General features: G+C 64.9%; 55 protein-coding genes and 1 other RNA gene (2 of these 56 running past the window's edge). 16 read left to right on the top strand and 40 right to left on the bottom strand.

The genetic code is table 11. The features are described 5' to 3' along the window. Positions 1 to 620, bottom strand: the 5' portion of a protein-coding gene (locus tag SO140_RS07365; RefSeq protein WP_449376909.1) for an RNA polymerase sigma factor. The gene continues 670 nt to the left of window position 1, outside the view; 620 of the gene's 1290 nt are visible here — the first part of the coding sequence; it begins with the start codon at positions 618 to 620; its stop codon lies off the left edge, out of view. Then, positions 617 to 985: a YciI family protein gene (locus tag SO140_RS07370; RefSeq protein ID WP_449376910.1), complete on the bottom strand. Its 369-nt coding sequence runs from the start codon at positions 983 to 985 to the stop codon at positions 617 to 619. Before SO140_RS07370 ends, SO140_RS07365 begins: the two co-directional genes overlap by 4 nt. A gap of 141 nt (positions 986 to 1126) precedes the next feature. Here SO140_RS07370 and SO140_RS07375 point away from each other — a divergent pair, with 141 nt between their 5' ends. Continuing rightward, the gene (locus SO140_RS07375) at positions 1127 to 2092 is read left to right on the top strand and encodes a 2-hydroxyacid dehydrogenase (RefSeq protein WP_449376911.1); all 966 of its coding nucleotides are present in this window, start codon (positions 1127 to 1129) and stop codon (positions 2090 to 2092) included. A gap of 26 nt (positions 2093 to 2118) precedes the next feature. Here the strand turns inward: SO140_RS07375 and SO140_RS07380 are convergent, their stop codons facing one another. The 5 genes from SO140_RS07380 to SO140_RS07400 all read right to left on the bottom strand — a co-directional run bounded on the left by SO140_RS07380 (position 2119) and on the right by SO140_RS07400 (position 6784). Then, on the bottom strand, positions 2119 to 2688 hold the full coding sequence (locus SO140_RS07380) for a hypothetical protein (RefSeq protein ID WP_449376912.1): 570 nt from the start codon (positions 2686 to 2688) through the stop codon (positions 2119 to 2121). A 71-nt stretch (positions 2689 to 2759) separates the two neighbouring features. Beyond that, a complete protein-coding gene (locus SO140_RS07385; RefSeq protein ID WP_449376913.1) occupies positions 2760 to 3173 on the bottom strand; it encodes a Rieske (2Fe-2S) protein in 414 nt (137 codons plus the stop codon). Then, a complete protein-coding gene (locus tag SO140_RS07390; protein WP_449376914.1) occupies positions 3170 to 4270 on the bottom strand; it encodes an amidohydrolase family protein in 1101 nt (366 codons plus the stop codon). The genes SO140_RS07385 and SO140_RS07390 overlap by 4 nt, the downstream gene beginning before the upstream one ends. Beyond that, positions 4267 to 5373, bottom strand: coding sequence for an amidohydrolase family protein (locus tag SO140_RS07395; RefSeq protein WP_449376915.1), 1107 nt, complete (start codon positions 5371 to 5373; stop codon positions 4267 to 4269). The genes SO140_RS07390 and SO140_RS07395 overlap by 4 nt, the downstream gene beginning before the upstream one ends. A gap of 31 nt (positions 5374 to 5404) precedes the next feature. Further along, positions 5405 to 6784, bottom strand: coding sequence for an MFS transporter (locus tag SO140_RS07400; protein WP_449376916.1), 1380 nt, complete (start codon positions 6782 to 6784; stop codon positions 5405 to 5407). 125 nt (positions 6785 to 6909) lie between these two features. On the opposite strand from SO140_RS07400, the gene SO140_RS07405 reads away from it, so the two are divergent. After that, the gene (locus tag SO140_RS07405; RefSeq protein ID WP_449376917.1) at positions 6910 to 7830 is read left to right on the top strand and encodes a LysR family transcriptional regulator; all 921 of its coding nucleotides are present in this window, start codon (positions 6910 to 6912) and stop codon (positions 7828 to 7830) included. A gap of 30 nt (positions 7831 to 7860) precedes the next feature. Here SO140_RS07405 and SO140_RS07410 read toward each other — a convergent pair whose 3' ends face one another. Continuing rightward, the gene (locus SO140_RS07410; RefSeq protein WP_449376918.1) at positions 7861 to 8511 is read right to left on the bottom strand and encodes a TetR/AcrR family transcriptional regulator; all 651 of its coding nucleotides are present in this window, start codon (positions 8509 to 8511) and stop codon (positions 7861 to 7863) included. A gap of 109 nt (positions 8512 to 8620) precedes the next feature. Here SO140_RS07410 and SO140_RS07415 point away from each other — a divergent pair, with 109 nt between their 5' ends. Beyond that, positions 8621 to 9265 (top strand): glutathione binding-like protein, encoded by a 645-nt coding sequence (locus tag SO140_RS07415; RefSeq protein ID WP_449376919.1) that lies wholly within the window; start codon positions 8621 to 8623, stop codon positions 9263 to 9265. A 42-nt stretch (positions 9266 to 9307) separates the two neighbouring features. Here the strand turns inward: SO140_RS07415 and SO140_RS07420 are convergent, their stop codons facing one another. The 5 genes from SO140_RS07420 to SO140_RS07440 all read right to left on the bottom strand — a co-directional run bounded on the left by SO140_RS07420 (position 9308) and on the right by SO140_RS07440 (position 14283). Further along, positions 9308 to 10168: a sugar phosphate isomerase/epimerase family protein gene (locus tag SO140_RS07420; RefSeq protein ID WP_449376920.1), complete on the bottom strand. Its 861-nt coding sequence runs from the start codon at positions 10166 to 10168 to the stop codon at positions 9308 to 9310. 2 nt (positions 10169 to 10170) lie between these two features. Then, positions 10171 to 10938 (bottom strand): substrate-binding periplasmic protein, encoded by a 768-nt coding sequence (locus SO140_RS07425; RefSeq protein WP_449376921.1) that lies wholly within the window; start codon positions 10936 to 10938, stop codon positions 10171 to 10173. 38 nt (positions 10939 to 10976) lie between these two features. Next, entirely contained in the window at positions 10977 to 11210 is a 234-nt protein-coding gene (locus tag SO140_RS07430; RefSeq protein ID WP_449376922.1) for a c-type cytochrome, read from the bottom strand. 200 nt (positions 11211 to 11410) lie between these two features. After that, positions 11411 to 13129 carry a pyrroloquinoline quinone-dependent dehydrogenase gene (locus SO140_RS07435; protein ID WP_449376923.1) on the bottom strand — a complete coding sequence of 573 codons (1719 nt, stop codon included), beginning with the start codon at positions 13127 to 13129 and terminating at the stop codon, positions 11411 to 11413. A gap of 296 nt (positions 13130 to 13425) precedes the next feature. Then, on the bottom strand, positions 13426 to 14283 hold the full coding sequence (locus tag SO140_RS07440; RefSeq protein ID WP_449376924.1) for an NAD-dependent protein deacetylase: 858 nt from the start codon (positions 14281 to 14283) through the stop codon (positions 13426 to 13428). 108 nt (positions 14284 to 14391) lie between these two features. Here SO140_RS07440 and SO140_RS07445 point away from each other — a divergent pair, with 108 nt between their 5' ends. After that, on the top strand, positions 14392 to 15720 hold the full coding sequence (locus SO140_RS07445) for a dicarboxylate/amino acid:cation symporter (RefSeq protein WP_449376925.1): 1329 nt from the start codon (positions 14392 to 14394) through the stop codon (positions 15718 to 15720). 8 nt (positions 15721 to 15728) lie between these two features. Here SO140_RS07445 and SO140_RS07450 read toward each other — a convergent pair whose 3' ends face one another. The 12 genes from SO140_RS07450 to SO140_RS07505 form a co-directional block, all read right to left on the bottom strand. Continuing rightward, positions 15729 to 17393 carry a hydantoinase B/oxoprolinase family protein gene (locus tag SO140_RS07450; RefSeq protein WP_449376926.1) on the bottom strand — a complete coding sequence of 555 codons (1665 nt, stop codon included), beginning with the start codon at positions 17391 to 17393 and terminating at the stop codon, positions 15729 to 15731. 2 nt (positions 17394 to 17395) lie between these two features. Then, positions 17396 to 19480, bottom strand: a complete 2085-nt coding sequence (locus SO140_RS07455) for a hydantoinase/oxoprolinase family protein (RefSeq protein ID WP_449376927.1) — start codon at positions 19478 to 19480, stop codon at positions 17396 to 17398. A 127-nt stretch (positions 19481 to 19607) separates the two neighbouring features. Next, positions 19608 to 20981, bottom strand: a complete 1374-nt coding sequence (locus SO140_RS07460; RefSeq protein ID WP_449376928.1) for an amidohydrolase family protein — start codon at positions 20979 to 20981, stop codon at positions 19608 to 19610. Next, a complete protein-coding gene (locus SO140_RS07465; protein WP_449376929.1) occupies positions 20978 to 22561 on the bottom strand; it encodes an ABC transporter substrate-binding protein in 1584 nt (527 codons plus the stop codon). Before SO140_RS07465 ends, SO140_RS07460 begins: the two co-directional genes overlap by 4 nt. A gap of 12 nt (positions 22562 to 22573) precedes the next feature. After that, the gene (locus tag SO140_RS07470; protein ID WP_498542397.1) at positions 22574 to 23893 is read right to left on the bottom strand and encodes a dihydroorotase; all 1320 of its coding nucleotides are present in this window, start codon (positions 23891 to 23893) and stop codon (positions 22574 to 22576) included. Between the two features lie 10 nt (positions 23894 to 23903). Continuing rightward, a complete protein-coding gene (locus SO140_RS07475; protein ID WP_449376931.1) occupies positions 23904 to 24560 on the bottom strand; it encodes an aspartate/glutamate racemase family protein in 657 nt (218 codons plus the stop codon). Between the two features lie 7 nt (positions 24561 to 24567). Beyond that, a complete protein-coding gene (locus SO140_RS07480) occupies positions 24568 to 25452 on the bottom strand; it encodes a polysaccharide deacetylase family protein (protein ID WP_449376932.1) in 885 nt (294 codons plus the stop codon). Then, a complete protein-coding gene (locus SO140_RS07485; RefSeq protein WP_449376933.1) occupies positions 25439 to 26254 on the bottom strand; it encodes an ABC transporter substrate-binding protein in 816 nt (271 codons plus the stop codon). The genes SO140_RS07480 and SO140_RS07485 overlap by 14 nt, the downstream gene beginning before the upstream one ends. Positions 26255 to 26268: 14 nt before the next feature. Continuing rightward, positions 26269 to 27033, bottom strand: a complete 765-nt coding sequence (locus tag SO140_RS07490) for an amino acid ABC transporter ATP-binding protein (protein WP_449376934.1) — start codon at positions 27031 to 27033, stop codon at positions 26269 to 26271. Beyond that, the gene (locus SO140_RS07495) at positions 27030 to 27887 is read right to left on the bottom strand and encodes an amino acid ABC transporter permease (protein WP_449376935.1); all 858 of its coding nucleotides are present in this window, start codon (positions 27885 to 27887) and stop codon (positions 27030 to 27032) included. The genes SO140_RS07490 and SO140_RS07495 overlap by 4 nt, the downstream gene beginning before the upstream one ends. Next, on the bottom strand, positions 27884 to 28711 hold the full coding sequence (locus SO140_RS07500) for an ABC transporter substrate-binding protein (RefSeq protein ID WP_449376936.1): 828 nt from the start codon (positions 28709 to 28711) through the stop codon (positions 27884 to 27886). Before SO140_RS07500 ends, SO140_RS07495 begins: the two co-directional genes overlap by 4 nt. 38 nt (positions 28712 to 28749) lie before the next feature. Further along, entirely contained in the window at positions 28750 to 29706 is a 957-nt protein-coding gene (locus SO140_RS07505; protein WP_449376937.1) for an N-carbamoyl-D-amino-acid hydrolase, read from the bottom strand. 151 nt (positions 29707 to 29857) lie between these two features. On the opposite strand from SO140_RS07505, the gene SO140_RS07510 reads away from it, so the two are divergent. Then, positions 29858 to 30775 (top strand): LysR family transcriptional regulator, encoded by a 918-nt coding sequence (locus SO140_RS07510; protein WP_474799063.1) that lies wholly within the window; start codon positions 29858 to 29860, stop codon positions 30773 to 30775. 39 nt (positions 30776 to 30814) lie between these two features. After that, complete coding sequence (locus SO140_RS07515) at positions 30815 to 31567, top strand: type 1 glutamine amidotransferase (protein WP_449376939.1); 753 nt, start codon at positions 30815 to 30817, stop codon at positions 31565 to 31567. Between the two features lie 87 nt (positions 31568 to 31654). On the opposite strand, the gene SO140_RS07520 is transcribed toward SO140_RS07515, so the two are convergent. The 9 genes from SO140_RS07520 to SO140_RS07560 form a co-directional block, all read right to left on the bottom strand. After that, positions 31655 to 32122: a nuclear transport factor 2 family protein gene (locus SO140_RS07520; protein WP_449376940.1), complete on the bottom strand. Its 468-nt coding sequence runs from the start codon at positions 32120 to 32122 to the stop codon at positions 31655 to 31657. Positions 32123 to 32197: 75 nt separating this feature from the next. Continuing rightward, positions 32198 to 32605 carry a tol-pal system-associated acyl-CoA thioesterase gene (ybgC, locus tag SO140_RS07525; RefSeq protein ID WP_449377020.1) on the bottom strand — a complete coding sequence of 136 codons (408 nt, stop codon included), beginning with the start codon at positions 32603 to 32605 and terminating at the stop codon, positions 32198 to 32200. Positions 32606 to 32718: 113 nt separating this feature from the next. Further along, positions 32719 to 33630, bottom strand: a complete 912-nt coding sequence (locus SO140_RS07530) for a metallophosphoesterase (protein WP_449376941.1) — start codon at positions 33628 to 33630, stop codon at positions 32719 to 32721. Between the two features lie 86 nt (positions 33631 to 33716). Then, positions 33717 to 34586, bottom strand: coding sequence for a DUF6869 domain-containing protein (locus SO140_RS07535; RefSeq protein ID WP_449376942.1), 870 nt, complete (start codon positions 34584 to 34586; stop codon positions 33717 to 33719). Positions 34587 to 34679: 93 nt separating this feature from the next. Continuing rightward, complete coding sequence (ruvB, locus tag SO140_RS07540; RefSeq protein WP_449376943.1) at positions 34680 to 35729, bottom strand: Holliday junction branch migration DNA helicase RuvB; 1050 nt, start codon at positions 35727 to 35729, stop codon at positions 34680 to 34682. After that, positions 35726 to 36145 carry a cytidine deaminase gene (locus SO140_RS07545; RefSeq protein WP_449376944.1) on the bottom strand — a complete coding sequence of 140 codons (420 nt, stop codon included), beginning with the start codon at positions 36143 to 36145 and terminating at the stop codon, positions 35726 to 35728. Before SO140_RS07545 ends, ruvB begins: the two co-directional genes overlap by 4 nt. 46 nt (positions 36146 to 36191) lie before the next feature. Beyond that, positions 36192 to 36809, bottom strand: coding sequence for a Holliday junction branch migration protein RuvA (gene ruvA, locus SO140_RS07550; protein ID WP_449376945.1), 618 nt, complete (start codon positions 36807 to 36809; stop codon positions 36192 to 36194). Next, on the bottom strand, positions 36806 to 37333 hold the full coding sequence (gene ruvC, locus SO140_RS07555) for a crossover junction endodeoxyribonuclease RuvC (protein WP_449376946.1): 528 nt from the start codon (positions 37331 to 37333) through the stop codon (positions 36806 to 36808). Before ruvC ends, ruvA begins: the two co-directional genes overlap by 4 nt. A 208-nt stretch (positions 37334 to 37541) precedes the next feature. Beyond that, entirely contained in the window at positions 37542 to 38288 is a 747-nt protein-coding gene (locus SO140_RS07560) for a YebC/PmpR family DNA-binding transcriptional regulator (protein WP_449376947.1), read from the bottom strand. A gap of 212 nt (positions 38289 to 38500) precedes the next feature. Here SO140_RS07560 and SO140_RS07565 point away from each other — a divergent pair, with 212 nt between their 5' ends. Together SO140_RS07565 and SO140_RS07570 are read left to right on the top strand one after the other, a co-directional pair. Next, complete coding sequence (locus tag SO140_RS07565) at positions 38501 to 40243, top strand: methyl-accepting chemotaxis protein (protein WP_449376948.1); 1743 nt, start codon at positions 38501 to 38503, stop codon at positions 40241 to 40243. 219 nt (positions 40244 to 40462) lie between these two features. Next, the gene (locus SO140_RS07570) at positions 40463 to 41887 is read left to right on the top strand and encodes a methyl-accepting chemotaxis protein (protein ID WP_449376949.1); all 1425 of its coding nucleotides are present in this window, start codon (positions 40463 to 40465) and stop codon (positions 41885 to 41887) included. A 199-nt stretch (positions 41888 to 42086) separates the two neighbouring features. On the opposite strand, the gene SO140_RS07575 is transcribed toward SO140_RS07570, so the two are convergent. From SO140_RS07575 to SO140_RS07595, 5 genes are all read right to left on the bottom strand, one after another. Next, complete coding sequence (locus SO140_RS07575; RefSeq protein ID WP_449376950.1) at positions 42087 to 42911, bottom strand: TIGR00282 family metallophosphoesterase; 825 nt, start codon at positions 42909 to 42911, stop codon at positions 42087 to 42089. Next, complete coding sequence (locus SO140_RS07580) at positions 42889 to 43485, bottom strand: 5-formyltetrahydrofolate cyclo-ligase (protein ID WP_449376951.1); 597 nt, start codon at positions 43483 to 43485, stop codon at positions 42889 to 42891. The genes SO140_RS07575 and SO140_RS07580 overlap by 23 nt, the downstream gene beginning before the upstream one ends. Positions 43486 to 43693: 208 nt before the next feature. Then, positions 43694 to 43854: non-coding RNA, 6S RNA (gene ssrS / locus SO140_RS07585), on the bottom strand. Positions 43855 to 43903: 49 nt separating this feature from the next. Next, a complete protein-coding gene (locus SO140_RS07590; protein WP_027521843.1) occupies positions 43904 to 44287 on the bottom strand; it encodes a cell division protein ZapA in 384 nt (127 codons plus the stop codon). Next, entirely contained in the window at positions 44284 to 44604 is a 321-nt protein-coding gene (locus tag SO140_RS07595) for a DUF4164 domain-containing protein (protein WP_449376952.1), read from the bottom strand. Before SO140_RS07595 ends, SO140_RS07590 begins: the two co-directional genes overlap by 4 nt. Positions 44605 to 44974: 370 nt before the next feature. Here SO140_RS07595 and tkt point away from each other — a divergent pair, with 370 nt between their 5' ends. From tkt to SO140_RS07635, 8 genes are all read left to right on the top strand, one after another. After that, a complete protein-coding gene (gene tkt / locus SO140_RS07600; RefSeq protein WP_474799069.1) occupies positions 44975 to 46957 on the top strand; it encodes a transketolase in 1983 nt (660 codons plus the stop codon). A gap of 147 nt (positions 46958 to 47104) precedes the next feature. Beyond that, positions 47105 to 48112, top strand: a complete 1008-nt coding sequence (gene gap, locus SO140_RS07605; RefSeq protein ID WP_449376954.1) for a type I glyceraldehyde-3-phosphate dehydrogenase — start codon at positions 47105 to 47107, stop codon at positions 48110 to 48112. Between the two features lie 138 nt (positions 48113 to 48250). Then, the gene (locus SO140_RS07610) at positions 48251 to 49447 is read left to right on the top strand and encodes a phosphoglycerate kinase (protein WP_449376955.1); all 1197 of its coding nucleotides are present in this window, start codon (positions 48251 to 48253) and stop codon (positions 49445 to 49447) included. 39 nt (positions 49448 to 49486) lie between these two features. Further along, entirely contained in the window at positions 49487 to 50554 is a 1068-nt protein-coding gene (fba, locus tag SO140_RS07615) for a class II fructose-bisphosphate aldolase (RefSeq protein ID WP_449376956.1), read from the top strand. Between the two features lie 244 nt (positions 50555 to 50798). Next, positions 50799 to 51824, top strand: coding sequence for a class I fructose-bisphosphate aldolase (locus SO140_RS07620; protein WP_449376957.1), 1026 nt, complete (start codon positions 50799 to 50801; stop codon positions 51822 to 51824). Positions 51825 to 51827: 3 nt separating this feature from the next. After that, positions 51828 to 52502: a thiamine phosphate synthase gene (locus tag SO140_RS07625; RefSeq protein WP_449376958.1), complete on the top strand. Its 675-nt coding sequence runs from the start codon at positions 51828 to 51830 to the stop codon at positions 52500 to 52502. Positions 52503 to 52511: 9 nt separating this feature from the next. Beyond that, a complete protein-coding gene (locus tag SO140_RS07630) occupies positions 52512 to 53627 on the top strand; it encodes a tetratricopeptide repeat protein (protein WP_449376959.1) in 1116 nt (371 codons plus the stop codon). Between the two features lie 199 nt (positions 53628 to 53826). After that, positions 53827 to 54621 carry an inositol monophosphatase family protein gene (locus SO140_RS07635; RefSeq protein ID WP_449376960.1) on the top strand — a complete coding sequence of 265 codons (795 nt, stop codon included), beginning with the start codon at positions 53827 to 53829 and terminating at the stop codon, positions 54619 to 54621. A gap of 123 nt (positions 54622 to 54744) precedes the next feature. Here SO140_RS07635 and SO140_RS07640 read toward each other — a convergent pair whose 3' ends face one another. Further along, positions 54745 to 56319: the final stretch of a multidrug efflux RND transporter permease subunit gene (locus tag SO140_RS07640; RefSeq protein WP_449376961.1), read on the bottom strand. The gene runs 1578 nt beyond the window's last position; the window shows 1575 of its 3153 coding nt (coding positions 1579-3153); its start codon lies beyond the right edge, outside the window — the gene reads right to left on this strand; the stop codon is at positions 54745 to 54747.

Raw genomic sequence — 56319 nt, forward strand, 5'->3', positions numbered from 1 at the left:
TCGCCGCTCGCCGAATAACCTTCGTTGAAGATCAGGTAGATCATCGCGGCGACGACCGCGAGCCGCTCGCCGCGCTCGGCGGCGCCGGGCGCCTCGAACGGCACGCCGGCATCGGCGATCTTCGCCTTGGCGCGGGTGATGCGCTGCTCCATCGCCGCTTCCGAGACCAGGAAGGCGCGCGCGATCTGCTTCACGGTCAGGCCGGAGACGATACGCAGCGCGAGTGCGATCTGCTGCGTCGCCGGCAGATCCGGATGGCAGCAGATGAACATCAGCCGCAGGATATCGTCGCGATAGTGCGAGCCGTCGAGCCGCTCGGCAAGCTTCCCTTCGGCATCGTCGAGATCTGAGATCGCCTGGTCGTCCTCCGGCAGCGGCTCCTGCTTGCGCGCGCGGCGCACCTCGTCGATCGCGACGTTGCGGCCGACCATGATCAGCCAGGCCGCTGGATCGCGCGGCGGCCCGTTCTGCGGCCAATTCTTCAGCGCGCGCAAGGACGCATTCTGGAACGCCTCCTCCGCGGTATCGAGATCGCGGAAATAGCGCAGCAGCGCGCCCACCGCCTGGGGCCGCGCCGAGGTCAGCGCGGTCTCGATCCAGGCGGCGTCGGTCTCGCTCACGTCAAACTCCCTCCCGGCCTGAACACGCCGACGGGACGCACCTCATAGGCACCGCCGGGATTGGCCGCGCCGAGATCGCGCGCGACGTCGAGCGCGTCGTCGAGGTTCTTGCAATCGACGATGTAGAAGCCGAGCAACTGCTCCTTGGTCTCGGCATAGGGACCGTCGAGCACCAGCGGCGGGTCTTCCTTCCGCAGCGTTGCGGCCGCCGTGGTGGGCAGGAGCCGCGCGACGGGACCGAGCCGGCCCTGCTTGGTGAGCTTGTCCTGCACCACGGCGAGCTTTTTCATCACGGCTTCGTCCTGCTCCTTGCTCCAGGAGCCGACAAAATCCTCATCGTGGTAGCAAAGGATGGCATAGAGCATGAGCAGGTCCTGTTTTCTCTCATTATGAAGACGACGCACTATGCCCCGCCCCGACACGACTTGCGGAAATTTTTTGCAAGAAATGTCCACGCGTTCGTGCCAAGGAGGGCCGTGAACCGGGAACTCGATGGGACATGACGAATGACTAAAGGCGCGCTGGCACTCCTGATCAACAGTCGCTCGCAGAACTGGCTGCCGGAGCGCTGGAAAGCGCGTTTTGAGGCGGTCTGCGGCGACCGGCGCGTGGTGCTGCTGCCTGATCCGGACCTCGACCTGGCCAAGGTGCACTATGCCGCGGTGTGGAAGCCGGTTCCCGGTGATCTCAAGGCTTTCCCGAATCTGCGCGCGATCTTCAATCTCGGCGCCGGCGTCGACGCGCTGATGGCGGACAACAGCCTGCCGGACGTGCCGTTGGTCCGCGTCGCCGTGCCCGATCTCACCGGACGTATGACCGAATATGTCGTGCTTCACGTGCTGATGCATCATCGGCAGGAGCTTTACCTGCGGCAGTCGCAGCGCGAGAAGGCCTGGGAGCCGAAATACCAATGGCCGGCGAGTGCAGTCACGGTCGGCATCATGGGGCTCGGCACGCTGGGCGCGGACGCCGCCGAGGTGCTGCGCCGGCTCGGCTTCCGCGTGGTGGGCTGGAGCCGCAGTCCGCGGAGCGTCGATGGCGTGGAGTCATTTCACGGCGCAGGCCAGATGGACGCGTTCCTGCGCGCGACCGACATTCTGGTCAGCCTGTTGCCACTGACGCCGCAGACGCACGGCATCCTCAACCGCGAGGTCTTCACGAAACTCAACCGCAGCAGCCCGCTCGGCGCGCCGGTCTTGATCAATGCCGGCCGCGGCGCCTTGCAGAACGAGGACGACATCCTCGTCTGCCTCGATGACGGCACGCTCGGTGCTGCCTCGCTCGACGTGTTCGTCGAGGAGCCGCTGCCGGCGGCAAGCCGCCTCTGGAGCCATCCGAAGGTGGTCGTGACGCCGCACAATGCGGCCGACACCGATGCGGATGCGATCTCGGCATATGTCGCGGAGCAGATCGCGCGTTTCGAGGCCGGCGCCGCACTGGAAAATGTGGTGGACCGGGCGCGCGGGTACTGAAGCGCCGGCTGACGAGCGTATTGGCCTTAGCGACGAGCGCCGAAAGCCAGCGGCGAGGCGCCGGGCGGCAGTGGCGAATTGATGTCGCTGTCGACGAGTCCGGACGACTGCTGGGTGAAGCTCGCGCCGAACGACAGGCTGAGATTCGACGTCGGACGGAATTCGATCCCGGCACTTGCGCGATAGCCGCCCGGCAGCGTCGGCGAGGTGGTGTCGAAGGGCGAGATCGGACCGCCGGTCCCGAGATTGTATTTCAATGTGTCGAAGCCAGTGTAAACCGTGACGGGTGCATTCGCGAAGTTATAGCCGAACTTCACGCCGTCGGACGAAAGCGAGCCGTAATTGCCGAACGCCCTCGCCTGATTGAAGCCATTCATGCTCCACGCCGTGCTGTCGCGTGAGCTGCTGAGAAACCAGCCGCGCGGGAGCTTGGACTGCGGATCGCCCGCATCGAAAGCCGGATTGTCGCCCCAGCCCATCGGCCAGCCCGAGTTCATGTAGGGCACAGGGGCAGCCTGGGCATGGGCCGTTCGCCCGCCCAGACAGAGCGCCACCAGGATCAATGCAAGGGCCGAACCGCGTGTGAAGATTAACATCCGTGGGACCTTCAGATATCCTGAAAGTATATGCGCCAGATGTCAGGAACGCCAGAACCGCCGCGGCGTGGTCAGAGATCGACGACGATATAGGTGTCTTCGACCGTCACGGGATATCGCTCGGCTACATAGGGGCCCATCACGAGATCGCCGCCCGCCTCGCGCATGACCTCGAAGCTTCGCAACTTGGTGCGGCGCGGATCGCACCAGGATTGGCCGGTCGCCATGTCGAACTCCCAGCCGTGCCAAGGGCAGCGCAGAAACTCGCCACGACGCTCAAGGCGGTAGTCGCCGGGGCCGGAAGACTGGCTGAGGCCGGTCACCGCGCCCGAGCAGATCGCAGCTCCACCGTGCGGACAGCGGTTGAGCAGTGCATACAGGCGCCCCTCGACATTGAACACGCCGATCTCGCGCCCGTCGACGACGACGACCTTGCGCGCGCCGGGCGGCAGCTCGGCTGCGGGGCAGACCACATGGCGGCTCATGCGAGGCGATACAATGCCATCGCATTGTCCCTGAAGATCTTGCGGCGCTGCTCTTCTGTCATCGGGAATTTGAACGCGAAGGACGGATTGTCATAGTCCCAGTGCGGATAGTCCGATGAATAGAGCAGCCGGTCCCAACCGATCCAGTCGATGATCTCGACGATGTGGCGCGACTGCGCCGGCTCCTCGATCGGCTGCGTCGTCCACCAGATGTGTTCGCGCAGATATTCCGAGGGACGCCGCTTGAGATGCGCGACCTCCTTGCGGAATTTCTCGAAGTGCTTGTCCATGCGCCAGGCCAGCGCCGGCGCCCAGCCGAAGCCGCCCTCGACCAGCACGACCTTCAGTTTCGGGAAACGCTCGAACACGCCCTCGATGATCAGGCTGCTGGCCAGCGCTTCCATGCAGGCCACGAAGACGTAGTGCTCCTGCAAATAGAACGTCGGCCAGCCGGAGCCAGTGGAAGGATGGCCGCCATTGTAGCCGACCGGATGCAGGCCGATCGGCAGGCCGGCACGCTCCGCCGCCTCATAGATCGGCCAATAGCGCCGATGGCCCAGCGGATCCGACGGCCGCGACGACAGCATGATCTGCACGTAGCGGCGATCGCCGGCGCAACGTTCGATCTCTGCGACCGCCGCCTCGGGAAACTCCTGCGGCACGACGATGCCGGCGCGAAGCCGCGGCTCCTCGCGCACCCAGCGATCGATCTGCCAGTCATTGGTGGCGCGCGACAGCGCCGCCGCAAGACCGGGATTGCGCTCCTCCATGCCGCCCTTGCTGAGCGCCATCAACAGGCCGAACTCGACATTGACGGGATCCAGATGCTGCTTGCGAAGGAGATCGAGATCGGATCCCGCAGGGCCACCGCCTTCAGGAAGCGAATCCGCGCGCATGCCGGCAGCCATCATGCGCGGATACATCAACCCGTTCGGCAGCGCCTGCCGCACATGCACGCCATGGGTCTGGTAGTGCTCGCGCCAGCGCGGCGCGAGATAGGGCAAGAGTTCGGTGGGCGTACGGTGCGCCGGATGGATATCGCAATCGACGATCGCGAGCGTCTGGCGAGACTTCTGTTCGATGAAAGGTGCATTCATCTGACGTTCTCCTTCGTCTGCTCGGCAGCGGGTGCAGTCGCGACCTGCGCCAGACGGGGATAGGTCTGAAGCGCATTCTCGACGAGGATTTTGATGAGCGAGTGCGCCGACAGCCCGTCCGGCAGCACGTCATCGCCGTCGAACTGCCAGTGCGGATAGTCGGTGGAGAACAGCAACACCTGATCGGTACCGATGCGGTCGATCGTTTGCGCAACCGCCGTCGCGTCGGGCGCATCGAACGGCTGGATGGTAAAGCGCAGATGCTCGCGGATGATGTCCGAGGGCCAGCGGTCGATCCAGGGGACTTCCGGTCGCGCGCCGCGCCAGGTCTTGTCGGTGCGCCACACCGTCATCGGCAGCCAGCTCACGCCGGACTCGAGCATCACCACCTTGAGCCGCGGAAAGCGGCGGAATACGCCCTCGGCGACGAGGCTGATGGTCTGGTTGGCGAAGGCCTGGGCCTGCGCCACGTAGTCCTCGAACTGGTAGGACGGCCAGCCCACGATCGTCGGCGCGTAGCGGTAGGTGCTGCCCGCATGCACGGCAATGACGAGCCCATGCCGCTCAGCCGCCTCGTAGAGCGGGAAGAACTCGCGGCGCCCGAGCAGCTTCTCGCCCATCACGGGCAACAGCACCTGCACGAAGCGCTGATCCGGCGCAACACGCTCGATCTCGGCGACGGCCTGTGCCGGATCCTGCGGAGCCACCAGGATCGAGCCACGCAGCCGCGGTTCGCGATCGAGCCATTCGGCGCGGAGCCAGTCGTTCACTGCGCGGCAGATTGCCGCCGCCAGATCATCATTGTAGAGCGCGATCGCACCGTGGATCACATTGGCGATCCCGAAGCCGAGATCGAAGGCGTCGAGAACTTGGGCGCGCAGCGTATCGAGATCGCTTCGCCCGGCCTGCGGCACGCGCCAGTCGGCCCGTGCGCTGATCGGGGCGTTCGGCGGATAGCTCATCATGGCGAACTGCATGCGGTCGATCGCGCGGTTGGTGATCTGATCGCGCCAGTAGTCGTCGAGATAAGGCAGCAACTGCGCCATGCTCGGCATCGGCGGATGCAGATCGCAATCGATCGCCCCTGCAAACGGTATTCTCATCTTCGGCCTCCGTTGCTGCGCGCGAATGCGGCTAGGCTGTTGCCGTCTGGTCAATCTTGCGCGCCGCTGCAGTGTGCTTGCGCTGCGATATTCCCAGCACCAGGACGCAAGCCGCCACCACCAGCGGCGGCAGCGCGGCGAGCAGGAACAGGCTCGAGAACGGCAGGTGCTGCGCGATCAGGATCCCGGCGACCAGCGGTCCGCTGATCGAGCCGATCTTGGCGACCGACAACGCCCAGCCGACGGCCGTCGTGCGGTTGGCGCTGGAATAGAACTGGCCGACCGAGCTGTTCAGGCCCTGGTGACCGCCAACCACGAAGAAGCCGACACACGCCATCGTCGCAAGGTAGGTGCTGTCGCCAAGACCGGCCCAGCCGAGCGAAGCGACCAAGGGTGAGGCAATCAGCGGCACGATCGCAATGGCGATGACGCCGAAACGATCGAGCACGCGGCCGATGGTGAGGCCGCCGACTGCGCCGCCCAGGCTGAACACAGTCAACCCCATGGCGGCTTGCGCGGGCGTATGCCCGGACGCCTCCGCCAGGATCGGCGTCCAGCTATTGAGGAAGAACATCGTGATCGAGCTTGCGATATAGGCCACCCACAGGAACGGCGTGATGACCGCAAGCCGCCCGTCGAACAGTGTCGCGAGTTTCGACAGGAGACCCGTGTCGGCCGTACCGGGCGTAGCTTCATCACGAAGTATGAAGCGCGTCGTTGCCTGCGCCTGGAGTGCGGGCTCGATCCGGTTCAGGATGCGGGCGATTTCTGCAGGCTCGCGATTGCGCACCACGAGGAACTTGATCGATTCCGGAAGCGCGAAATAGCACAGCGCTGCGCCGAGGAGAGGCAGCACGCCGCCGATCCAGAACACGATGGTCCAGCCGAACTGCGGCACGAGACCGGCGGCGATGAAGCCACCGATGCTGCTGCCCGCGACATAGCCGACCATGATGATCGCGACCGCCGTGCCGCGGTACCGGCTCGGCGCATATTCCAGGTTCAGCGCGTAGCACAGCGGCGACAATCCGCCGATGCCGATACCCGCGAGGAAGCGAAGCACGATGAGGCTGGTAATGTCGCTGGCCCACACCGTCGCGAGCGTGAAGCCGCCGAACACCAGCATCGATGCCACGATCGAGAGCCGCCGGCCGATGCGATCGCCGAGCGATCCGAACACGAGGCCGCCGACGAGGATGCCGAAAATGCCGGCGCTGAAGACGACGCCGAGCGCTGCCCGCTCGATGCCCCAGGAGCGGATAATTGACGGCGCGGCGAAGGCCATCGCCTGAAGATCGTAACCGTCCAGGAACATGATCGTCGTCGACAGGATCAGGACGGTGAGGACCAGGCCGTTGCGGCGCTGGCGCTCGATGACGTCGGTGACATCGATGACGTCGGGTGCGCTCATGCTCGTTCCTCCGCGTTGCCGTTCGCTTGTTTTGGTGACGGCTTATCGCGCCAAGGAGCCTATTTCCTTCGAGAACGAGGGAGAATAAGCTATTTCGCGCGATGATCTTTTCCGGATCGGATTAAATGGCGGATAGCCTTTTGAATATGAAGGCGTTTCTGGCGACCGCGCGGGCCGGCAGCTTCTCCGAGGCGGGCCGGCAGCTCGGGGTCGCGCCGTCCGTCATCACCAAGCGGGTCGGTCAACTGGAATGGTCGCTAAAGGCTACGCTGCTGCGACGGAGCACGCGGCGCCTGGCGCTCACCGAGGTCGGTGAACGCTACCTCGATGTCATCCGCCAGATCGTCCGCGAATACGACGAGATGGCCAAGGGGATCATGCGATCGCCGAACGAACTCGAGGGCCAGTTGCGGATAAAGGCGCCGGCATCACCGATGGTCATCGACCTCGCCCAACTGCTGTCGTCGTTTCAGATCAAGTATCCGCGCGTGACTCTCGACGCGGTGCTGGTGGACCGCACGGTCAATCCAGTCGAAGAGGGCTTTGACATCGTGCTCACCATGATGCCGTCGTCCTTCGACGGCGTGCTCGAGGAACCCCTGCACGTCTTCGAACGCGTGCTTTGTGCCGCGCCTTCCTATCTGGCGCGGCGCGGCCATCCCCGGCATGCCCGCGATCTCGTCAATCATGATTGCATCGTGTTTTCGCCGATCGGGCCGGGCTGGACCTTCGAAGGCCGCAACGGCGTGACGACGGTAGCGGTTCGGCCCCACCTCGTGACCAACAACGGCGCGCTCGTGATCGACAGCCTGTGCGCGGGCAGCGGAATTGCGATCGTCTCGCGCACCGCGGCGGCGGAGCGCCTCAAGTCCGGCGCGCTCGTCGAGCTGCTCCCGCAACTCCAGGTCCCTGATCTCTGGCTCAAGGCGCTGGTCCCGGCGACGCGCTCCAATCTTGCGCGTGTGCAGACCCTGCTCGGCTCCATTCGCGATGCCTTCCGGGAAGCCGCGACAGGGGCACCGGCACTCGCGCGGGACGCGGGGTAGCCGCGCTCTCGCCCTTATCAGGGCGAACGATTAGCCTTTCTCTCCCACCATCACATCGATCGCACCCTTCACGATCGCATCGAGCTCCTTGCGCGGGACGCGGGCGCGCGAACGGATGGCGACGGTGTGGATGGTGGCCGAGGCGAGCTGCGCCAGCACGACCGGATCGGCGCTGTCGGGCAGCTCGCCCTTCTCCTTGGCGCGGCGGAAGCAATTGGCAAAAGCCTTGTCGAGCTCGGCGAGGCCGTCCAGCACCATGGCGCGGATCTCGGGATCGCCGACAGCTTCGGATGCCGCGGTCACCACGGTGAAGCAACCGCGCGGACCGGTCTCGCCCGAGAGATAGATGGCGAGCGCGGAGGAGAAGATGCGCTCCAGCCGTTCGCGCAGCGGCAGATCCGCACGAAAGATCTCCACCATCACTGCGCGGGCCTGCTCGCGGTAGCGCTGATAGCTTTTGATGTAGAGCTCACGCTTGTCGCCGAAGGCGCCGTAGAGGCTCGGCCGATTCATGCCGGTAGCCTCGCTGAGATCGTCGAGCGAGGTCGCGGCAAAGCCCTGGGTGCGGAACAGGTCGAGCGCCTTGCCGAGCGCGACATCGGGCTCGTAGGCGCGCGGCCGGCCGCGGCGCTTCTGTGGCTCGGGGGGACCGACAGACGGACCTTTCGATTTTTGTACCATCTCGCAAATAATCCTTGACCGCCTTCATATTATGCGGAACAGTACAAAAATCAATCCGGCCGGGTTGCAAACGCAAGGTCAAACGATACCACGCCCAAGGAGGTACCCCATGGATCTCTATTTCTCGCCGCTCGCCTGCTCGATGGCGACCCGGGTCGCGCTGTATGAAGCCGGCGCCGAGGCGAATTATCTCGAAGTCGATTCACCGACCAAGACCGTGCTGAAGGACGGTTCCGACTTCCGCGCCGTGAATCCGATCGGCCTCGTGCCGACGCTACGCACCGACGAGGGCGTGGTGCTGACGGAGAACGCGGCGATCCTGCAATATGTCGCCGACCGCTTTCCGCAGTCTGGCCTCGGCACCGCGTCCGGCATCGATCGCACGCGGCTGCATCAATGGCTCTGCTTCATCGGCACCGAGTTGCACAAGGGACTGTTCATCCCCGTGCTCGACCGCAAAGCGCCGCAGGAAAGCAAGGCCTATGCGCTGGAGAAGAACCTGTCGCGGCTCGACTATCTCGACAATTACCTGAAGGGCCGCGACTACCTGCTCAATCACTTCACCGTCGCGGATGCCTATCTCGTGACGGTGATCAACTGGACGATGGCGACACCGCCGATCGACCTCGCCAAATGGCCGAACGTGAAGGCCTATTACGAGCGCCTCAAGCAACGCCCGTCGATCGCAAAGGCGATCGCGGAGGAGTTCGAGCTGTACAGGGCTGAGCAGGCGCGACGGAAGGCGGCGGCGTAAGGCGCGTCGATCGACATATCGTCCCGACCACGGCCGGGACGATCACGTGCCGCGGGAAAAATAGCGCCGGTTGCGAAGGAAAGCGATGCTGGTCTCGATGCTGCGCAGTGGATCGGCAGAGACGTCCTGCTCGACGAAGGCGTGCTGCACGCCGCTTGCGGGCATGGCCGCGAATATCCCCGCGAAGTCGATCGTGCCCTGACCAAGCTCGGTGGTCGATCCGTCCTTCGCCATGTCCTTGAGATGAACCAGGCGAAATCGCGATGGATAGGCGTTCAGCACGTCGGCGGCATTGCGACCTCCCCTGGTCGCCCAGTAGACGTCAAGCTCGAGCGTGACGACACGCTCGTCGGTACGGCTGAGCAGAACGTCGTAGGGCTGGATGCCTCCAGCGAGCTCTCGAAACTCGAAATCATGATTGTGATAGGCGAGCGTCAAGCCGGAACCCGCCGCAAGTTCGCCGATCCTGTTCAGATCGTCGCAGATCCGCTTCCAGTCGTCGATCGTCTGTCGCACCGGTGGGTCCAGCCACGGGCAGACGACGAAGCGGCTGTCGAGCGAATGGGCGGTCTCGAAGGATGACGCGGTCTTATCCCGCAGGCCGGCGTAGTCGAGATGCAGCGACGGTGCGGTGAGATCGAGGCTGCGCAAGAGTTCCCGGGTGCGACCCACGTCAGGGCCGAGAATGCCAGCGAACTCCACCTCGCGATAGCCAAGGCGAGCAACCTTGCGGAGGGTGCCCTCGAAATCGCTCTTCAGGAGGTCGCGGACTGTATAGAGCTGGAGACCAATCTTGCGCCCCTCGCCGCCGGATGCCGGGGCAGCTCCCAGCGCCGCCGCGGCAGCGAGGCCTCGAAGGACGTCGCGCCTGCTGACCGGCGGGTTGCCGAGGCGGCGACGCATGGCTATTTCGGCGCCTCGAGGACGATACCGTAACGACGATAGATCCGATCGATCGTGCCGTCGGCACGCAAGCGCTCGATCGCTCCATCGACCGCATCGCGCAACGCGTCGTCCGGGCGAACCATGCCGACGGCGACGTTCCAGTTCAAGTCGGTCACGCTTTCGTCGCGAGCGAGGATCCGAAGCGGCTTCTCCGGATGCGTCAAGTTGAAATAGCTCGCCGCCGTCGGCGTGACCGCCGCGGCGTCCAGTTCATTGTTCGACAGGGCGTCGAGGCTGTCACTCTCGAAGCCGAAAGTCGAAGTCGGCACGCGCCGCTGGCCGATGATCATGGCGGCGACGGAGCTGACCTGCACACCAACTTTGGTATGCTCGTTCAGGCTCTTGAACGAGCTCAGCGTGCTCGAAGATGGCACCGCCAGCGCAACGCCCGTGCGGTAGTACGGTTTCGAGATTCTCAAGCGGGTTTCGCCTTGCGCCTCACGGTCGGCGATGACGTCGAGAAGAACATCACAGGTGGCGCTGCGCATCTGATACTGCGTGATGATCCAGTCGAGCCTGAGCGAGACGCCGAGCTCTCGCGCCAGTGCCTGTCCCAGCTCGACCTGAAATCCCGGCGGATCGCCGGCCTTGCTCGCGAAGGGAAGCGAGTTGGGATGGGCGCACAGCCCGAGCGCGCCGGAGGAGCGGATGGCCTCCAGGGTTCGCGCCTGCGCCGCTGCCGAGAGCGCGACGGCAGCACCGATGATGAGCGAGAGGATCATCTTCATTCCGAAGGCCCCTGTGGATGGATCGGGCTCGTCACGGCTCAGCCCGCGCGCGGTTTAAGGCCGCGAATGTACGTGACGATCTGATCGATCTGCACGTCAGTCAGGGCGCCGTCGAAGGCCGGCATCGCACCTTGCTTGCCGTGCTTGATGCGGTTGCGAATGAAGTCGTCGTCGCGCTGCGTGTTCATGAGCTGCGGTCCCTTGCCGGCGGCCCGGCCGCCGTCGGAGTGACAAAAGCCGCAAGTGCCCGCGAACAACTGTTCGACGTCCAATGTCTCGCTGTCCGGTGCAGGTGTGGGAGATTGCGCCTGCACCGCGGCACACGACAATGAAGCGGCCAGTACTACGACGGGCAATGCGGCAATCCTGTTGGCACACGGCAAGGCGTCGCGCTCCAGTTCCTTACATCGGCACTTCGACAGGCCGGGGAGCAGGCTTGCGCCCGCTCCCCGGCAGTTCGTTTGCACTGAGCCTATTTCAGGCTGTAGACGATCAGCGCGCCGTCGTCGCGCGGCATGCTCTTGTAGACACCGCCGAAGTTCGGCGCATAGTCGTCCGACAACATGCCGCCAAAGCCAGCCGTCACTGCGATGTATTGCTTGCCGCCCGCGGTGTAGCTGATGATGCCGCCCTGGTGACCAGTGCCGTCGGAGTGGTTCCACAACTCGGCCCCGCTCTCGGCATCGTAGGCGTGAAGCATGCCGCGGGAGTCAGGCACGAAGACGAGATTCCCCGCAGTCGACAGCACGCTGCCGAGCGGAGGCTCGGGATAGCGGATTTCCCATTTCTTTGCTCCCGTGATGGGATCGCGCGCGTCGAGGTGTCCATAGATCTCGCCGCCCGGAGGAGGCGCCATCTTGAAATCGGCGCCGATGTTGAGCTGGGCCTGGGGCGTGGTGACCGGAGTCGTCTTCTGGACTTCCAGCGTCATGCACCATTCCTGGCCAAGCTTGTAGTAGAGGCCCGTCTTCGGGTTGTACGAGCCGGCGTTCCAGCTGACGCCGCCGCCGATGTATGGGCACAGCGGCGGTTCGGTGACTTTCCCGACGGCGAAGTCGCGACGGCCGATCAGCTCGCCCGTCTTCGGATCGATGCTCTTGACGAAATTGATGTTCTGGACGAGCGGCCAGACGTTCTTGAGGCCGAGATTGCGGTCGTAGACGAAGACGAAACCGCTCTTGTTCGGATGAACCACGTATTTCTGGCCATCACGCTCGAGCATCACGAACTCACCGACGGCACTGTCGAAGTCCCAGGCGTCGTGCGGCAGTTCCTGATGATAGAACTTCAGCTTGCCACTATCGAGATCGAGACCGATCACCGAGCTCGTATAGAGATTGTCGCCGGGCCGTGCGCCCTGCGTCTTGAAGTCGGCGCCCGACCAGTCATAGAGCGGCGCCGGATTGGCGGTGCCCCACAGGACGGTGTTGGTTTCGGAATCGTAGGTCCCCGGCATCCAGCCGCCACCGCCGCCGGTGCGCCAGGAATCATTGCCCCACGTCTTCATGGCATCGTCGGTGCCGGCGACCGTGAGGAACTCCCACTTCTTCTTGCCCGTCGTGGCGTCCACGGCGAAGATCGGGCCGCGGCCGGGCCACTCACCGCCCTGCGAGCCGATGATCACGGTGCCCTTGGCATAGAGCGGCGCACCGGTGAAGCCGACCGTCAGCTTCTGCGAGTCGATCAGCTTGGTTTCCCAGAGGACCTTGCCTGACTTCGCATCAAGCCCGAACAGGCGACCGTCCATCGTTCCGACGAAGACCTTGCCCTCGCCGAGCGCGACGCCGCGATTATAGGGAGAATGAGTCTGGCGCGCGATCAGCGCCTCGTCGAGCTCGGGGAAATAGGACCAGATCACCTCGCCGGTCGCGCCATTGAGCGCGAATACCCGACTGTAGGACCCCGTGTAGTAGAGCACGCCGTCGGCGGCGACCGGCATGGACTGCAGGCCACGCGTGGAGCGGCCGGGAATATGGATCCAGGCCACACCGAGATTGCCGACATTGCCCGCGTTGATCTGTGACAGCGGGCTGTAGTGATAGGATTTGTAGGACCCGTGATAGGTCAGCCAGTCGTTCTGGCCGGCAGCCTCGATGCGCGCAGTGTCCACGGTTTGAGCCAGGGCCGACGACACGGTGAGTGTCGCACCAACGACAAGAGGCAGACCAGAATAGCACCACCACGTCTTCATGTGCAGTTCCTCCCGCTTTTGTGCTTGTTGACCGCGTTATGCGAACGCCGCCGCGAGGGACATTTGCAGCCCAATATCTGTCGGTTCGTCTCCATCGCAGGATGAGCCGGCAACAGTGTTCCCGCTCGTTCGGCGCGTATCGCCAAATGAGGCGGGATCATTTGTATTGGGTACTGTCCCCTCTCGCTCGCAGAGATAGAGTACGCCGGATCGCGAGGAGTGCAACCAAGGAATGCGCGCGAACGATGAGATGGAATGTCAGTTGCGCTGACTATTTCAGCGATCCCACTCCGCGCTCACAACAGGAACTTGAGCGCTGCTTCACAGCGCTCTTCGACCTTTAGCGTGAGGAGTTCATCCGCGCGGGTGCGTCCGAGATTGACGGCGGCAATCGGAATGTTCCTGCGCGCCGCCATCTGCACGAAGCGAAAGCCGGAATAGACCATCAGCGATGAGCCCACGATCAGCATGGCGTCGGCCTGCTCCAGATGTTCTTGCGCTGTTGCCACGACCTCGCGCGGCACGCTCTCGCCGAAGAACACGACGTCGGGCTTGAGGATGCCGCCGCAGGATTGGCAAGCCGGCACGCTGAACGATGAGAAATCCTCGTGCTCGAGATCGGCATCGCCATCGGGCGCATCCGCGGCATCGAGCGAGAGCCATGCGGCATTCGCGCGGCCGAGGGAGCGCTGGAATGCGTTGCGCGGCGTCTTCTCGCCACAGCCCATGCACCGCACGAGATCGAGCCGGCCGTGCAAATCGATCACCTGGCGATGGCCCGCCGACTGATGCAGCCGGTCGACATTCTGGGTCAGCAGCATCTCGCACTGTCCGTTCGCCTCGAGGCGAGCCAGCGCATGATGCGCGTCGTTCGGCATGGCTTGGCCGAAGCGCCGCCAGCCGATCAGGCTGCGTGCCCAGTATCGCTGCCGCGTGCCCTCTTCGCCCATGAAGGCCTGGTAGTTGACCGGTTGGGTTCGCTTCCAGTTGCCCTGCTTGTCGCGATAATCGGGAATGCCGGAATTGGTGCTGCAGCCTGCCCCGGTCAGAACGAAAAGACGCTGGTGCCGGCCGACGAAATCTTCGAGCGGACGTTTTGCCATGCCTGAGGATGTAGTCCGCTTCGATCGCCTTTGCCAGATGGAGCTGCGCATGACGATGCTGCGCTGCGGCCCCCGCGCCGACGAAATTGTGATTGTCGGCCCTGCCCCGGACGGCCCATGATGAAAGGGCGCCGACCTGCAATGCAATCCGGGGTACCCATGACACCCGTTGCGATTCCGCCCGCCGCCCATCGTCGTCATCAACCCTGGTACAAGATCCTCTACGTCCAGGTGCTGATCGCGATCGCGCTGGGGATCCTGGTCGGCTATTTCAATCCCGACCTCGGCAAGGAGTTGAAGCCGCTGGGTGACGGCTTCATCGCGCTGATCAAGATGATGATCGCGCCGGTGATCTTCTGCACCGTGGTGCATGGCATCTCCTCGATGGGCGACCTCAAGCGGGTCGGCCGGGTCGGGCTGAAGGCGCTAGTCTATTTCGAGACCGTCTCCACCGTGGCGCTCGCGGTCGGCCTGCTCGTCGGCGAGGTGCTCCAGCCGGGGCACGGATTCAACATCGATCCCTCCACGATCGATCCGAAGTCGGTGGCGACCTACGTCACCAAGGCCAAGGAAGAGGGCATCGTCGCCCATCTGATGGCGATCATCCCGGACAGCTATGTCGGCGCGATCGCGCGCGGCGACATCCTCCAGGTGCTGCTGATCTCGATCCTGTCGGGGTTTTCCATCGCGTTCCTCGGCAAGGCCGGCGAGCCGATCGTCGACGCCATCGACAAGGCCGCAAAGATGTTCTTCGGCATCATCCGCATCGTCGTGCGCGTCGCCCCGATCGGCGCGTTCGGCGCGATGGCATTCACCGTGGGGGCCTATGGCCTCGGATCGCTGCTCAACCTCGTGGCGCTGATCGGTACGTTCTATCTCACCAGCATCCTGTTCGTGCTGATCGTGCTCGGCGCGATCGCGCGGGTCGCAGGCTTCTCGATCCTGCGTTTCATCGCCTACATCAAGGACGAGCTCTTGATCGTGCTCGGCACCTCGTCATCGGAAACGGTGCTGCCGCAGATGATCCAGAAGATGGAGCACCTCGGCGCTTCGCGCTCGGTGGTCGGCCTCGTCATTCCGACCGGTTACAGCTTCAACCTCGACGGCACCAACATCTACATGACGCTGGCGACGCTGTTCCTGGCCCAGGCGACCAACACCAACCTCACGATCTGGCAGGAGCTCGGCATTTTGGGCATCGCCATGATCACATCCAAGGGCGCCTCGGGCGTGACCGGCGCCGGCTTCATCACGCTGGCGGCGACGCTCTCCATCGTGCCCGATATCCCTGTGCAGTCGATCGCGATCCTGGTCGGCATCGACAAATTCATGAGCGAGTGCCGCGCGCTGACCAATCTGATCGGCAACGGTGTCGCCTGCGTCGTGATCAGCATGTCCGAGGGCGAACTCGATCGCACCGCGCTGCACGAGACCATGGCCCATCCGCTGGAGATGGGCGAAGCGCTGGAGCCTGGTGGCGGGTCCTGAGACCCAGATCACGATGTGATTTCGGCGAGCCCGTAGATCGCAGCCGCGTTCTCGGCAGACACAAGACCGCTTTCAACGTCGTCCTTGACGGCCGCGCGTTCGCGCTCCCGAGGATCGCCGATGCCGGCACCGCCCGGCGTCAGCACGACGAGGCGATCCTCCGGCGGCACCTGCTGAAAGCCCTTGCCGCGCATCCTCTTGCCGGACTTCAATCCGACATAGCCCGCCTCGCCGTCACGGCCGCCATCGCGGCCGCGCGGCGGATGATCAATGCGGTCGAATGCCGCCAGAATGTCGAACGGCGCGTCGACGCCGCTGCCGACCTCGATGATCTGGCCGAGACCGCCACGGGTGCGGCCCGCGCCGCCGGAATCCGGGCGCAGCTCCTTGCGCCAGAAGATCAGCGGCGTCTGCGTCTCTGCAATCTCGACCGGCGTGCCGCGCACGCCGCTGGGATAGGCGGTCGCCGACAGCCCGTCCTTGGCAAAACGCGCGCCAGTGCCGCCATTGCTGGTCACCGCCATCGAGAACCCGTAATTTCCGCCAGCGCCGGAACGCGTCTGTCCGCGCACGTTGAGATTCCACAGGCATGAGGTGCCTTCGGCCGGCACGCGCTCCGGGATGATCTGGCGCAGGCAACCGAACACGACGTCGGGCAGCATCTGGCCGATCACGTGGCGCGAAGCCACCGGCGCAGGTTTTGGCGCATTGAGGATCGCGCCTGATGGCGCCGACACAGTCAGCGGCGAGAGCGATCCGGCATTGTTGGGGATCTCCGAGGCAACGACGCAGCCAAGGCCGAACACAGTGTAGGCGGTGGTGTAGGAGAGCGGCACGTTGATGCCGAACTTCGAGGCCGGCGAAGTGCCGGTGAAATCGACGTGAATGCCGCTCTCCGAGATCGTCAGTATTGCCGATAGCGCCACCGGCGCATCATAGCCGTCGACGATCATGGTGTTGCGCCAGCTTCCCTTCGGCAGCTTTGCGATCTCGGCAAGCACGGCCTCGCGTGAGCGCTCGCAGATGTAGTCGCCAAGTTCATCGAGCGTGTCGATGCCGAACTCGGTCATCATCTCGACCAGGCGCTCGCAGCCGACATCGTTGCAGCCGGCGAGCGAATAGGTGTCGCCCTCAGTGTCGATCGGCAGCCGCGTGTTGGTGCGGATCATCGCCATCAGCGTCTCGTTGACGACGCCCTGGTCGATCAGCTTCAGCATGGGGATGTACAGCCCCTCCATGAAGACGTCGGTCGCGTCAGGCCCGAAGCCGATGCCTCCGATGTCCATCAGATGGCTGGTGCAGGAGAACAGCGCGACCAGCTTGCCGTTCTTGAAGCAGGGCGTGGTGACGACGAAGTCGTTGAGGTGGCCGGTGCCCATCCAGGGATCGTTGGTGATGTAGGCGTCGCCCTCCTTCATCGTCTCCAGCGGAAAATGCGCGATGAAGTGCTTGACCGATTCCGCCATCGAGTTGACGTGACCCGGCGTGCCCGTCACGGCCTGCGCCAGCATGCGGCCGCTAAGATCGAACACGCCGGCGGAGAGATCGCCGCATTCGCGCACGATCGGGCTGAAGGCGGTGCGCAGCAGCACCTGCGCCTGCTCCTCGACCACCGCGATCAATCGGTGCCACATGATCTGAAGATCAATCAGGCTTGTGCTTGCATTATCCATGATCACGCCGCCTTTCGTTCCATGACGATGCTGCCGACACCGTCGATGTGGGCGTCAAAGCTCGTCGAGACGAATGTCGAGGTCTCGTCTTCCGCGATCACGGCAGGGCCGGCGATGGTCGCCCCTAGCTCCATGTCCTCGCGGCGGTACAAGGGAATTTCGACCAGGCGCCCCGCCCTTCCGTCGTAGAATTTGCGGCTCCCGGATGCTTTGCCGGCCGGCTTGCGCGCGACGCCATCGACGACTGGTGGATTGCGCGGCTCGGTGGTCGCAAGCACCGACCAGCTCAGCACCTCGATCGCAGCGCCCGGGATCGGGCGCTCGAACATCGCGGCATAATCCGCCTCGAAGGTTTTTCGCAAGCCGGCGAGATCGGCCGCGGTCAACGGCCGGTTCGGCAGTTCGACCGTGATCTCGTGGCCCTGGCCGACATAGCGCATGAAGGCGGCGCGGCGCTCGCGCACCGGCGCGCCGGCAGCGCCGGGCTCGACCAGCGCCCGCGCCTCGGTCGCCATCTCCTGCAGGAGGCTCGAGACCGCCGCGGTATCGAAATCGTCGAGCCGGACATGTCGGCTGCGCACCAGCTCATAGGCAATGGGTGCGGCCAGAAATCCGACGGCCGAGCCGACGCCGGCGTTGGACGGCACGATCACCCGGGAGACACCGATCTTCTCGGCAACGCGCGCCGCATGCAGCGGCGCGGCGCCGCCGAAGGCGATCAGCGTATGCTGGCCGGCCACGGCGCCACGCTCGACCGCATGCACGCGCGCCGCGCTCGCCATGTTCTCGCAGACGACCTCGTGCACTGCGTAGGCGGCATTCTCCGCTGACAGGCCCAAGGCCTCGCCGACATCGTGCAGCAACGCCTGTTTCGATAGCTCGGGATCGAGCTTGATCGTGCCGCCGGCAAAGGCGTCGGGATCGATCATGCCGAGCGCGACGTCCGCATCGGTCACCGCGGGACGCGTGCCGCCGCGGCCATAGCAGGCCGGGCCCGGCTCAGATGATGCGCTCTCGGGACCGACGGTGACGCGCTTCATGGCATCGATCCGCGCGATCGAGCCGCCGCCGGCGCCAATCTCGACCATCTCGATCACGGGAATGCGCACTGGCAGGCCCGAACCTTTCAAAAAGCGCGCGGCGCGATCGACCTCGAACACCCGCGAGGTCTCCGGCTGATACTTCTCGATCAGGCAGATTTTTGCCGTGGTGCCACCCATGTCGAAGGAGAGCACCTTGCTCTCGCCAAGTCGTGCCGCGATCTGCGCTGCGAAGATCGCGCCGCCGGCAGGACCGGATTCGACGAGACGCACCGGAAAGCGCCGCGCCGTCTCGATCGAGGTGACGCCGCCGCCGGAGGTCACGAGATAGATCGCGCCGCGAAACTGCTCGACCGCCAGCGCCTCGGCCATGCGCGCGAGGTAGCCGTCGATCAAAGGCTGCACATAGGCATTGGCGACCGCGGTCGAGGTGCGCTCATACTCGCGGATCTCGGGGCAGACCGCCGAAGACATCGTCACGGAGATGCCGGGCATTTCCTGCTCGAGAATCGCGGCCGTGCGCCGCTCATGCTCGGGATTGGCGTAGGAGTGCAGGAAGGCGATCGCGACGCTCTCGACCTTCAGCGCACGCAATTTCGGCCCCAGCGCACGCACCGCAGCCTCATCCAGCGGCAGCCGCACCGCGCCATGCGCATCGACGCGCTCGGGAACGGTGAAGCGCAGCGAACGCGGCGCCAGCGGTTTCGGCTTGTCGATGGTCAGATCGTATTGATCATAGCGGCTCTCGGTGCCGATATCGAGCACGTCGCGAAAGCCTTCGGTGGCGATCAGCGCTGTCTTGGCGCCGCGGCGCTCGATGATGGCGTTGGTCGCCAGCGTCGTGCCGTGAATGAACACGTCGATATCGCTGATATGCGCATGCGCGTCGGTGAGAATGAGACGGATGCCGTCGAGCACCGCCTGCTCGGGACGCGTCGGCGTCGTCAGCACCTTGCGCGTCCTGCGATCCTGTCCCACATCCAGCACGATATCGGTGAACGTTCCTCCGATATCGACGGCAAGCCGCACTTCGGCTCCCTCACGCATTCCAGATGTCTCCGTGCTGATCGACAGGCTCAAGTGTTGAGCAATTTGTATGCCATCGACTCGACCGATGGCAATGCGCTCTGCGATTTTGCCGGACACCTATGCGATAGCCAAGGATGCGCGCGGCTCAGCCGTTGAATGCCGCCTGCGCCTCCGGCAGATCCCAGATCTTCCCGATCGCGGCTGCGCCTTGCGCGGTGATCGCGGCCTCATTGCCATGAACGTAGCGGCCAGCATCGATGAGCACGCGACCGTCGACCACGACCTGGTCGATATTGGCGCGGTTGGCGAGCGCGACCAATGCACGCCTGACATCGAAGAGCGGCTGCAAATGCGGGTGGGTGAGATCGACGACGGTGAGATCGGCGGTCGCGTCCGGCGCAATCCGGCCGAGATCGGGCCGCTTGATGATGTCGGCAGCGGTTGCCGTGATCGACTCGATCAGCTCGGGAGAATTCGCGACATCGGCGCGTTGCGACGACGTCTTGGAGATGAGCGAGGCGGCGTTGAGTTCGCCAAGCAGGTCCATGTTATAGCCGTCGGTGCCGACCACGGTGCGGACGCCATGGCTGGCGAAGCGGCTGAATGCCGCAGTCACGCCGGCGCGCGCGAACACGCGTGGGCAGTTCAGCACGGTCGCGCCGCGCGCGGCCATCAGCTTGAGGTCGTCATCGGTGCTGGTGATGCAGTGCGCGGCCAAAAGATCGGGCGCGAGCAGCCCCAACCAGTCCAGATATTCCGCCGGCGTGCGCCCGCCATAGCGCTTGCCGATGGTCTCGACCTCGGCGCGGCTCTGGGCCAGGTGGGTCGTGATGGGAACACCAAGCTCGCGCGCCCTTGCAGCACAGGCTTTCAGCAGATCGGGCCCGCAGGTGTCGGTCGCGTGCGGGCTCATCGCAAGGCCAATGCGCCCCTCGCCACGGCCGTTCCAGCGCTGATAGAGCGCGTCCCAGGTCGCCATATCAGCCGCCCCGTCGTCGCCGGCATAACGGACCACACCGTCGGGACCGGCCTTGGCGTCCGATGTCGAAAACAGGTAGGGTGCGCCGTAGAACCGGATGCCCATCTCCTCGGCGGCATCGAACATCTCCGGAATGGAGTTGCGGAACGGCTCCATCACGGTGGTGGCGCCGCCCTTCAGGAGCTGGAGAATGCCGAGCCGCGCGACGGCCAGACGCTCTTCCGGCGACAACAGGTCGGCGCCGCGCTTGGTTAGCGGCAGGAGCACGGTGTAGACGATGCTCTGATTGTTGCGACGGCCGTTGCCGTCCTCGGTGTGGCTGCGCGCCACCGCTTCACTGAAGCAGTGATTATGCAGGTTCAACAGGCCCGGCAGGATGAAACGGCCAGGACGGTCATAGACCTGATCGGCGCTCGGCTTGTCGCGCGTCACCGTGGCGATCCTCTTGCCCTCGACCAGGACCCAATGATCGCGCAAGACATCCTGCGCGCCGTCCTTGCGTGCCAAGACATAGCTGCCGAAGATCGCGATCGTGCTCATGCGGGGCGTACGTTCCAGAAGACGGCGGTGCCGTCGAGAATGCCGGTGATGTTCTTGCGGTAGGCGGTCGGCTGCTTGTACAGGCCGATCGGCAAATAAGGGATTTCCTCGAAGGCCAGCGCCTGGATCTGGCGGCAGATGCGCTGCTGCTCGGCGAGCTCAGAGGCAGCAAGCCACGCGCTGCGAAGAGCGCCCATCTTCTCGCTCTTGTACCAGCCGGCGACCTTGCCTTCGCCGCGCAAATTGGTATTCCCCGCCGGATTGAGCCAGTCGATGCCTTGCCAGTTGCCAACCGCAGCACTCCAGCCGCCCTGCGGAAGCGGCTCCTTCTTCAACTGCCGTTGCAGCACGACTGCGAAATCGAGCGCAGCGTATTCGACGTTCATGCCAGCCTTGCGCAACGTGTCGGCGGCGATCTCACCGAGGGGACGCTGCGCGAGCGAATTGGTTGGCACAAGCAGCACGATCTTCTCGCCATTGTAGCCGGCGGCCTTCAGCTCCGCCTTGACCTTGGCGTAGTCGCGCGGACCGCGGAAGACGTCGAGCCCGACCTCGCTCGCCATCGGCGTGCCAGGAGCAAAGAAGCCGATCGGCGACACCTGATAGGCCGGATCGATACCCGCAACCGCCGTCATGAACGACGACTGGTCGATCGCGCCCAGCAATGCGCGGCGAACCGCGGGATTGTCGAACGGCGGCTGGAGATGATTGAGCCGCAGCATGCAGGTGTAGCCACGCGGATCAAGCACGCGCGTTTCGATGTCGCCCGCCGCCTTGATCACCGGCAACAGATCGTGCGGCGTCGTTTCCTGCCAATCCTGCTCGCCGGTCTGGAGCGCCGCGACGCCGGTGCCGGCGTCCGGCGTCGTGGTCCAGACCACGCGGTCGTAGTGCACGATCTTGGGGCCGGCGGTCCAATCCGGCTTGCCGTCGCTGCGCGGCTGGTAGCGGTCGAACCGGGCATAGGCGTTGCGCGCGCCCTGTACGCGCTCGTCGGCGAGATAGCGGAACGGCCCACTGCCGATCACCTCCGTCAACGGCTTGAACGGATCCTGGCTCGCCAGACGCTCCGGCATCATGAAGCAGGCGTTGATCGCGGCCTTGCCGAGCGCTTGCGGCAATAGCGGAAACGGATGCTTGAGACGGAAGCAGATGGTACGGTCGTCGGCAGCCGACAGCTCCTCGGTCGCCTCCATCAGCTCGCCGCCAAAGCCGTCACGCGCCGCCCACCGGCGGATGCTCGCGACGCAATCGCGCGCCAGCACGCGCTCGCCATCGTGCCAGAGCAGGCCGTCGCGCAAAGTCAGGTCCCACTGGAGCCCGTCATTGGAGATGACATGACCCGACAGCATCTGCGGCGAGACCTGGAGCGAGGCGCTCATGCCGTAGAGCGTGTCGTAGACCATGAAGCCGTGGTTGCGCGACACCTGCGCGGTCGAATAGATCGGGTCGACGAAGGCGAGATCGATCACCGGGATGAAGCGCAGCGTGGTCTGCTCCTCGGCGCGCAAGATCCCCGGCAGCGACAGTGCCGGTGCTGCGGCTGCGGCCTTGAGCAGGGAGCGGCGAGAGATCGGCATCGAACAAGACTCCTATGACGCAAGACGCGCGAGACGGCCGATCGGCGCGCCCTGCACCTCATCGTCGCGCATGACGGCGTGGCCGCGCACGATGGTGGCAACGGGCCAGCCCGTGATCTTCTTGCCCGCGAACGGTGTCCAGCCACAGGGAGAGACGATCCAGGAATCCTCGATGGTGCGCTTCGCCTTCATGTCGACCAGCGTGAAATCGGCGTCGTAACCTGCAGCCAGCCGTCCCTTCCCGACGAGGCCGTAGACCCGCGCAGGCCCGGCGGCCATCAGATCGACCATCCGCGACAGCGAGAGCCGGCCGGCATTGACGTGATCGAGCATGACTGGAACGAGTGTCTGCACACCGGTCAGTCCCGCCGGGCAATCCGGCCAGGGCAGTTCCTTGGCGGCGCGCGAATGCGGCGCGTGATCGCTGCCGATGGTGTCGGCGATGCCGTCGCGCACGGCGGCCCAACTCGCCTCTCGATGCCGCTCGCCGCGGATCGGCGGGTTCATCACGCCAAATCCCTTCAGCGCATCGTAGCATTCCGGCGCCACCTGCGTCAGATGGTTGACCAGCACCTCCACGGTCGCGACATCGCGATAGTCGCGCAAATAGTTCAGCTCCTCCGCCGTGGAGACATGGAGGATGTGCGCCGGACGACCGGTCTTGCGCGCCAGCGCCATCAGGCGGCGGGTACCGAGGAAGGCGCATTCCTCGTCGCGCCACTCCATGTGCGAGCGATGCGGCATGCCGCGCGAAAACATCGGCTTGCGCGCCTGGAGGCGATATTCGTCCTCGCTGTGATAGGCGATGCGGCGACGCCCTGCTCGCATCAACTTTTCCAGATGCTCGTCGTCCTCGACCAGCAGCGACGCCGTGGACGAGCCGGCGAACACCTTGATGGCGCATACGCCGGTCTCGCTTTCGAGATGCGCGAGCTCGCCGATATTGGTTTTGGCGCCGGCGATGTAGAGACCGATGTCGCAAAAGCTCTGCGCTTCCGCGTAACCGCGTTTCCAGTCGAGCCGCTCCTGATCGACGATCGGCGGATTGGTGTTGGGCATGTCGAACAGCGTGGCGATGCCGCCGAGCACGGCGGCACGCGTGCCGGTGCCGAGTGTCTCCACCGTCGCGTCACCAGGATCGCGCAGATGGACGTGGCTGTCGATCAGGCCCGGCAGGACGTGAAGGCCGCTGGCGTCGATGGCCTGATCGGCCGTGTCGGCCGGAGTCGCGGATAGCGTCGCAATGCGCCCGCCGGAGATGCCGACGTGGGCTGCGTCCTCGCCCCAGGGCGTGACGCAGGTGCCGTTCCGGATCAGGAGATCAAAATGCATCGTTCGCCCTTCATGCTTGCAACAACACCGCGCCGATCGCCGCAGCGACCGCCTGCTGCGCCGGCTCGACCACGGGAACGCCGATCGCGTCCTCGATCGCGGCGCGATGCGAGGCCATGCCTGCGCAACCCATCACGACGACATCGGCGTGGACTTGCATGACAAGCGCGCGGCCCGCCTCGATCAGGCGTCCACGGATATCGGCGCTCGCCGTTTCCGCCGCGCTCGCGCCGACCGACCAGCTTCCGGCATAGCGACCGTCCACCCCCATCTGCCGCACCATGCGCTGCTGGCGGCGAATGCTTTGCGGCGATAGCGCGATGATGCCAAAGCGCTCGCCGAGCGTCAGCGCGTGCAAGATGCCCCATTCGGCAATGCCCATCACCGGGCGGCCGCCGGCCGCCTCGCGCACCGCGTGCAGGCCGGGATCGCTGAAGCAGGCAAGCACGAAGGCATCGGCATCCTCGCGCGCGACGCGATTGACGAGCGGCATCACGACACTGTCGGCGTCGCGCTGCGAGGTGATGCTGGGCGGGCCTTCGGGCAAGCCCACCACCACGATCTCGGGCCCGCCGGGAATCCGCAGTGGCGCGACGGCTTCGTCGATCGCCGCCGTGACCGCCGCGGACGAGTTCGGGTTGATCGTGAGGATGCGACGGCGGGTCATGCTTGGCTCAACGCTTGGCAGCCTCATGGCGCTGGAAGTTGGCGGCGATGGCCTCGCCGGTCGTGATCCAGAGGTCCGGACAGGATTTTGCGTAGGTCAAAAATTCGCGCAACAGACGAAGTCGCATGGGACGTCCGCTGCATTGCGGATGCAGCACGGTGGTGACCATCGCGCCCCAGTCGCGGATCTCGTCGAGCTCGTCCTTCCAGATCGAGAGCACGTGCTCCTTGGGGAAGATCGGCCGCGGGCTGAAGCGGGCGGAAAGGCCATGCATCCAGTCATCATAGCTCGCGGTCACCGGCAGCTCGATCGTGCCCGGTTTACCGTCGGACAGACGGTGACGATAGGGCCGCACATCGTCGCGGAACGAGGACGTATAGACGATGCCGTGGCGCACGAGCGCTGCGCGCAGCTCCTCGGTGAACTCGCCATAGGGCGCGCGGTAGCCGATCGGCCTGACGCCGAGCCGGCGCTTCAGTGCGTCAAAACCGCGCTCGAGCTCCTCCTCGATCCAGGGATCGCCGGGATCGGGCAAAAGGTGATGATAGCCGTGATGGCCGATCTCGTGGCCGGCCTTGAGAATGGATTCGGCCATCGCCGGATGCGCATCGACCGACCATCCCGTGACGAAGAAGGTCGCCTTGAGATCGAGCTGATCGAGCAGCTCCAGCAGCTTCGGCGTGCCGACGCGCGCCTCAAAGCCGCCATAGCTCATAGTGATCAGGCGCTGTGCGTGAAGCGCATCCTTGCTGGTCCATGCGCTCTCGGCGTCTACGTCGAACGACAGGAACATCGCCGACGTATAGGGTTTTGGCCAGGGATAGTGGGGCGCAGGGTCCGCGGTGTTTGCCGGGATGAGCGGGATGCTCTGAAGTGCCTTACTGTCCAGCATTGATGGTCGCCTTCTCTATTCCGTTGTCGTTCAATTTCCATTTCGCCAGCAGCGCACGATAGGTGCCATCAGCGATCAGCGCATCGATGGCCTCGACCATCGCCTGCTGAAGCGCCTTTTCCTTGACCGGCAGCGCGATGCCCGTGAACTGCGTCGCGAAGGCGTCGCCGACCGGCGCATAGATGCCGGGCTCCAGGTCCATGATATAGGGCAGCGTCTCGTTGCCCTGCACGGCGGCGTCGATGCGGCCCTGCCTGAGCTGCGTGCGCGCATCGGCCGAGCCGTCGGTGCCGACGAACTGGATCTGGTTGCCGCCGCAATTCTTCTCGCTCCACGCCGCGATCTCGGCCGGGAACATGGTGCGGCGGCTGGCGCCAACCTTCTTGCCGCACAGCGCGGCCATGTCCTTGAACTCGGCTGCGCGGGATTGCTGCACGAAGAATTTCGGACCGCTGCGCAAGTAATCGACGAAGGACGCGATCTCGTGCCGACTCGCATAATCGGTGAAACCCGACAGGATCGCGTCCACCCGGCCTGTCGAGATCGACGGCATGAACTCGGCGAAACTGGTCTCCTGCCATTCGACCTTGACGCCGAGCTTGCGACCGAGCGCCTCGCCGAGATCGATGTCGAAGCCGGACAGCGCGTTGGTGGCGGGATCTCGGAACTCCATTGGCGGATAGTTCGGCACCAGCGCGACCTTGATGCTGCCTCGTTTGGCGATCTCGGCCGGCAGCTCGATCGCCATCACTGATGCCGTTGTCGCACAAACCAATGCCGCCGCAACCAACACTCTCATCATCGAAACGCCCCCATTCAGATCACCGCGGAAAGAAAAGCCTTGGTACGCGCCTCGCGCGGCGCGCCGAGCACGTCGGATGCCGTCCCGGATTCGACGATCGCACCCTGGTCCATATAGACGACGCGGTCGGCGACCTCGCGGGCGAAGCCGAGCTCATGCGTCACCACCATCATGGTCATGCCGCTTTGCGCGAGCTTCTTCATCACAGCGAGCACCTCGCCGACGAGCTCGGGATCGAGCGCGCTGGTCGGCTCGTCGAACAGCATCAGCATTGGTTTCATCGCGAGCGCCCGCGCGATCGCGACACGCTGCTGCTGGCCGCCCGAGAGCTGCGCGGGATAAGAATCAGCTTTGGTCGCAAGGCCGACACGCCTGAGGAGCTCGATGGCTTCACCGCGCACCTCGTCGGATTTCCTGCCCTGCACCTGCACCGGGCCTTCGGTGATGTTCTCCAGCGCGGTCTTGTGCGGGAACAGGTTGAAGCGCTGGAACACCATGCCGGTCTTCAGCCGTTGCCGCGCGATCTGCCGCTCGGTCAGGCGATAGAGCCGCCCGCCCTCCTCGCGCACGCCGAGCAGCTCGCCATCGAGCCAGATGCCGCCACTGTCGATCGTCGTGAGCTGGTTGACGCAGCGGAGCAGCGTGGTCTTGCCCGAGCCGGACGCGCCGATCAGGCACATCACCTCGCCGGGCCACACGTCGAGCGAGACGCTTCTGAGAGCCTGGAACTCTCCAAAATGCTTGCTAACGGAGCGGATCGCGACGAGGGGCTTTGTCATCGGGCAAACCGCAATGTGCCGCGGGCAAAGCGTCGCTCGAGCAGCATCTGGAGCGGCGTCAGGATCGACACCACCAGGAGGTACCAGAGCCCGGCGACGATCAGCAGCTCGATCACGCGCGAGTTGGCGTAGTAGATGTTTTCCGCGTTGTGCAGCACCTCCGGATACTGGATGACGCTGGCGAGCGAGGTCGCCTTGACGAGGCCGATGAACTCGTTGCCGATCGGCGGAATCACGACCCGCATCGCCTGCGGTAAGATGATCCGGCGCAGCGCGCGCAAGCGCCCCATGCCGATCGCCTGCGCCGCCTCATATTGCCCGATGTCGACCGACAACATGCCGGCGCGCATCACCTCGGAGGTGTAGGCGCCCTGGTTGATGCCGAGCCCGAGCAGTGCCGCAAGGAACGGCGTCATGACATCGACCGCGCGGGCGCTCCACAGGCCGGGAATGCCGATGGTCGGAAACACCAGTGCAAGATTGAACCACAACAGCAGTTGCAGGATCAGCGGCGTGCCGCGGAACAGCCAGGTGTAGCCGGCAGCCACGGACTTCAGCACCGGATTCGGCGACAGCCGCATGATCGCCACGACCACGCCGAGGACAATACCGAGCGCCATCGCGAGCACGGCCATCACCATGGTATTGACGATGCCCTCGATGATCACTTTCGCCGTCAGGAAGCGGCTGACATAGGACCATTCGATCTGGCCGCCCGCGAAGGCGCGGCCAATGGCAGCCAGCACCAGAACGATCAGCGCCGCGCTGAGCCAGCGAAACCAGTGCGGCTCGCGCGCGACGTGCAGCCCGGACAGGTCGGGAAATCCCTCCGCGAGTGCGGGCGCGGCCTTCATTGCGGCGCCGCGTTCATCAAGGGCTTCTCGACGGCGTTCGCGCCCAATCCCCATTTGTCGAGAATAGCCTTGTAGGATCCATCGGCGATCATGGCGGCGAGCTTGTCCGTCACCACCTCGCGCAGGGCCGCATCATCCTTGCGGAACATGACGCCCTGAAAACCCTTGGCGAAGGGCTCGCCGACAACGCGGTACTTGCTGGCCTCCTGCGATTGCGCATAGGGCAAGGTCTCGCTGCCCTGCACGGCGGCGTCGATGCGGCCCTGCTTGAGCTGGTTGCGGACGTCGATCGAGTTCTCGCCGGGAACGTACTGGATGCCCGGCTTGCCGGCCGCCTCGCAATTCTGCTTGCTCCACTTCTCGATCTCGACCGGGAAGCTGGTGCTGCGCGTGGTGCCGACCTTCTTGCCGCAGAGATCGGTCGCGGCTTTCGCCTCGCTCTCGGCCATGACGAAGAACTGCGGGCCCGTGGTGAGATAGTCGACGAAATCCGCGGTCTCGCGCCGCGAGGCGCGATCCGAGATACCGCTGATGATAAAATCGGCGCGCTTGGTCTGGAGCGAGGGGATCAGCTCGGCAAACGGCGTTTCGCTCCAGACGATCTTGAGGCCGCCGAGCCGCTTGGCGAGCTCGTTCGCAAGATCGATGTCGAGCCCGACGAGTTCACCCGTCGCGGGATCGCGATATTCCATCGGCGCGTAGGTCGAGTTGACCGTGAGCTTCAACGTGCCTGCCTGCTTGATCTCCGCCGGAAGCTCGGCCGCCTGCGCGGACGTCACGGCGGCCAACGCTGCGGTCTTCAGGAAGTGCGAGAGGCGTGTCATGTCAGCTCCTTCCAACGCCGCAATCGGCTGTCTGATTGTTAGTCCGCGTCGAGAACGGCCGGCTCGATGACGCCAGCGCGTTCGGTGATCACCCTGTATTGCTCCGGCCGCCGGTGGGCGGCGAAGTTGAACATCTTGTCCTTGCCCTGACGGCAGAGGTCGAGATCGATGTCGGCGACGATCACCTCATCGGTCAGCGTCTCGGCCTGAGCGACGATGCGGCCGTTGGGATCGACGATGCAGGAGCCGCCGATCAATCCGGAGCCGTCCTCCTCGCCCGCCTTTGCTACCGAGATCGCCCAGGTCGCGTTCATGTAGGCGTTGGCCTGCGTCACCAGCGTCGAGTGGAAGGTGCGAAGGCTCGCGTCTTCCGTCGTGCCGCCATTGGGATCATAGGCCGCCGAATTGTAGCCGATGCAGACGAGCTCGACGCCTTGCAGACCGAGCACGCGCCAGGATTCCGGCCAGCGCCGGTCGTTGCAGATCATCATGCCCATGATCGCGTGGGCCCAGGCCGAGCCGGCGCGGAAGGCTGGAAAGCCGAGATCGCCATATTCGAAATAGCGCTTCTCGAGCTGCTGATAGCGCGCGCCCGGCCGCGGCTCGACCGAGCCCGGCAGATGCACCTTGCGATAGCGGCCGAGAATCTCGCCGTCGCGATCGACCAGGATGGAGCAATTGTAGCGGCGGCCGTCTGCTGTCAGCTCGGCATAACCGACATAGAAGCCGACGCGGAGCGCATGCGCGCGTTCGAACAGCCTTGCGACGGCCGGGTTCGGCATGCCGCGCTCGAAATAGTGGTCAAGCGCCGCGCCTTCGAGCAGCCAGCGCGGAAAGAAGGTGGTGAAGGCAAGCTCAGGAAATACCACGAGGCTGGCGCCACGCGCGGCCGCCTCCTCCAGCAGCTTCAGCATCCGGTCAAGCGTATGCGCGCGCGTATCGGCTTTTTGCGTCGGCCCCATCTGGGCGGCGGCGGCGCGAAGGACACGAACCAAGACTGCCTCCAATCTGTGCGCGCTGCTGCCTCATTGGGCGAAAGAACTCTTTGATCCAGCGTGCAAATCCGCGGCCATTACGCGGAAACGGGAGTTGAAAAGCAATTCATTGTGCTATGATATTTTGGCCGAGAGTATAATCAGGACTTATATGAACCTGCGCCAGCTCGAGATCCTGCGTGCCGTCATTCGCCACCGCACCACGGTCGCGGCGGCGGACGAGCTGGCGCTCTCGCAACCCGCGGTCAGCAACGCACTGAAGACGATGGAGGCGCAGGCGGGCTTTGCGCTGTTCGAGCGCGTCAACAACCGCCTGTTCCCGACCGCAGAAGCGATGGCGCTCTACAAGGAGAGCGAGGCGATCTTCGCGCTCCATGCCAAGCTCGAAAGCCGTGTGCGCGATCTGCGGGAGAACCGCTCGGGGCATCTGTCGCTCGTGGCGACGCCGCCGCTCGCCTACAGCATCATTCCCTCTGCCCTGTCCGGCTTCCTGCGCCGCCGTCCGGAGACGCGGGTCTTTTTCGACGTTCGTCGCTACGAGGGTATCATCGAGGGCGTGCTGAGCCATGTCGCCGAGCTCGGTTTCGCGCTTGGTCTCACCCACCATCCCGGCATCGCTCATGAGGTGGTGCATACCGGGGAGATGGTTTGCGTCCTACCGCCAACGCATCCGCTCGCCGCGCAGCCGGTCGTCTCCGCCTCCGATCTCGTCGGCCTGCCCTTCATCGGGCTCGAACGCGGCACCCGGCTGGGCGAAGCCGTGCGCGACAGTTTTGCCCGTGCAGGCGCGCCATTCCAGCCGACCGTCGAGGTGCGCTACTGCAACACGGCCTGCGTGCTCGCGGCCGCCGGCGTCGGCGCGGCGGTGGTCGATCCATTTTCGCCGCGGCAGAACGGCGGCAACGGCCTGGTCGTGCGGACATTCGCGCCGTCGACGCGCGCGGTCGCCTACATGCTGTGGTCGGAAGCAGAGCCGCTGTCGCGCCTGGCGAAGGCCTTCCTCAATGAAGTCCGCAAGGAGAGCAGGCTTCTGGAGAGCGGAACACAACAGGAGGCAAGGCGCGACTGAGCTTGCGCAGGCACGCACAATCTCTTAACCGAGGAACACATGGCACGCATCACCATCATCGAGACGGGAGCCGTCCCTCGCAAATATCGCGAACGCCACGGCTCCTTTCCGGACATGTTCGAACACATGATCCGCACTGAGGATCCTTCTGCTGCGTTCGACGTCGTCAGCATTCCCGATGGCGAGGCGCTTCCTGACCCGCACCAGTTGGAGGCGATCCTGATCACCGGCGCGGCGGCCGGCGTCTACGACGGGCTCGACTGGATCGCGCCGCTCGAAGAATTCGTGCGCAGCGCCCATGCCAACGAGACGCCGATGGTCGGGGTCTGCTTCGGGCACCAACTGATCGCGCAGGCACTCGGCGGCGTGGTCCGCAAATCGGACAAGGGCTGGGGCATCGGCCGGCACGTCTATCAGGTGGCGCCTGATAACGGCGTCATCGGCGGCGAGCAGCTCGCCATCGCCTGCTCGCACCAGGACCAGGTCATCGAGCCACCGCGGGACGCGCGGACGATCCTGTACTCGGAATTCGCACCGCGCGCCGGCCTGCTCTACGCCAACGGCACGACGCTCTCGGTGCAGCCGCATCCGGAATTCGACGCGGGCTTCGCGCAAGTCTGCTGCGCGCTCCGCGAAGGCCATGCGCCGGACGACGTCGTCGCCACCGCGAAAGCCTCGTTGGCCGAGCCGCTGGACAGCGCGAAACTGGGCGGCGCGATCGCGAGGTTTCTGACCCGAAAGTCCATCTCCTCATCCTCAGGAGCGCGCACTTACGCGCGTCGCGGAGGATAGAGACCGAGATGCAGCGGCGGAGGCCTTCATGGTTCGAGACGCCGCTTCGCGGCTCCTCACCATGAGGGGCAATGGTATTCCTGGAAGCTAGAACGGACTGTCGCCCAGCCCCGCCACATCCGCAGGCCTTGGCCCCGGCGCGGGCCAGTGGAAGCGACGATCCCCCTCCGCGATCGCGATGTCGTTGATCGACGCCTCGCGCCGATTCATCAATCCGTGCTCGTCGAACTCCCACTGCTCGTTGCCGTAGGAGCGATACCACTGGCCGCTCGCATCGTGCCATTCGTACTGGAAGCGCACAGCGATGCGGTTGCCGTCGAAAGCCCAGAGATCCTTGATCAGGCGGTAGTCGAGCTCCTTTGCCCATTTGCGGGTGAGAAACGCCACGATCGCCTCGCGCCCGTGAAAGACTTCCGAGCGATTGCGCCAGCGGCTGTCCTCGGTATAGGCGAGCGCGACGCGCTGCGGATCGCGCGAATTCCAGGCGTCCTCGGCCATGCGGGCTTTTTGCGCGGCGGTCTCTCTCGTGAAGGGCGGAAGCGGCGGACGCGACATGGCTGGCCTCATCGGTTGGGGACACGCAAATCTACGCTCGCGCGGCTGGAAGTCGATGGCCCCTTCCCTATTGGCTCATTTCGAAATCACATCGGCCTTCATCAGGTTGCGGATCGATTTCGGGATCGGCTGGGCGCGGCCACCGCTGATGAAGGCGACGCGCACTTCGGCTTTGACCAGCACGTCCTCGCTGCGCCGGATCTCCTGTGCCAGCATGATCGAGGCGCCCTTCACCGCGATCGGCCAGGTCACGACGTCGAGCACGTCATCCATGCGCGCGGGTTTCAGGAAATCCAGATGCATCGAGCGCACCACGAAGGCGAAGCCGGCGTCTTCCGTCTCCGCCTGCTCGAACAGCGCCTGCTGCTCAGCGCCCATCAGCCGCAGATGATTGGTGCGGCCGCGCTCCATGAAACGCAGATAGTTGGCGTGATAGACGATGCCGGAAAAATCCGTGTCCTCGTAGTAGACGCGGACCTGCATGTGGTGGCGGCCGTTGCGGATCTCGCCGTCGAGATGGGCTGTCACGTCGCGAGCCTCGGTTCATTGTCGAAGCTTCGTGTTTTGCGCAAATCAGCCCAACGCGCAAGCAGTGGCTACGACACCGCCTGCCCTGCATTTCCAAGTGTCACCAGCACGATTTCCGGGGGAACACCGAGGCGGAAGGGCATGAGGCTGCAACCGAGCCCGCCGGAGACGATGATGTCGCAATTCTTGCGGATATGGCCATAGGAGAGTTCCTGTCCCGACGGCGCAATCGGCGACCAACCGAGCAGCCGCACCTGGCCACCGTGGGTATGACCGGAGAGCTGCAGCGCGACGCGCGACGGCACGCGTGCGGCAATGTCCGGCTCATGCGCGAGCAGGATTACGGGTGCGCTGTCGGTGATCTTGCCGAGCGTGACGGCGAGATCGTCGACGCCAACGCGGCGGAGGGGACGAAAGCGTCGCGCCGGCACATAGGCGAGTTGATCGCCGAGCCCAGCGAGCCAGAACGGACGGCCCGCGTAGACCAGGCGCTGCGCGTCATTTTCGTAGACCGGAATCCCGGCGGCTTCCAGCGCCTGCCGTGCAACCGGATGCCCCTTGCCTTCGCGCTGCACGGTCCGGTCGTCCCACCAATCGTGATTGCCCAGGATCGCGTGCACACCGAGCGGCGCCTTCAGACGACTCAGCACCGACGCCCATTCGCCCGCCGGAATGGCCCGCCTCATATGGCGCTGGCTGACGACGTAATCGCCGAGCAGGACGGTCAAATCGGGGGCGAGGCCATTGGTGCGCGCAACGATGCCCTCGATCCGATCGAGCGACATCCAGGGATCGCAGGCGTGGAGATCGGCGATGACCGCGATCTTCAGCCTGAAATCGGAAGGCCATTGCGACGGCGAGAGGTCGTAGCGGGTCACTCGCAGCTGCGCCGGTTCGACGCCGAAGCCATAGGCCGCGGTCGAGACGCCAAAGGCGCCGAACCCGCCCATCAATCGCAAGAGATGCCGCCGAGAAAACATGAGATCCTTACCCGTGATGCAGGCAGAGAGTGACGAGCGATTGTAGCGGAATTCGGTTGCGTTTGTGCAGATCGTCAGCAGAAACGTTAACGGTCCCTCGCGCCGACCAGCGCATCCAGACGCGTCTTCAATTCGTCGGACGCCCGGTAATACCAGACGCCGCCGAGCAAGTCATGGAATCGCCTGTCGGCGCGGGCCTCGCGCTCGATACGGTCGATCGTGCGCAGGCTGATCACGTCCTCGAGAGGGCCTGCCGCCAGCAGCGACAGCAGCACGGGATTGGACTCCACCTTGAGGATCTCCAGGATCAGGTCGATCATCCGGTCGGGATCATCCTCGCGCAAATCGCGCTCGAAATCCATGATCACGAACAGATTGTCGTCCTGGTCGCGGTCGGACCTGGAATATTGCTCGATCCAGGCCTGCGCCAGCTCGGACAGCGACAGGCCAGCGCAATCGAGCGGCCCGCGCGGAGTGCGCTGGGCCATGTGATCGGCATGCCAGGCCGCATCATTGGCGATCCCGGCGATGCGCCGCATCAGCGGCTCCTGCTCGCCCAGATGCACGCCCCCGAGCAGCCACCGCAGCCGCGCATTGTGCTTCGCCTCATGCTCGATACGCACGATCACCTCGTCGCCGTGGGCGTAGAGCAGCGCCAGCAAGAACTTGTCGTTGAGCTGCATCACCGTCGGCTTGTCGGTCTCGGTCCTCAGCACGTCAAGAATGAGATCGAGCGCACACTGCGGCCGGCGATGCGGCAGACGATCGAAATAGAGTTTTAGCGCCCAGACACTGCCGGCCTGGTCGCGCCGGCTGACGCGCTGAAGCGCGCACCACATCGAGGCCAGCTCGGCCAGCGGCATCGGATCGAGAAGCGCTTCAGTCTCGTCAGGCGTCCGCAGTTGCGGTGCGGACGCGATGGTTTCAAGCAGTGTTGCGTGCTCACTCAGCCCCATTCTTCCCACTCCAGCCAATGTGCAGTAACGGCGCCCCCGATCGCCGCGGGTCCGCATTAGTGGGAGCACAAAACAGGTGGGTTCAACGTCGCTCTAGTCGTCGCTCTCGTCCGTGCCGAACAAGCCGAACTGTGCCGTATCGCGCGAGGGCTCAGCAAGGCCGAGATGGCGGAAGGCGTGCGTGGTGAGGAGACGGCCGCGCGGGGTGCGCTGGAGATAGCCGCACTGGATCAGATAGGGCTCGATGATGTCCTCGATCGCGTCGCGCGGCTCGGACAGCGCGGCCGCCATGGTCTCGACGCCGACCGGGCCGCCGCCATAGTTCAGCGCGATCGTCGAGAGGTAGCGCCGGTCCATGGCGTCCAGGCCCGCGGCATCGACCTCGAGCGCGCTCAGCGCATGGTCGGCGATCTCGCGATCAATGGTATCGGCGTTCGCAGCCGAAGCGAAATCGCGCACCCGCCTGAGCAGCCGGCCGGCGATGCGCGGCGTGCCGCGGGCGCGGCGCGCGATCTCGTTGGCGCCATCCGGGCTCATGCCGACATTGAGCACGCGCGCACCGCGGCTGACGATACCTTCCAGCTCCTCGACCGTATAGAAGTTCAGCCGGATCGGAATGCCGAAACGATCGCGCAGCGGATTGGTGAGAAGGCCGGCACGCGTCGTCGCGCCGACGAGGGTGAACTTTGCGAGCTCGATCTTGACCGAGCGCGCCGCCGGGCCCTCGCCGATGATGAGGTCGAGCTGGAAATCCTCCATCGCGGGATAGAGCACCTCTTCCACTGCGGGGCTCAGGCGATGGATCTCGTCGATGAAGAGCACGTCGCGTTCTTCCAGATTGGTCAGAAGCGCGGCGAGATCGCCGGCCTTGGCGATCACGGGGCCCGATGTGGCGCGAAAGCCGACGCCGAGCTCGCGCGCCACGATCTGCGCCAGCGTGGTTTTGCCGAGGCCGGGGGGCCCCACGAACAACACGTGATCCAGCGCCTCGCCGCGCTTGCGCGCAGCCTCGATGAAGATGGAGAGGTTCTTGCGCGCCTGCTGCTGGCCGACGAACTCGGTGAGCGACTGCGGACGCAGCGCCGTGTCGCCGACATCGTCGCTGCGGCGCTCGGGCGTGACGATGCGGGAGGGCGTGTTCACTCGTTGCCTCGCCGGTACTTGTTCGGCAACAGCTCGCCGATGCTCGCAACCTTCGGCTCGCGGCCGTTGTCGGGAACGATGACCCGCGCCTTGGCGTCATAGTCATGGATCAACTCGCGGCAGATGCCGCAGGGCGAGACGACGGCGATATCGCCGGGTTCGCCTGGCTTCGGATGACGCACCGCGACGATGGTCTCGATGCCGTGATCGCCCGTCTCCGTAATGGCGCGTCCGATCGCGATCGCCTCCGCGCAGACCGCGTTGCGGCCGATATAGGCGTCGATGTTCACGCCCGTGACGATGCGGCCATCGCGGGTGCGCATCGCAGCCCCCACCTCCTGCCATTTGTTGCGATAGCGCTGGCTGATCGCCTTGGTCGCGGCGGCAATGAGTTCCTTGTCTTTATTGCTCAGCATGGTGGGAAATACATTCCTTCGTCAGTCAACGGCCGCGCAGGATAGTCTATTTTGACAATTCTTTCAGACCCAGGCGAATGAGCTGCGCGGTTTCCGCATTCTCGCCGGCATTGCGTGACGCCGTGGCAATGGCGGCTGCCGCCTGCGGCTGGCCGTAGCCGAGATTGACCAGCGCGGAGATCGCGTCCGCGACGGGTCGCGGGGCGCGCTGGTCGTCGACGGCGCCGGCGAGGTGCACGACGTGCGGATCGACATTGGCGAATGCCGGCGCCTTGTCCTTCAATTCGGTGACGATGCGCTCGGCGACCTTGGGACCGACGCCGGGCGTGCGCGACACCGCGGCCTTGTCGCGCAGCGCGATCGCGTTCGCGAGGTCAGCCGGCGACAGCGTGCCGAGCACGGCGAGAGCAACCTTGGCACCGACGCCCTGCACGGTCTGGAGCAGGCGAAACCATTCGCGCTCCTGGTCGGAGCGGAAGCCGAACAGTTTGATCTGATCCTCGCGGACGTAAGTTTCGATCGAGAGCACGGCGGCTTCGCCGGGCGAGGGCAGATGCTGCAGCGTGCGCGTCGAGCAATGCACCTGGTAGCCGACGCCGCCGACGTCAAGGATAACGAAATCCTCGCCGTAGGAATCGATCAGGCCCTTGAGCTTGCCGATCATAACCCGACCACCTTCAAGCGCAGGGCGGCACTCTGCCGGTGATGGGCGTGGGTAATGGCGATGGCGAGGGCGTCGGCGGCGTCCGCCGACGGCGGCTCGGCCTTGGGCAGCAGGATCTTCAGCATCACCGCGATCTGGTTCTTGTCGGCATGACCGGCGCCGACCACGGTCTTCTTGACCTGGTTGGGCGCGTATTCGGCCACCGTGATGCCGAACATCGCGGGCGCCAGCATGGCAACGCCGCGGGCCTGGCCGAGCTTCAGCGTCGCGACGCCGTCCTTGTTGACGAAAGTCTGCTCGACCGCGGCTTCCATCGGCTTGTGGTTGGAGAGCACGGCAGCGAGCCCCTCGTGGATCGCGAGCAGCCGGCTCGACAGCGGTAGCCCGTCCGGCGGTTCCACCGAGCCGCAGGCGACATAGACGAGGCGATTGCCCTCGGCCTCGATCACGCCCCAGCCGGTGCGGCGCAGGCCGGGGTCGATGCCGATGATTCGGACGGGCTGGCGAATCGGGGGCGCGGTCATGGGCCAGTGATAGCGGCTGGCCGGAGGGAGGGAAACAGAAACGGAACGGAAGTAACAGGGGAACTAAGCTCTCGTGCCCCGGGCGCAGCGCAGCACGCAGTGATGCGCTGCTGAACCGCGGCCCATCCCTCATCGGCACGGGAAGCGTGGGTCCCGGCTCTGCGCCGCAGCGTTTCACGCCGCGTCGCGTCCGGGACACGAGACGACCTCAGCCGCCCATCTTCGCGATCAGCGCGTCCGACACCTCGAAATTGGCGTAGACGTTCTGGACGTCGTCGTGCTCGTTGAGCAGGTCCATCAACTTGAGCAGCTTCTCGCCGGTCTCGTCATCGACGGCGACCGTGTTCTGCGGCTTCCAGATCAACGCGGCCTTGCGCGGCTCGCCGAACTTCGCCTCGAGCGCCTTGGCCACATCGCGGTAGCTTTCGGTCGAGGCGTAGATCTCGTGGCCGTTCTCGCTCGAGATCACGTCGTCGGCGCCGGCCTCGATCGCGGCATCGAGCACCGCGTCATCTGACGCGACGCTGCGGTCATATTCGATGATGCCGGTGCGGTCGAACATGAAGGACACCGAGCCGGTTTCGCCGAGATTTCCGCCGGATTTGGTGAAGAAGGAGCGGATGTCGGAGGCCGCGCGATTGCGGTTGTCGGTCAGCGCCTCGACGATGACGGCGACGCCGCCGGGGCCATAGCCCTCGTAGCGGATCTCGTCATAGTTCTCGCCGTCGCTGCCGAGCGCCTTCTTGATGGCGCGTTCGATATTGTCCTTCGGCATGTTCTCCTGGCGCGCCGCGATCACGGCCGCGCGCAGGCGCGGATTCATGTTGGGATCCGGCGTGCCGAGCTTGGCCGCGACGGTGATTTCGCGAGCGAGCTTGCCGAAGAGCTTCGACTTCTGCGCATCCTGCCGCCCCTTGCGGTGCATGATGTTCTTGAATTGGGAATGTCCGGCCATGCGTGGTCTCTCGAGGAATCGTCAGCCAAGGTCAGGGGCAATGTAAGGGATCGAAGCGCGGGCCTTATAGGCCGCGAGCCCCCTGGAATGAAAGAGTATACTTGAAGGTAGCATCGTAGGGCCAGATGCCGCGCCATCAGGCACCTGTTAACCCTGACTTCATTTCGGGATGTGAAAATATCCACATCCCGTCCCCCGACAAGAGCAACCTGATGGCCTTCGGATTCCTTCGGAAGCGTCTGCCGGAACAGGCCGCGGCAGCGCCGCAGGTGACCCAGGCCGTGGCCGAGCCCGTTGCTGCGCCGGAAGGCGATTCGGCCAAGGAAATTCTTGAGCTTCTGGAACTCGAGCTCGGCGCGATGATCCGCCAGCTCGAGCGCGCCGCCCAATCGGTCGCCGGCGGGGCGGAAGCGACCGCCAACACGCTCGCGACGATCCGCGAACGCACCGATGCGCTCACGGGGCGCAGCAGCGCCGCGCAATCGACCGCCACCACCTTTGCCACCGCGGCCGACAAATTCACCCAGTCCGCGCGGGGCATCGGCGCCCAGGTCCGCGAGGCCGGCAAGCTTGCGGATGCTGCCAGCGCCGCCGCGCAGGAAGCCCGCGCCAATGTCGACCGCCTGCGCGAATCCTCCGCCGCGATCGGCAACGTCGTCAACCTGATCGCGCAGATCGCGCGCCAGACCACGCTGCTCGCGCTGAACTCGACCATCGAGGCGGCGCGCGCCGGCGCTGCCGGCAAAGGCTTTGCCGTTGTTGCGACCGAGGTGAAGGCGCTCGCGGTGCAGACCCAGAGCGCGACCGACGAGATCACCAGGAAGATCGAAGCGCTGCAAAAGGATGCAGAAGGCTCGGCGGAAGCCGTGCACCGCATCTCGCAGGCGATCGAGGCGATCCGCCCGGTGTTCGACACCGTCAACGGCGCCGTCGCCGAGCAGACCGCGACCACCAGCGAAGTCTCCGGCAACGCCGCGACCGCATCCCAATTCATCGTATCCGTCGGCGACAGCGCCGCCGAGATCGATGCCGCCACCAAGGCGGCGGAAGCGCATGGCGAAAGCGTCTCCAGCGCCGGCAAGGCGGTCACGACGTTCGCGCAGAAGCTGAAATCGCGCTGCACGGTGCTGCTCAGGCAGAGTGACGGCGACGACCGCCGCAAGACCGAGCGCCTGCCCTGCCATCTCAAGCTCGAGATCAGGGGTGGCCGCGCATTGATGCCGGTCTACGAGATTGCGATGGACGGCGTCCTGATCGGCGGCGCGGACGCAGCGAGGCTTTCGGTGCACGAGACCATCGACGGCCTGCTCCAGGATATCGGCGCCTGCCGCCTGCGCGTCGCCGAGCAGTCCAAGGCCGGCGCGCGGGCGCAGTTCCAGGCGCCGAATGCCGAGCTGCGCGAAAAGATCGAGGACAAGCTCTGGTCGATCCACGAAGAGAACACCGAGTTCGTGACCCGCGCAATGGAAGCGGGCGCTGCGCTGACGAGGATCTTCGAGCAGGCGGTCGCGCGCGGCGAGGTCAGGCTCGACGATCTCTTCGACACCGACTACGCGGAAATATCAGGCACCAATCCGCAGCAGTACCGCACAAGATATCTCGACTGGGCCGACCGCGCCCTCCCCTCCTTCCAGGAAGCATTCCTGGCGAAGGATCCACGCATGGCGTTCTGCGCCATGGTCGACCGCAACGGCTTCCTGCCGGTGCACAACAAGATCTATTCGCATCCGCAGTGCCCGGGCGATGTCGCCTGGAACACGGCAAACAGTCGCAACCGGCGCATCTTCAACGACCCCGCGGGCCTCGCTGCGGCGCGCAATCTGCGCTCCTATCTGGTGCAGAGCTACGCGCGCGACATGGGCAACGGCAACACGGTGATGATGCGCGAGATCGACGTGCCGATCCGCGTGCAGGGCCGACACTGGGGCGGGTTCCGGACCGCCTACAAACTTTAAAGCATGATCCCGGAAAGTACGGAGCGCTTCCGAAAAGACCGTGCACGAGCAAAGACCTGAAGCGCGATGACAATTCACCCTGACGTTATCGCGCACCTAGTGCACGCTCAGGCAAGACGGCAAAGCGCGAATCAGCATTAAAACGAATCACGCTTTGAAATGGGAATGGGAATGCCGTTGGTGAGTCGATAGGCGACTCCGACTGGAGGAAGTTCAAACATGTCCGTCGTGCAGCGTGCAGTCATGGACGCGTCATCCAACCGGACGCTGGCCGAACGCCTCATAGACCAGCTCGCCGATCGCATTGGCGGCCTCGGGGTTGAGCTCGCCGACATCGCCGGCAACGTCCAGGAGGTCGCCAACCGCGTCGCCGGTCAGTCGGAGCGGTTCCACCATCTGCAGAAGACGGCCGAGACCATGGTCTCGGCCAATCGCGAGATCGCCAATGCCTCGCAGGCGGTGCAATCGACGACATCCACCGCGGTCGGCGAGATCGCGCAGTCGCGCGACGTGGTCGAGACCGCGGTCAGCCACATCTCCGAGCTCGTTGCAGCCGTCGCTCGCATCGAGGCACGGCTTGCCGCGGTCGGCTCGGCGCTGAGCCAGGTCGCCAAGGTCTCCGGCTCGATCGAGGCGATTGCGAAGCAGACCAACCTGCTCGCGCTCAACGCCACCATCGAGGCGGCACGCGCCGGCAGCGCCGGCCGCGGCTTCGCCGTCGTGGCGAGCGAGGTGAAGAGCCTTGCGGAAGCAACCCGCCAGGCCACGCAACAGATTTCGGACACCGTGCGCGATCTCGACGGCCAGATCGGCAGCCTGATCGGCGAAAGCGGTGATGCCTCGCTACGTGCGAAGAACGCCGGCGACGGCGCGCAGCAGATCTCCGGCATCATCAGCCGCGTGCAGCAGGGCTTTGCGTCCGTGGGGGCGGAGATCGACAGCGTCGCCCGCGCTGCGACCTCCAATCTCGGCCATTGCGACACCGTGATCTCGGAGCTCAGCGAGCTCGCCAAGGGCGTCGATCTCTCCTCGCGCGATCTCAGGAATGCCGATGAGCGGGTGGCAAAGCTGCTCGACACCTCCGAGAGCCTGATCGCGCTGATCGCCGACAGCGGCGTGGAGACGTCGGACGCGCCTCTGATCCGCGTCGTCGTCGACACCGCCAAACGCATCTCGGCCGAGTTCGAGGCAGGGATCGACCGCGGCGAGATCACGCTCGATCAGCTCATGGACGAGAAATATCGCGAGATTCCCGGCACCGATCCCAAGCAATTTCTCACCAGCTACGTCGACTTCACCGACCGCGTGCTTCCGGCGATCCAGGACCCGATCCAGAAGTCGGACCCGCGCATCGTGTTCTGCGTCGCCTGGGCGAAGGGCGGCTATCTGCCGACCCACAATCCGAACTATCGCCTGCCGCAGGGCAAGGACCCCGTCTGGAACAACGCCAATTGCCGCAACCGCCGCCTGTTCAACGACCGCGCGGTGAAGAAGGTCGCGGCGAACACAAAGCCGTTCCTGCTGCAAACCTACCGCCGCGACATGGGCGGCGGCCAGTTCGTGCTGATGAAGGATTTGTCCTCGCCGATCATCGTCAAGGGAAAGCACTGGGGTGCCTTCCGGATGGGGTTTAGGCAGGGGTGAGCGGCAGGAAGTGCCGTGCAGTGGAGACACGGTGCAATGCTCCCCCAACGTCGTCCTGGCGAAAGCCAGGTCCCATAACCACAGGCAGTCGTTTGGCGAAGACTGGTCGGGGACTAGCACTAACCATAATCGATAGATCACGCGGTATGGGTCCTGGCTTTCGCCAGGACGACACCGAGCGGGTGGCGTCGCGGATCAGCTAACTCAACCAGAACCTCGGCGTCGCCGGCTCGAGCCGGCCACCCGCGCGCACCGGCGCAATCTTCAACGCCAGCCCCGTTGCATCGTCCGTCTCCACCGCGACCCCGCTCAGCGTCGCCGTGCCCATCGCCGGCTCGAACCGGCCGGAGGGAATTCCTGACGTGAAGCGGCGCAGCGGCTCTTCCTTCTGCATGCCGATGATCGAATCGTAGTCGCCGGTCATGCCGGCATCGGTCATGTAGGCGGTGCCGCCGGGCAGGATCTGGTGATCGGCGGTCGGCACATGCGTATGTGTGCCGACGACGAGGCTGGCGCGGCCGTCGCAGAAGAAGCCGATGCCCTGCTTCTCGCTGGTCGCCTCGCAATGGAAATCGACCACGATCGCATCGGCCGCCTCGCGCAGCGGACAGGCGCTGAGCTCGCGCTCGAGCGCGGCAAAGGGATCGTCGAACGGCGTCATGAAGACACGGCCCAGCGCATTGACGACGAGCGCGCGGCGGCCGTTCTTGGTCTCGACCAGGGCGGCGCCGCGGCCCGGCGTGCCACGCGGATAGTTCGCCGGCCGCACCAGGCGCTCGGCGCGCTCGATGAACACCAGCGCCTCGCGCTGGTCCCAGGAATGGTTGCCGAGCGTGACCGCGTCGGCGCCAGCGTCGAGCAACTCCTGATAGATTGCTTCCGTGATCCCGAAACCGCCGGCGGAATTTTCGCCGTTGACGACGACGAAATCGAGCGACCAGTCGCGAACCATGTTGGGCAGGTGTTCGGCGATCGCCGCGCGGCCGGCTCGGCCGACGACGTCACCCACGAAGAGAATGCGCAACTTCAGAACTCCGGAAATCGAACACGTCCGTTTCCGTTAGCACATAATCCAGCGCGACGTCGTGCGATAGTGCGGGAACAGTCTCGATCTCCTGCGCCGCGAATGCGAGCCCGACGCCGACGACGTGCTTGGTCTTGCGCAAATGCGCGAAGGTGAAGTCGTAATGTCCCGCGCCATAGCCGATGCGGTGGCCGAGACGATCGAACGCGGCAAGCGGTGTCAGCATGATGTCGGGGATGACCTCGGCCGCCGCCGGCGAGGGCTCGGGAATGCCGAGCGGGCCGAGCATCAGCCGGTCGCTCGGATGCCAGATGCGGAAGATCAGTGACTTGCCACGCGTGGTGACGCATGGCAGCGCCAACCGCGCGCCGTCGGCCGCGAGCTTCTGCATCAGGGGCACCGGATCGATCTCGCTGCGGATCGGCGAATAGCCGGAGACGATGCTGCCGGGCGCGATCTCGAACGGCAGGCCGCGCTTGCCGAGCTTCGCGGCGGCAGCACTGCGCTTCTTCTCGCTGAGCGCATCGCGCTTGGCGAGAGCCTTGGCACGGAGTTCGGCTTTGGAGTTGGTCATCAGCGTTTTCCCTGAGGCAGAAGCCTGTTCTGCCGTCATCGCCCGCGAAAGCGGGCGATCCAGTATTCCAGAGACGCCAGAGCATGAACCTCGACAGCGCGGCATACTGGATGCCCCGCTTGCGCGGGGCATGACACCGAGACTAACTTCAACCGCAGGCGTGTCGGGGACGCAAATTAGACAGGCACAAGTCGGAAGCAAACAAGAGCGCGAAGCCGTAAACGCCGTTGAAGCACTCGATCCCGGAGTTCCCTACGAAAGTAGGTGGGCACCATATGTCCGAGCCCACGGGCCCGGCCAGGGACAGTTCCCTAAAGGATCGATAAGGCCCCGGGGATATATGGCTCCTGACGCGCGCCACAGCTTCGCTCGAGGCAATGTAGCAACGACGCTGGCGAATCGCCAGCCCGCTCCTTGGTCAGCCGATCGCAATCCCGTTGCCGACGGTCCGGTTCAGGACCTGGGTCGATTTCTCGATGCGCTCGGCCGCGGCGTTGAGCGCATTGACCACCGCGGTCTGCGTCATCCGGGCGCGCTCGGCGGCAGCATTGCGGAAATCCCGCAGTTCGTTCACCTCGGCTTCCAGCGTGCGGATGCGGTTGCCGGCATCGACCAGCTCGTCGCATGCGGTGAGCGCCGCCATCACGGTGAGCCGCGCATCGCCGATCTCGCCGAATTTTCCGCGCAGGTTCTGAATCCGCGATTCCAGGCCTTCGGCGAGCTTCAGCAGCCGCACCTCCTGCCCTTCCTCGCAGGCCATGCGATATTGCCGGCCGTTGATGGTGACGTTGATATGGCTCATCCATCCTCTCCGGTATCGAGCACCGAGCGTATCGTGACGATTGCCGAATCCAGCCGATCGGAGATTTCGCGATTGGTGCGCTCGAGCTTGCGCGCCTTCATCAGCGCACCGTCGAGCTCGTCCGCGAGTCGCGAGCGATCCGTGCCCAACGCCTGAATGCGCGTCGCGAGCTCGTTCTCGTCGCGATCGGCATCGCGCCGTCGCTCGACCGCGCTCTCCAGCGCATCGAGCGCCGCCGTGAGTCTGCGCGTCGCGATCTCGATCTCGACGGCGGCGGACTCCGTCATAGCGGAACTGTTGGCAGCGCGATCGCTCATGCAGTCAGCGACGGACCTTTGTGTTGGCCTTTTCACCGGGACTTGCCGCCCGGCAAAAGACTCGGTTCGGCAAGCGCTTAGAAGCAGAAATTTACGTGGCAGGGAAGCGAAGCGCAACGCCGCCGCGAAACTATGCACCGATAGATCGGGATCGAGCATCCCGCCCCGACCGGTTCCTGTCGCGCGCGATCACGGTCGCTGCCTTCCGGATCGCGCCTTGAAGCAACTTTTCGCCCGGGGATGACGTTCGATTGCCTTGGACTCCCGGAACCGAGATGCTATCCACCCCCCGACCTTCAGCGGCCGAAAGGCTCCTTCCCGCGCGGGCGTACACCGCCACCAAGCGCCTCATTTCAGACGGATTTCAGACATGACGCAGGTCGATCCCACCCGTATGGCCAATGCGATCCGCGGGCTCGCGATGGACGCGGTCGAGAAGGCCAAGTCCGGCCATCCCGGCCTGCCGATGGGCGCCGCCGACGTCGCGACCGTCCTGTTCACACAGTTCCTGAAATTCGACGCCCAGGCCCCCGCCTGGCCCGACCGCGACCGCTTCGTTCTGTCGGCCGGCCACGGCTCGATGCTGCTCTATTCGCTGCTGTTCCTGACCGGCAATCCGGACATGACGCTGGACCAGCTCAAGCACTTCCGCCAACTGGGATCGCTCACCCCCGGTCACCCCGAGAACTTCCACACCAAGGGCATCGAGACCACCACCGGCCCGCTCGGCCAGGGCATCTCGACCGCAGTCGGCATGGCGCTCGCGGAGAAGATGCTGGCCGCCGAGTTCGGCAAGAAGATCGTCGACCACCACACCTACGTGCTCGCCTCCGACGGCGACCTGATGGAAGGCGTGTCGCAGGAAGCCATCGCCATGGCCGGGCACTGGAAGCTGAACAAGCTGATCGTGCTCTATGACGACAACGGCATCTCGATCGACGGCCCGACCTCGATCGCCGATTCCGTCGACCAGGTGAAGCGCTTCAAGTCGGCGGGCTGGGCCGCCGAGAAGATCGACGGCCAGGACCAGGCCGCGATATCAGCCGCGATCACGCGCGCGAAGAAATCCAACAAGCCGACGCTGATCGCCTGCCGCACCACCATCGGCTACGGCGCACCGCATAAGGCCGGCACCGCGAAGGTGCATGGCGAGGCGCTCGGCGCCGACGAGCTCAAGGCCGCCAAGGAAAATCTCGGCATCTCGCTCGAGCCGTTCTCGGTGCCCGACGACGTGCTCAAGGCGTGGCGTGAGGTCGGTAGCCGCGGCGCGGTCGCACGGCAGGAATGGGAAGGACGGATCAGTGAACTTGGCAGCCGCAAGCGCGCCGAGTTCGAGCGCCGCCTGCGCCACGAGCGCCCCGCTTCGCTCGCAAAGGCGCTGAAGGCGCACAAGAAGGGCCTTCTGGAAAACCCGCTCAACGTCGCGACGCGCAAATCCTCGGAAGCGGCGATCGAGGCGATCGCGGCCGCGATGCCGATGGAATTCTTGGCGGGTTCAGCCGACCTCACCGGCTCCAACAACAACAAGGCGAAGTCGGCCGTCGCCTTCTCCGCCAGGACGCCGAAGGGCCGCTTCATCCATTACGGCATCCGCGAGCACGGCATGTGTGCCGCGATGAACGGCATCTTCCTGCACGGCGGCTTCGCGCCGAACGGCGCGACCTTCCTGGTGTTCACGGACTACGCACGGCCTGCGGTGCGGATTGCCGCCTTGATGGGCGCTGGCGTCGTCTACGTGATGACCCACGATTCCATCGGGCTTGGCGAAGACGGTCCGACCCATCAGCCGGTCGAGCATCTCGCAGCGTTGCGCGCGATTCCGAACATGCGCGTGTTCCGCCCGTGCGACTCCATCGAGGTCGCCGAGTGCTGGGAGCTGGCGCTGAACCGCATCGACGGGCCGACGGTGCTGGCGCTGACGCGCCAGAATCTGCCGCAGCTCCGCACCAGCGCCAACGACAACCCCTGCCAGTACGGCGCCTACGAGCTGGTCGCAGCCCAAGGCGAAGCCAAGGCGACGCTGTTCGCCTCGGGCTCCGAGGTGGAGATCGCGGTCGCCGCCCAGAAGCAGCTCGCCGAGCGCGGCATCCCGACGCGGGTGGTCTCGGTGCCCTCGCTCGAACTCTTGTTAGCGCAACCAGAGGCCAAGCGTGCGGCCATCATCGGCGACGCTCCCGTCAAGGTCGCGATCGAGGCCGCAGTGCGCTGGGGCTGGGATGCCGTGATCGGCCAGGATGGTGAATTTATCGGCATGCACTCCTTCGGCGCGAGCGCGCCTGCCAAGGACCTTTTCAAGCACTTTGGAATTACCGCCGAGGCTGCGGTTAACGCTGTCCTGAAGCGCGTTTCCTGAGAGTTGAGCTTGCCGGAAAAAAGGACTACCAAGCTCCCCATATGATCAAGTACCGCCCGGCCGAACCGGGCGTCCGCCCTAAAAAACCCTCGCATGCGCGCTAGCTGCGTTCTGCGGGATGACAACGGTCATTGAAGGAGACGAAAGATGGCAGTCCGCGTTGCAATTAACGGTTTTGGCCGCATCGGCCGCAACATCCTGCGGGCCATCGCCGAGTCCGGCCGCAAGGACGTCGAGGTGGTCGCCATCAACGATCTCGGACCGGTCGAGACCAACGCGCATCTGCTTCGCTTCGACTCCGTGCACGGCCGCTTCCCGGGAACTGTGACTGTCGACGGCGACACGATCAATCTCGGCAACGGCAAGATCAAGGTGACCGCCGAGCGCGATCCCTCGAAGCTGCCCTGGAAGGATCTCGGCATCGACATCGCGATGGAGTGCACCGGCATCTTCACCGCCAAGGAGAAGGCCTCCGCGCATCTGACCGCAGGCGCCAAGCGCGTGCTGGTCTCCGCGCCCGCTGACGGCGCAGACGCGACCATCGTCTACGGCGTCAACCACGAGACGCTGACCAAGGATCATCTGGTCGTCTCGAACGGCTCCTGCACCACGAACTGCCTCGCGCCGGTCGCCAAGGTACTGAACGACGTCGTCGGCATCGAGACCGGCTTCATGACCACCATCCACGCCTACACCGGCGACCAGCCGACGCTGGACACGCTGCACAAGGACCTCTACCGCGGCCGCGCCGCGGCGATGTCGATGATCCCGACCTCGACGGGTGCCGCGAAGGCGATCGGCCTGGTGCTGCCCGAGCTGAAGGGCAAGCTCGACGGTGTATCGATCCGCGTACCGGCCCCGAACGTCTCGGTCATCGACCTCAAGATCGTCGCCAAGCGCGCGACCGACGCGAAGGAAATCAACGCGGCGATGAAGCGCGCCTCCGAGCAGCAGCTCAAGGGCATCCTCGGCTACACCACGGCGCCGAACGTCTCGATCGACTTCAACCACGACCCGCACTCCTCCACGTTCCACGAGGACCAGACCAAGGTGCAGAACGGCACGCTGGTGCGCGTGATGTCCTGGTACGACAACGAGTGGGGTTTTTCGAACCGCATGGCGGACACCGCCGTCGCGATGAGCAAGGTGATCTAAGCAAGCTTTCGTGTCCCGGACGCGGTGCAGCGCATAGCGCCGCTCCGCAGAGCCGGGACCCATGTCACCGTCGTAGGTCCCGGTTCAGCACAGCGGCACTTCGCGCCGCTAGTAGCGCCCGGGACAAGAGAGCCGAACATGACCAAGACATTCCGCACCCTCGACGACGTCGACGTGAAGGGCAAGCGCGTGCTGCTGCGCGTCGATCTCAACGTGCCCATGGACAACGGGCGCGTCACTGACGCAACGCGGCTCGAGCGCGTCGCGCCGACCATCACCGAAATCTCCGACAAGGGCGGCAAGGTCATCCTGCTCGCGCATTTCGGCCGGCCGAAGGGCCGCGACGCCAAGGACTCGCTGAAGCCGGTTGCGGATGCGTTGTCCAAGGTGATCAAGAAGCCCGTCGCGTTTGCCGACGACTGCATCGGCGAGCCCGCGGCCAAGGCCGTTGCGGCATTGAACGAGGGCGACATCCTGTGCCTGGAAAACACGCGCTTCCACAAGGAAGAGGAGAAGAACGATCCCGCCTTCGTCGCGGAGCTCGCAAAGCTCGGCGACGTCTGGGTCAATGATGCCTTCTCCGCCGCGCACCGCGCCCACGCCTCGACCGAGGGCCTTGGCCACAAGCTGCCGGCCTATGCCGGCCGCACCATGCAGGCCGAGTTGGATGCGCTGGAGAAGGCGCTGGAAGCGCCGACCAAGCCCGTGATCGCGATCATCGGCGGCGCCAAGGTCTCGACCAAGATCGACCTTCTTGAAAACCTCGTCAGCAAGGTCGATGCGCTCGTGATCGGCGGCGGCATGGCCAATACCTTCCTGCACGCCCAGGGCGTCGCGGTCGGCAAGTCGCTGGCCGAGAAGGATCTCGCCGCAACGGCGGTGCGCATCATGGAGAAGGCAGAGGCCGCGAACTGCGCCATCATCCTTCCCGTGGACGCCACCGTTGCCTATCATTTCGCTGCCAACGCGCCATCGCATGCCTATGGCCTCGACGCGATCCCGGCCGACGGCATGATTCTCGACGTCGGCCCGCAATCGGTGGTGCGCATCCATGCCGCGATCGACGATGCGGCCACACTCGTCTGGAACGGACCGCTCGGGGCTTTCGAGTTGCAACCATTCGACCGCGGCACCGTGGCCGCCGCCAAGCACGCCGCCGAGCGCACCAAGGCCAAGAAGCTGATCTCGATCGCAGGCGGCGGCGACACCGTCGCGGCGCTCAACCAGGCTGGTGTCGGCTCCGATTTCACCTATGTCTCGACCGCCGGTGGCGCATTTCTTGAATGGATGGAAGGCAAGCCCCTGCCCGGCGTCGAGGTTTTGCGCACCAAGTAAGTTAGTTGGCCGGAAGGCCCAAACGGGAGAAAAACACAGATGGCTCGGATCACGTTGCGTCAATTGCTCGACCATGCTGCGGAGAACGATTACGGCGTACCGGCCTTCAACATCAACAATATGGAGCAGGCGCTGGCGATCATGGACGCGGCCAACCAGGTCGACGCACCCGTGATCATTCAGGCCTCGCGCGGCGCGCGCTCCTACGCCAACGACGTCATGCTCAAGCACATGATGGACGCGGTCACCGAGATCTATCCGCATATTCCGGTCTGCGTGCATCTCGACCACGGCAACGAGCCCGCGACCTGCATGACCGCGATCCAGGCCGGCTTCACCTCCGTCATGATGGACGGCTCGCTGAAGGCCGACGGCAAGACGCCTGGCGACTGGGGCTACAACGTAGGCGTCACCAAGACCGTGACCGACATGGCCCATCTCGGTGGCATTTCGGTGGAAGGCGAGCTTGGCGTGCTCGGCTCGCTCGAGACCGGCATGGGCGACAAGGAAGACGGCCACGGCGCCGAGGGCAAGCTGAGCCACGACCAGCTCCTGACCAATCCGGACGAGGCCGTGAAGTTCGTCAAGGAGACCCAGGTCGACGCGCTCGCGATCGCGATGGGCACCTCGCACGGTGCCTACAAGTTCACCCGCAAGCCGGACGGCGACATCCTCGCCATGAACGTGATCGAGGAGATCCACCGTAAGCTGCCGAACACGCATCTTGTGATGCACGGCTCCTCGTCGGTGCCGCAGGAGCTTCAGGAGATCATCAACGCCAATGGCGGCAAGATGAAGCCGACCTGGGGCGTGCCGGTCGCGGAGATCCAGCGCGGCATCAAGAACGGCGTGCGCAAGATCAACATCGACACCGACAATCGCATGGCGATGACCGGCCAGATCCGCAAGGTCCTGAAGGACAATCCGGAAGAGTTCGATCCGCGCAAGTACCTGAAGCCGGCCATGGAAGCCATGACCAGGCTATGCAAGCAGCGGCTCCAGGAGTTCAACACCGCGGGCCAAGCCTCCAAGATCAAGCGCGTCCTGACCACAGCCGAAATGGCCAAGCGCTACGCCAAGGGCGAGCTCAACCCGAAGATCGCGTAAAGCCGGGAAACACACTCCTTCGTCATTCCGGGGCGCCGCAAAGCGGCGAGCCCGGAATCCGTAACCACAGTCCGGGGTTATGGATTCCGGGCCTGCGCCTTACGGCGCATCCCGGATGACACCGTGCTTTGTGACACGACTCTCCCTCCCACCCTTTTACCCTGCGACCAACGTTAACTCGGCAATTGCCCGAGAACGGTCTATTTTCGCGGGCAAGGCAGCATCGTTTTGGGAGGACCTCTCGATGAATCTGACTGAGCTCAACAAGGTCGCACAGGCCATGGTTACGCCCGGCAAGGGCATCCTCGCCGCCGACGAATCCTCCGGCACCATCAAGAAGCGTTTTGATGCAATCGGCGTTGAATCCACCGAAGACAACCGCCGCGACTACCGCGAGATGCTGTTTCGCGCCAAGGACGCCATGAGCCAGCACATCTCCGGCGTCATTCTCTATGACGAGACGATCTGGCAGAACGCCAAGGACGGCACCCCGCTGGTGAAGCTGATCGAAGCGAGCGGCGCCATTCCCGGCATCAAGGTCGACGAAGGCACGCAGGCCCTGCCGATGTGCCCGGGCGAACTCGTCACCGTCGGCCTCGACAAGCTCGCCGAGCGGCTGAAGAAGTACTACGAGCGCGGCGCGCGCTTTGCCAAATGGCGCGCGGTGATCGACATCGGCAGCGGCATTCCCTCGATGACCGCAATCGGCGTCAACGCGCACGCGCTGGCGCGCTACGCGGCGCTGTGCCAGGCCGCGCAGATCGTGCCGATCGTCGAGCCGGAGGTGCTGATGGACGGCGACCACGACATCGACCGCTGCTATGACGTCACGCAGCGCGTGCTCAACAAGACGTTCCAGGAGCTGCGCGTGCAGCGCGTCGCGCTCGAAGGCATGGTGCTGAAGCCCAACATGGCAGTCTCAGGCAAGAAGTGCCCCAAGCAGGCCTCCATTGCGGAGGTCGCGGAGAAGACCGTGCGTCTCCTCAAGGCCTGCGTGCCGGCCGCAGTGCCCGGCATCGCGTTCCTCTCGGGCGGGCAGTCGGACGAGGAGGCAACAGCGCATCTCGATGCCATGAACAGGCCCGGGCCACTGCCTTGGCGGCTGACCTTCTCCTATGGCCGCGCGCTCCAGGCCGCGCCGCAGAAGGCCTGGTCGGGCAAGGCGGAAAACGTCGCGTCCGGTCAAAAAGCCTTCTCCCATCGTGCGCGGATGAACGCGCTCGCCAGCCGCGGCGAATGGGACAGCGGGCTCGAAAAGAAGGCGGCCTAGACTTTGTCGAACAATTCCGCTCCCGCGCGCCCGGCGCCGCGGCTTTATCTGGCGACGCCGCTCGTCGACGATCCGGCTTCGCTTGTCGGCGAGCTGCCAGCCCTGCTCGCCGCCGCCGACGTCGCGGCCGTGCTGGTACGATTGAAGGAAACCGACCAGCGCACGATGATCTCGCGGGTGAAGGTGCTGGCGCCGGTCGTGCAGAAGGCCGGCGCGGCGCTGCTCGTCGACGGCCATGTCGAGCTGGTCGCGCGCGGCGGGGCCGACGGGGCGCATCTGATCGGCATCGCCGCATTCGAAGAAGCCGTGCCGTCGCTGAAGCCGGATCGCATCGCCGGCGTCGGCGGACTCGCCACCCGGCATGATTCCATGAGCGCAGGCGAGATGGGCGCGGATTACGTGCTGTTCGGCGAGCCGGACGCGAACGGCCAGCGGCCCTCGGTGCAGGCGATCGCGGAGCGGCTGGACTGGTGGGCCGAGCTGTTCGAGCCGCCGTGCGTCGGCTTCGCCACCTCATTGGCGGAAGCCTTCGAATTCGCGGCTGCGGGAGCGGATTTCGTACTGGTCGGCGATTTCATCTGGGCCGATCCGCGCGGGCCGAAGGCTGCACTCGTCGATGCGGAAGCCGCGATCAAGAAGGCCTATGCGGATGCGCCCGCGGGCCGGGGGCATGGCTAGCAGCCGATCATGAAGCCCCTGCTCTCCACGTCGTTCCTGGCTCTTTTGCTCCTCGCCGCGCCTGCGGCCGCGCAGCTCTCGTTGACGCCGCCGGCGGCAACGCCCAGCCCTGCGCCCGAGAAGCCCAAGGAAAGCTCCAAGGAAAGCTCCAAGGAAAATCCCAAGGAAAAATCTACGGCCAAGCCGCACGCGATCACCAAGAAGAAGGAGGCTGCGCCTGCGCCAAAGCCCTCGGCCTCGCCCAGCCCGCCAGCGGCCGCGACGGTGATCCCGGCGCCGCCGACCGACAATTCCAATGCCGACCTGGTGTACGGCGCGTATCAGCGCGGCCAGTACAAGACCGCCTTCGATCTTGCGATCACGCGAGCGCAAGCCGGCGATCCCAAGGCGATGACCATGCTGGGCCAGCTCTATTCCAACGCCCTCGGCATCAAGCGCGACTATGTCAAGGCCGCCGAATGGTACAAACGCGCGTCGGATGCCGGCGACCGCGAGGCGATGTTCGAGCTCGCGATGATGCGCATGGCCGGCCGCGGCGGCCCGGTCGACAAGGGCGATGCGGTAAAACTGCTCGCTTCATCCGCCAAGCTCGGCGCGCCCAAGGCCGCCTATAATCTCGCGCTGCTCTATCTCGACGGGCAGACGCTGCCACAGGACGTCAAGCGTTCCGCTGAGCTGCTGCGCCAGGCCGCGGACGCAGGCCTGCCCGAGGCGCAATACGCGCTCGCGACCTTCTACAAGGAAGGCACTGGCGTGCCGAAGGACGTCGAGCGGGCCGTGCGGCTCTTGCAGGCGGCCTCGCTCGCCGACAATGTCGATGCCGAGCTCGAATATGCCATCGCGCTGTTCAACGGCACCGGCACGCCGAAGAACCAGCCCGCGGCAGTGGCGTTGCTTCGCAAGGCGGCCCGACAAAACAGCCCGATCGCGCAGAACCGGCTGGCTTGGGTGCTGATCAACGGCATGGGGACCCCGGCCGACAAGATCGAGGGCTTCAAATGGCACCTGGTCGCAAAGACCGGCGGCAAGGGCGATCCCGATCTCGACAAGCAATTGGCCGATCTGCCGCCCGAGGACCGGGCCAAGGCCGAGGCCGCCGCCAAGAAATGGCTCGGGACCAAATGACTTGACGCCAGCCCGGCCGCAGGGCACCCAGTCCCCAAATCCAGCGGCTAGAGCATGATCCGGACCCGGTGGGCCGCGTTAGCGCAAAGTGCGTAGCGGTTTTCCGAAAAAATCATGCTCAAACAACAACCTGAAGCGCGATGACGATTTATCCCAATCGCGCCTTAGGGCCGAATTCCCGCAAATCAAGACTGATCTCATGCTGTATTCCGCAACTATCAACGTCATGGTCAAAGCCGCGCGTCGCGCCGGCCGCAGCCTCAAGCGCGATCTCGGCGAGATCGAGCACTTGCAGGTCTCGCTGAAGGGACCTGCGAATTTCGTCTCGCTCGCCGACAAGCGCGCCGAAGAGATCCTCTACCAGGACCTCGCCAAGGCCCGCCCCGGCTATGGTTTCATCGGCGAGGAAGGCGGCACGCGAGAAGGCACCGACAAGAGCCACACCTGGATCGTCGATCCCCTCGACGGCACCACCAACTTCCTGCACGGCATTCCGCAATTCGCGATCTCGATCGCGCTGGCGCGCGAGGGCACGGTGATCGCGGGTGTGATCTACAATCCCGCCAATGACGAGCTCTACATCGCCGAACGCGGCAAGGGCGCCTTCCTCAACGATCAGCGGCTGCGGGTGGCCGGCCGGCGCCAGCTCAACGAATGTGTCATTGCCTGCGGCCTGCCGCATATCGGCCGCGGCGACCACGAATCCTTCCGCCGCGAGATGACCGCGATCCAGGACCAGGTCGCAGGCCTGCGCCGCTTCGGCGCCGCCTCCCTCGATCTCGCCTTCGTCGCTGCCGGCCGCCTCGACGGCTACTGGGAGCGTAATTTGCAATCCTGGGACATCGCCGCCGGCCAGATCATGGTCCGCGAAGCGGGCGGCACCGTCAGCGACATCGAAACCCCTGGCGATGCGCTGGTCACCGGCCACGTCGTGTGTGGCAACGAGTTCGTGCACCGGGAATTGGTGAAGATTTTGCGCAAGTCGGCCGGGTAGGCACAAGGGCTGCGCCGCGTCCTCCGCTGTCATCATCCGCGACCCGGCTACGCCAAGGCTTCGCCGAGGTTTACACGCTTGGCCCGCCGAAGCTTTAGCGAAGGCGGGGCATGACACCGTACTTTATGACTTCACCGGAGACGGCGGCCCATACGCCTCGCCTTTCCCCGTCGCCACCTTCTCCCGATCTCCCGCCAGCACACGCTGCACGGACACGAAGAACACCGGCACCATCAATAGGGCGAGAATGACCACCGCGATCATGCCGCCCATCACGACGGTGCCGAGCGATTGCTGGCTGGCGCCGCCGGCACCATGCGCGATCGCCATCGGCAGCACGCCGCAGATGAAGGCAAGGCCAGTCATCAGGATCGGGCGGAAGCGCAGGCGGCAGGCCTCGATGGTGGCTTCCACCAGCGGCTTGCCTTCCTTACGCAAATCCTTGGCGAACTCGATGATGAGGATCGCATCCTTTGCCGCAAGGCCGATGATGGTGATCAGGCCCACGGTGAAATAGACGTCGTTCGGCAGGCCTCGCAGCATCGCCGCGATCACGGCACCGGTGACGCCGAGCGGCACGGTCAAGAGCACCGCGAGCGGAATGGTCCAGCTCTCATAGAGCGCGGCCAGACACAGGAACACCACGAGCACCGACAGCGCCAGCAGGAACGGTGCCTGCGAGCCCGACAGCTTTTCCTGCAACGACTGACCGGTCCATTCATAGCCGAAGCCGCGCGGCAATTTGCCGGCAAGCCGCTCCATCTCGGCGATCGCATCGCCCGAGGTGAAGCCGGGTTTTGCCTCGCCCGATATGCGCACCGCCGGATAGTAGTTGAAGCCCGCGATCTGCGTTGGCCCACGCGACCATTCGACCGTCGCGAAGGAGGAGAACGGCACGAGCTGGCCGCGGCTGTTCTTGACGTTGTAGTTGAGGATGTCCTCGGTCTTCATGCGGTCGCGTGCGTCGGCCTGCACCACGACACGCTGCATGCGACCGCGGTTCGGGAAGTCGTTGATGTAGTTCGAGCCGAGATTGGTCGAGATGGTGTTGTTGATGTCTTCAAACGTGACGCCGAAGGCGCCGGCCTTCTCGCGATCGATCACGAGATTGACCACGCCCGCCTCGGGCAGGCCCTCGATATAGACTTTTTGCAGCACCGGGCTCGCATTGGCTTCCGCGATGAGCTGGTCGGCCGCGCGCATCAGCGCCGCATAGCCCTTCTGGCCGCGATCCTGAAGGCGGAACGAGAAGCCCGAGGAGTTGCCGAGATTGTCGATCGGCGGCGGCTGCAGCGCCGAGATCTTTGCGTCGCGGATCGACGACAGGTCACGGTTGATGTCGGATACGATCGCGGCGGCAGACTCCTTCGGACCGCGCTCCGACCAGTCTTTCAGCGTGATGAAGGCCTGCGCTGTGTTCATGCCCTGGCCGGAGAAGCTGAAGCCGGTGAGGAAGGTGACGTCCTTCACACCGGGACGCATCGCGAGATATTTTTCGACCTTTTCGATCACGGCCTCGGTGCGGGCATAGGACGAATCCGACGGCGCCTGCACGTCGGTGGTGACAAAGCCCTGGTCGTCGACGGGCAGGAAGCCGCCGGGGAGGTTGACGAAGGCCCAGGACAGGCCGACGAGGAGCGCGGCATAGACCAGCATCAGCCGGCCCGTGCGCTTCAGCGAGAAGCCGACGGTGCGGGA

The sequence above is a fragment of the Bradyrhizobium sp. UFLA05-108 genome (genome assembly GCF_059803455.1).

Excerpts from the sequence above, each read along its gene's own strand:
- SO140_RS07370 (WP_449376910.1), bottom strand. The coding sequence starts at position 985 with ATGCTCTATGCCATCCTTTGCTACCACGATGAGGATTTTGTCGGCTCC.
- SO140_RS07375 (WP_449376911.1), top strand. The coding sequence starts at position 1,127 with ATGACTAAAGGCGCGCTGGCACTCCTGATCAACAGTCGCTCGCAGAAC.
- SO140_RS07380 (WP_449376912.1), bottom strand. The coding sequence starts at position 2,688 with ATGTTAATCTTCACACGCGGTTCGGCCCTTGCATTGATCCTGGTGGCG.
- SO140_RS07385 (WP_449376913.1), bottom strand. The coding sequence starts at position 3,173 with ATGAGCCGCCATGTGGTCTGCCCCGCAGCCGAGCTGCCGCCCGGCGCG.
- SO140_RS07390 (WP_449376914.1), bottom strand. The coding sequence starts at position 4,270 with ATGAATGCACCTTTCATCGAACAGAAGTCTCGCCAGACGCTCGCGATC.
- SO140_RS07395 (WP_449376915.1), bottom strand. The coding sequence starts at position 5,373 with ATGAGAATACCGTTTGCAGGGGCGATCGATTGCGATCTGCATCCGCCG.
- SO140_RS07400 (WP_449376916.1), bottom strand. The coding sequence starts at position 6,784 with ATGAGCGCACCCGACGTCATCGATGTCACCGACGTCATCGAGCGCCAG.
- SO140_RS07405 (WP_449376917.1), top strand. The coding sequence starts at position 6,910 with ATGGCGGATAGCCTTTTGAATATGAAGGCGTTTCTGGCGACCGCGCGG.
- SO140_RS07410 (WP_449376918.1), bottom strand. The coding sequence starts at position 8,511 with ATGGTACAAAAATCGAAAGGTCCGTCTGTCGGTCCCCCCGAGCCACAG.
- SO140_RS07415 (WP_449376919.1), top strand. The coding sequence starts at position 8,621 with ATGGATCTCTATTTCTCGCCGCTCGCCTGCTCGATGGCGACCCGGGTC.
- SO140_RS07420 (WP_449376920.1), bottom strand. The coding sequence starts at position 10,168 with ATGCGTCGCCGCCTCGGCAACCCGCCGGTCAGCAGGCGCGACGTCCTT.
- SO140_RS07425 (WP_449376921.1), bottom strand. The coding sequence starts at position 10,938 with ATGAAGATGATCCTCTCGCTCATCATCGGTGCTGCCGTCGCGCTCTCG.
- SO140_RS07435 (WP_449376923.1), bottom strand. The coding sequence starts at position 13,129 with ATGAAGACGTGGTGGTGCTATTCTGGTCTGCCTCTTGTCGTTGGTGCG.
- SO140_RS07440 (WP_449376924.1), bottom strand. The coding sequence starts at position 14,283 with ATGCGCAGCTCCATCTGGCAAAGGCGATCGAAGCGGACTACATCCTCA.
- SO140_RS07445 (WP_449376925.1), top strand. The coding sequence starts at position 14,392 with ATGACACCCGTTGCGATTCCGCCCGCCGCCCATCGTCGTCATCAACCC.
- SO140_RS07450 (WP_449376926.1), bottom strand. The coding sequence starts at position 17,393 with ATGGATAATGCAAGCACAAGCCTGATTGATCTTCAGATCATGTGGCAC.
- SO140_RS07455 (WP_449376927.1), bottom strand. The coding sequence starts at position 19,480 with ATGCGTGAGGGAGCCGAAGTGCGGCTTGCCGTCGATATCGGAGGAACG.
- SO140_RS07460 (WP_449376928.1), bottom strand. The coding sequence starts at position 20,981 with ATGAGCACGATCGCGATCTTCGGCAGCTATGTCTTGGCACGCAAGGAC.
- SO140_RS07465 (WP_449376929.1), bottom strand. The coding sequence starts at position 22,561 with ATGCCGATCTCTCGCCGCTCCCTGCTCAAGGCCGCAGCCGCAGCACCG.
- SO140_RS07470 (WP_498542397.1), bottom strand. The coding sequence starts at position 23,893 with ATGCATTTTGATCTCCTGATCCGGAACGGCACCTGCGTCACGCCCTGG.
- SO140_RS07475 (WP_449376931.1), bottom strand. The coding sequence starts at position 24,560 with ATGACCCGCCGTCGCATCCTCACGATCAACCCGAACTCGTCCGCGGCG.
- SO140_RS07480 (WP_449376932.1), bottom strand. The coding sequence starts at position 25,452 with ATGCTGGACAGTAAGGCACTTCAGAGCATCCCGCTCATCCCGGCAAAC.
- SO140_RS07485 (WP_449376933.1), bottom strand. The coding sequence starts at position 26,254 with ATGATGAGAGTGTTGGTTGCGGCGGCATTGGTTTGTGCGACAACGGCA.
- SO140_RS07490 (WP_449376934.1), bottom strand. The coding sequence starts at position 27,033 with ATGACAAAGCCCCTCGTCGCGATCCGCTCCGTTAGCAAGCATTTTGGA.
- SO140_RS07495 (WP_449376935.1), bottom strand. The coding sequence starts at position 27,887 with ATGAAGGCCGCGCCCGCACTCGCGGAGGGATTTCCCGACCTGTCCGGG.
- SO140_RS07500 (WP_449376936.1), bottom strand. The coding sequence starts at position 28,711 with ATGACACGCCTCTCGCACTTCCTGAAGACCGCAGCGTTGGCCGCCGTG.
- SO140_RS07510 (WP_474799063.1), top strand. The coding sequence starts at position 29,858 with ATGAACCTGCGCCAGCTCGAGATCCTGCGTGCCGTCATTCGCCACCGC.
- SO140_RS07515 (WP_449376939.1), top strand. The coding sequence starts at position 30,815 with ATGGCACGCATCACCATCATCGAGACGGGAGCCGTCCCTCGCAAATAT.
- SO140_RS07520 (WP_449376940.1), bottom strand. The coding sequence starts at position 32,122 with ATGTCGCGTCCGCCGCTTCCGCCCTTCACGAGAGAGACCGCCGCGCAA.
- ybgC (WP_449377020.1), bottom strand. The coding sequence starts at position 32,605 with ATGCAGGTCCGCGTCTACTACGAGGACACGGATTTTTCCGGCATCGTC.
- SO140_RS07530 (WP_449376941.1), bottom strand. The coding sequence starts at position 33,630 with ATGTTTTCTCGGCGGCATCTCTTGCGATTGATGGGCGGGTTCGGCGCC.
- SO140_RS07535 (WP_449376942.1), bottom strand. The coding sequence starts at position 34,586 with ATGGGGCTGAGTGAGCACGCAACACTGCTTGAAACCATCGCGTCCGCA.
- SO140_RS07545 (WP_449376944.1), bottom strand. The coding sequence starts at position 36,145 with ATGCTGAGCAATAAAGACAAGGAACTCATTGCCGCCGCGACCAAGGCG.
- ruvA (WP_449376945.1), bottom strand. The coding sequence starts at position 36,809 with ATGATCGGCAAGCTCAAGGGCCTGATCGATTCCTACGGCGAGGATTTC.
- ruvC (WP_449376946.1), bottom strand. The coding sequence starts at position 37,333 with ATGACCGCGCCCCCGATTCGCCAGCCCGTCCGAATCATCGGCATCGAC.
- SO140_RS07560 (WP_449376947.1), bottom strand. The coding sequence starts at position 38,288 with ATGGCCGGACATTCCCAATTCAAGAACATCATGCACCGCAAGGGGCGG.
- SO140_RS07565 (WP_449376948.1), top strand. The coding sequence starts at position 38,501 with ATGGCCTTCGGATTCCTTCGGAAGCGTCTGCCGGAACAGGCCGCGGCA.
- SO140_RS07570 (WP_449376949.1), top strand. The coding sequence starts at position 40,463 with ATGTCCGTCGTGCAGCGTGCAGTCATGGACGCGTCATCCAACCGGACG.
- SO140_RS07580 (WP_449376951.1), bottom strand. The coding sequence starts at position 43,485 with ATGACCAACTCCAAAGCCGAACTCCGTGCCAAGGCTCTCGCCAAGCGC.
- SO140_RS07590 (WP_027521843.1), bottom strand. The coding sequence starts at position 44,287 with ATGAGCCATATCAACGTCACCATCAACGGCCGGCAATATCGCATGGCC.
- SO140_RS07595 (WP_449376952.1), bottom strand. The coding sequence starts at position 44,604 with ATGAGCGATCGCGCTGCCAACAGTTCCGCTATGACGGAGTCCGCCGCC.
- tkt (WP_474799069.1), top strand. The coding sequence starts at position 44,975 with ATGACGCAGGTCGATCCCACCCGTATGGCCAATGCGATCCGCGGGCTC.
- gap (WP_449376954.1), top strand. The coding sequence starts at position 47,105 with ATGGCAGTCCGCGTTGCAATTAACGGTTTTGGCCGCATCGGCCGCAAC.
- SO140_RS07610 (WP_449376955.1), top strand. The coding sequence starts at position 48,251 with ATGACCAAGACATTCCGCACCCTCGACGACGTCGACGTGAAGGGCAAG.
- fba (WP_449376956.1), top strand. The coding sequence starts at position 49,487 with ATGGCTCGGATCACGTTGCGTCAATTGCTCGACCATGCTGCGGAGAAC.
- SO140_RS07620 (WP_449376957.1), top strand. The coding sequence starts at position 50,799 with ATGAATCTGACTGAGCTCAACAAGGTCGCACAGGCCATGGTTACGCCC.
- SO140_RS07630 (WP_449376959.1), top strand. The coding sequence starts at position 52,512 with ATGAAGCCCCTGCTCTCCACGTCGTTCCTGGCTCTTTTGCTCCTCGCC.
- SO140_RS07635 (WP_449376960.1), top strand. The coding sequence starts at position 53,827 with ATGCTGTATTCCGCAACTATCAACGTCATGGTCAAAGCCGCGCGTCGC.